Source organism: methane-oxidizing endosymbiont of Gigantopelta aegis (assembly GCF_016097405.1).
GTDB lineage: Bacteria > Pseudomonadota > Gammaproteobacteria > Methylococcales > Methylomonadaceae > Methylomarinum.
Genome location: NZ_JAEHGD010000001.1, coordinates 1,859,071 through 1,915,078 on the forward strand (window position 1 = coordinate 1,859,071; position 56,008 = coordinate 1,915,078).

66 protein-coding genes, 5 tRNA genes and 6 pseudogenes (1 of these 77 cut by a window edge) are annotated in these 56,008 nt (G+C 44.5%); 64 read left to right on the forward strand and 13 right to left on the reverse strand.

Annotation, left to right across the window (positions count from 1 at the left end):
- Window positions 1-431: peroxidase family protein (locus JEU20_RS09310; protein WP_342590489.1), on the forward strand; the 431-nt coding region annotated here is incomplete at its 5' end.
- Between the two features lie 63 nt (window positions 432-494).
- Here JEU20_RS09310 and ubiB read toward each other — a convergent pair.
- From ubiB to hemA, 10 genes are all read right to left on the reverse strand, one after another.
- The gene (gene ubiB, locus JEU20_RS09315; protein ID WP_198245256.1) at window positions 495-2,045 is read right to left on the reverse strand and encodes a ubiquinone biosynthesis regulatory protein kinase UbiB; all 1,551 of its coding nucleotides are present in this window, start codon (window positions 2,043-2,045) and stop codon (window positions 495-497) included.
- Between the two features lie 27 nt (window positions 2,046-2,072).
- Entirely contained in the window at window positions 2,073-2,678 is a 606-nt protein-coding gene (locus JEU20_RS09320) for a ubiquinone biosynthesis accessory factor UbiJ (RefSeq protein ID WP_198245258.1), read from the reverse strand.
- A 7-nt stretch (window positions 2,679-2,685) separates the two neighbouring features.
- Window positions 2,686-3,435, reverse strand: coding sequence for a bifunctional demethylmenaquinone methyltransferase/2-methoxy-6-polyprenyl-1,4-benzoquinol methylase UbiE (gene ubiE / locus JEU20_RS09325; protein ID WP_198245260.1), 750 nt, complete (start codon window positions 3,433-3,435; stop codon window positions 2,686-2,688).
- Between the two features lie 7 nt (window positions 3,436-3,442).
- Window positions 3,443-3,832 carry a gamma-butyrobetaine hydroxylase family protein gene (locus tag JEU20_RS09330; RefSeq protein WP_198245980.1) on the reverse strand — a complete coding sequence of 130 codons (390 nt, stop codon included), beginning with the start codon at window positions 3,830-3,832 and terminating at the stop codon, window positions 3,443-3,445.
- Between the two features lie 2 nt (window positions 3,833-3,834).
- Window positions 3,835-5,160 (reverse strand): ATP-dependent protease ATPase subunit HslU, encoded by a 1,326-nt coding sequence (gene hslU, locus JEU20_RS09335; protein WP_198245262.1) that lies wholly within the window; start codon window positions 5,158-5,160, stop codon window positions 3,835-3,837.
- Window positions 5,160-5,708: an ATP-dependent protease subunit HslV gene (gene hslV, locus JEU20_RS09340; protein WP_198245264.1), complete on the reverse strand. Its 549-nt coding sequence runs from the start codon at window positions 5,706-5,708 to the stop codon at window positions 5,160-5,162. Before hslV ends, hslU begins: the two co-directional genes overlap by 1 nt.
- A 113-nt stretch (window positions 5,709-5,821) precedes the next feature.
- The gene (locus JEU20_RS09345) at window positions 5,822-6,232 is read right to left on the reverse strand and encodes a M67 family metallopeptidase (protein ID WP_198245266.1); all 411 of its coding nucleotides are present in this window, start codon (window positions 6,230-6,232) and stop codon (window positions 5,822-5,824) included.
- Entirely contained in the window at window positions 6,229-7,080 is an 852-nt protein-coding gene (gene prmC, locus JEU20_RS09350) for a peptide chain release factor N(5)-glutamine methyltransferase (RefSeq protein ID WP_198245268.1), read from the reverse strand. The genes JEU20_RS09345 and prmC overlap by 4 nt, the downstream gene beginning before the upstream one ends.
- Window positions 7,070-8,158, reverse strand: coding sequence for a peptide chain release factor 1 (gene prfA / locus JEU20_RS09355; RefSeq protein WP_198245270.1), 1,089 nt, complete (start codon window positions 8,156-8,158; stop codon window positions 7,070-7,072). Before prfA ends, prmC begins: the two co-directional genes overlap by 11 nt.
- A complete protein-coding gene (gene hemA, locus JEU20_RS09360; protein WP_198245272.1) occupies window positions 8,155-9,414 on the reverse strand; it encodes a glutamyl-tRNA reductase in 1,260 nt (419 codons plus the stop codon). The genes prfA and hemA overlap by 4 nt, the downstream gene beginning before the upstream one ends.
- Window positions 9,415-9,566: 152 nt before the next feature.
- Between hemA and JEU20_RS09365 the strand changes: the two genes are divergently transcribed.
- The 52 genes from JEU20_RS09365 to rplQ all read left to right on the forward strand — a co-directional run bounded on the left by JEU20_RS09365 (window position 9,567) and on the right by rplQ (window position 46,402).
- On the forward strand, window positions 9,567-11,294 hold the full coding sequence (locus JEU20_RS09365) for a DUF6584 family protein (protein ID WP_198245274.1): 1,728 nt from the start codon (window positions 9,567-9,569) through the stop codon (window positions 11,292-11,294).
- A 2-nt stretch (window positions 11,295-11,296) separates the two neighbouring features.
- Window positions 11,297-11,863 (forward strand): lipoprotein insertase outer membrane protein LolB, encoded by a 567-nt coding sequence (gene lolB, locus JEU20_RS09370; protein ID WP_198245276.1) that lies wholly within the window; start codon window positions 11,297-11,299, stop codon window positions 11,861-11,863.
- Window positions 11,848-12,723 (forward strand): 4-(cytidine 5'-diphospho)-2-C-methyl-D-erythritol kinase, encoded by an 876-nt coding sequence (gene ispE / locus JEU20_RS09375; RefSeq protein WP_198245278.1) that lies wholly within the window; start codon window positions 11,848-11,850, stop codon window positions 12,721-12,723. The genes lolB and ispE overlap by 16 nt, the downstream gene beginning before the upstream one ends.
- 19 nt (window positions 12,724-12,742) lie before the next feature.
- Window positions 12,743-12,817, forward strand: a tRNA-Gln gene (locus tag JEU20_RS09380).
- Window positions 12,818-12,855: 38 nt separating this feature from the next.
- Window positions 12,856-13,809, forward strand: coding sequence for a ribose-phosphate diphosphokinase (locus tag JEU20_RS09385; protein ID WP_198245280.1), 954 nt, complete (start codon window positions 12,856-12,858; stop codon window positions 13,807-13,809).
- A 42-nt stretch (window positions 13,810-13,851) separates the two neighbouring features.
- Window positions 13,852-14,478 (forward strand): 50S ribosomal protein L25/general stress protein Ctc, encoded by a 627-nt coding sequence (locus JEU20_RS09390; protein ID WP_198245282.1) that lies wholly within the window; start codon window positions 13,852-13,854, stop codon window positions 14,476-14,478.
- Window positions 14,479-14,480: 2 nt separating this feature from the next.
- Window positions 14,481-15,056, forward strand: a complete 576-nt coding sequence (gene pth, locus JEU20_RS09395) for an aminoacyl-tRNA hydrolase (protein WP_198245284.1) — start codon at window positions 14,481-14,483, stop codon at window positions 15,054-15,056.
- A gap of 124 nt (window positions 15,057-15,180) precedes the next feature.
- Window positions 15,181-15,265: transfer RNA gene (locus JEU20_RS09400), tRNA-Tyr, on the forward strand.
- A 17-nt stretch (window positions 15,266-15,282) separates the two neighbouring features.
- Window positions 15,283-15,356, forward strand: a tRNA-Gly gene (locus JEU20_RS09405).
- A 20-nt stretch (window positions 15,357-15,376) separates the two neighbouring features.
- A tRNA-Thr gene (locus JEU20_RS09410) sits at window positions 15,377-15,452 on the forward strand.
- Window positions 15,453-15,491: 39 nt separating this feature from the next.
- The gene (tuf, locus tag JEU20_RS09415) at window positions 15,492-16,682 is read left to right on the forward strand and encodes an elongation factor Tu (RefSeq protein WP_198245286.1); all 1,191 of its coding nucleotides are present in this window, start codon (window positions 15,492-15,494) and stop codon (window positions 16,680-16,682) included.
- Window positions 16,683-16,738: 56 nt separating this feature from the next.
- Window positions 16,739-16,814, forward strand: a tRNA-Trp gene (locus JEU20_RS09420).
- 39 nt (window positions 16,815-16,853) lie between these two features.
- A complete protein-coding gene (gene secE, locus JEU20_RS09425; RefSeq protein ID WP_198245288.1) occupies window positions 16,854-17,237 on the forward strand; it encodes a preprotein translocase subunit SecE in 384 nt (127 codons plus the stop codon).
- Window positions 17,238-17,239: 2 nt separating this feature from the next.
- A complete protein-coding gene (gene nusG / locus JEU20_RS09430; RefSeq protein ID WP_198245290.1) occupies window positions 17,240-17,773 on the forward strand; it encodes a transcription termination/antitermination protein NusG in 534 nt (177 codons plus the stop codon).
- A 92-nt stretch (window positions 17,774-17,865) separates the two neighbouring features.
- Window positions 17,866-18,297, forward strand: coding sequence for a 50S ribosomal protein L11 (gene rplK, locus JEU20_RS09435; protein ID WP_198245292.1), 432 nt, complete (start codon window positions 17,866-17,868; stop codon window positions 18,295-18,297).
- On the forward strand, window positions 18,298-18,993 hold the full coding sequence (gene rplA / locus JEU20_RS09440) for a 50S ribosomal protein L1 (RefSeq protein ID WP_198245294.1): 696 nt from the start codon (window positions 18,298-18,300) through the stop codon (window positions 18,991-18,993).
- A gap of 190 nt (window positions 18,994-19,183) precedes the next feature.
- Window positions 19,184-19,711 carry a 50S ribosomal protein L10 gene (gene rplJ, locus JEU20_RS09445; protein ID WP_198245297.1) on the forward strand — a complete coding sequence of 176 codons (528 nt, stop codon included), beginning with the start codon at window positions 19,184-19,186 and terminating at the stop codon, window positions 19,709-19,711.
- Window positions 19,712-19,761: 50 nt separating this feature from the next.
- Window positions 19,762-20,139, forward strand: a complete 378-nt coding sequence (gene rplL / locus JEU20_RS09450) for a 50S ribosomal protein L7/L12 (protein ID WP_198245298.1) — start codon at window positions 19,762-19,764, stop codon at window positions 20,137-20,139.
- Window positions 20,140-20,263: 124 nt separating this feature from the next.
- Window positions 20,264-24,340, forward strand: coding sequence for a DNA-directed RNA polymerase subunit beta (gene rpoB / locus JEU20_RS09455; protein WP_198245300.1), 4,077 nt, complete (start codon window positions 20,264-20,266; stop codon window positions 24,338-24,340).
- A 61-nt stretch (window positions 24,341-24,401) separates the two neighbouring features.
- Window positions 24,402-28,613: a DNA-directed RNA polymerase subunit beta' gene (gene rpoC / locus JEU20_RS09460; RefSeq protein ID WP_483446971.1), complete on the forward strand. Its 4,212-nt coding sequence runs from the start codon at window positions 24,402-24,404 to the stop codon at window positions 28,611-28,613.
- A 164-nt stretch (window positions 28,614-28,777) separates the two neighbouring features.
- Window positions 28,778-29,152, forward strand: coding sequence for a 30S ribosomal protein S12 (gene rpsL, locus JEU20_RS09465; protein WP_198245302.1), 375 nt, complete (start codon window positions 28,778-28,780; stop codon window positions 29,150-29,152).
- Window positions 29,153-29,163: 11 nt separating this feature from the next.
- A complete protein-coding gene (gene rpsG / locus JEU20_RS09470) occupies window positions 29,164-29,634 on the forward strand; it encodes a 30S ribosomal protein S7 (protein ID WP_198245304.1) in 471 nt (156 codons plus the stop codon).
- Between the two features lie 17 nt (window positions 29,635-29,651).
- Window positions 29,652-31,748: an elongation factor G gene (fusA, locus tag JEU20_RS09475; protein WP_198245306.1), complete on the forward strand. Its 2,097-nt coding sequence runs from the start codon at window positions 29,652-29,654 to the stop codon at window positions 31,746-31,748.
- A 27-nt stretch (window positions 31,749-31,775) separates the two neighbouring features.
- A complete protein-coding gene (tuf, locus tag JEU20_RS09480) occupies window positions 31,776-32,966 on the forward strand; it encodes an elongation factor Tu (protein WP_198245286.1) in 1,191 nt (396 codons plus the stop codon).
- A gap of 6 nt (window positions 32,967-32,972) precedes the next feature.
- Window positions 32,973-33,284 (forward strand): 30S ribosomal protein S10, encoded by a 312-nt coding sequence (rpsJ, locus tag JEU20_RS09485; RefSeq protein ID WP_198245308.1) that lies wholly within the window; start codon window positions 32,973-32,975, stop codon window positions 33,282-33,284.
- A 32-nt stretch (window positions 33,285-33,316) separates the two neighbouring features.
- The gene (gene rplC, locus JEU20_RS09490) at window positions 33,317-33,967 is read left to right on the forward strand and encodes a 50S ribosomal protein L3 (protein ID WP_198245310.1); all 651 of its coding nucleotides are present in this window, start codon (window positions 33,317-33,319) and stop codon (window positions 33,965-33,967) included.
- A gap of 6 nt (window positions 33,968-33,973) precedes the next feature.
- A complete protein-coding gene (gene rplD, locus JEU20_RS09495; protein WP_198245312.1) occupies window positions 33,974-34,594 on the forward strand; it encodes a 50S ribosomal protein L4 in 621 nt (206 codons plus the stop codon).
- Entirely contained in the window at window positions 34,591-34,890 is a 300-nt protein-coding gene (gene rplW, locus JEU20_RS09500) for a 50S ribosomal protein L23 (RefSeq protein ID WP_425356689.1), read from the forward strand. Before rplD ends, rplW begins: the two co-directional genes overlap by 4 nt.
- A 35-nt stretch (window positions 34,891-34,925) precedes the next feature.
- A complete protein-coding gene (gene rplB, locus JEU20_RS09505) occupies window positions 34,926-35,753 on the forward strand; it encodes a 50S ribosomal protein L2 (protein WP_198245314.1) in 828 nt (275 codons plus the stop codon).
- A 10-nt stretch (window positions 35,754-35,763) separates the two neighbouring features.
- Complete coding sequence (gene rpsS, locus JEU20_RS09510; protein WP_198245316.1) at window positions 35,764-36,036, forward strand: 30S ribosomal protein S19; 273 nt, start codon at window positions 35,764-35,766, stop codon at window positions 36,034-36,036.
- 9 nt (window positions 36,037-36,045) lie between these two features.
- Window positions 36,046-36,381: a 50S ribosomal protein L22 gene (gene rplV, locus JEU20_RS09515; RefSeq protein WP_198245318.1), complete on the forward strand. Its 336-nt coding sequence runs from the start codon at window positions 36,046-36,048 to the stop codon at window positions 36,379-36,381.
- Between the two features lie 9 nt (window positions 36,382-36,390).
- Window positions 36,391-37,062, forward strand: a complete 672-nt coding sequence (rpsC, locus tag JEU20_RS09520; RefSeq protein ID WP_198245320.1) for a 30S ribosomal protein S3 — start codon at window positions 36,391-36,393, stop codon at window positions 37,060-37,062.
- 16 nt (window positions 37,063-37,078) lie between these two features.
- Window positions 37,079-37,492: a 50S ribosomal protein L16 gene (gene rplP, locus JEU20_RS09525; RefSeq protein ID WP_198245322.1), complete on the forward strand. Its 414-nt coding sequence runs from the start codon at window positions 37,079-37,081 to the stop codon at window positions 37,490-37,492.
- A complete protein-coding gene (gene rpmC, locus JEU20_RS09530) occupies window positions 37,492-37,689 on the forward strand; it encodes a 50S ribosomal protein L29 (RefSeq protein ID WP_198245324.1) in 198 nt (65 codons plus the stop codon). The genes rplP and rpmC overlap by 1 nt, the downstream gene beginning before the upstream one ends.
- Window positions 37,686-37,946 carry a 30S ribosomal protein S17 gene (gene rpsQ, locus JEU20_RS09535; RefSeq protein ID WP_198245326.1) on the forward strand — a complete coding sequence of 87 codons (261 nt, stop codon included), beginning with the start codon at window positions 37,686-37,688 and terminating at the stop codon, window positions 37,944-37,946. Before rpmC ends, rpsQ begins: the two co-directional genes overlap by 4 nt.
- Before the next feature lie 39 nt (window positions 37,947-37,985).
- Window positions 37,986-38,354, forward strand: a complete 369-nt coding sequence (rplN, locus tag JEU20_RS09540) for a 50S ribosomal protein L14 (RefSeq protein ID WP_198245328.1) — start codon at window positions 37,986-37,988, stop codon at window positions 38,352-38,354.
- Between the two features lie 13 nt (window positions 38,355-38,367).
- Complete coding sequence (gene rplX / locus JEU20_RS09545; protein WP_198245330.1) at window positions 38,368-38,688, forward strand: 50S ribosomal protein L24; 321 nt, start codon at window positions 38,368-38,370, stop codon at window positions 38,686-38,688.
- A gap of 9 nt (window positions 38,689-38,697) precedes the next feature.
- The gene (gene rplE / locus JEU20_RS09550) at window positions 38,698-39,237 is read left to right on the forward strand and encodes a 50S ribosomal protein L5 (RefSeq protein ID WP_198245332.1); all 540 of its coding nucleotides are present in this window, start codon (window positions 38,698-38,700) and stop codon (window positions 39,235-39,237) included.
- 10 nt (window positions 39,238-39,247) lie between these two features.
- Entirely contained in the window at window positions 39,248-39,553 is a 306-nt protein-coding gene (rpsN, locus tag JEU20_RS09555) for a 30S ribosomal protein S14 (RefSeq protein WP_198245334.1), read from the forward strand.
- Between the two features lie 24 nt (window positions 39,554-39,577).
- Entirely contained in the window at window positions 39,578-39,973 is a 396-nt protein-coding gene (gene rpsH, locus JEU20_RS09560) for a 30S ribosomal protein S8 (protein WP_198245336.1), read from the forward strand.
- Between the two features lie 15 nt (window positions 39,974-39,988).
- Entirely contained in the window at window positions 39,989-40,522 is a 534-nt protein-coding gene (rplF, locus tag JEU20_RS09565) for a 50S ribosomal protein L6 (protein ID WP_198245338.1), read from the forward strand.
- Window positions 40,523-40,530: 8 nt separating this feature from the next.
- Complete coding sequence (gene rplR / locus JEU20_RS09570; protein ID WP_198245340.1) at window positions 40,531-40,884, forward strand: 50S ribosomal protein L18; 354 nt, start codon at window positions 40,531-40,533, stop codon at window positions 40,882-40,884.
- Between the two features lie 10 nt (window positions 40,885-40,894).
- Window positions 40,895-41,401, forward strand: a complete 507-nt coding sequence (gene rpsE, locus JEU20_RS09575; protein ID WP_198245343.1) for a 30S ribosomal protein S5 — start codon at window positions 40,895-40,897, stop codon at window positions 41,399-41,401.
- Between the two features lie 5 nt (window positions 41,402-41,406).
- Window positions 41,407-41,592 (forward strand): 50S ribosomal protein L30, encoded by a 186-nt coding sequence (rpmD, locus tag JEU20_RS09580; protein WP_198245345.1) that lies wholly within the window; start codon window positions 41,407-41,409, stop codon window positions 41,590-41,592.
- A complete protein-coding gene (gene rplO / locus JEU20_RS09585) occupies window positions 41,592-42,026 on the forward strand; it encodes a 50S ribosomal protein L15 (protein ID WP_198245347.1) in 435 nt (144 codons plus the stop codon). Before rpmD ends, rplO begins: the two co-directional genes overlap by 1 nt.
- Window positions 42,027-42,048: 22 nt before the next feature.
- Window positions 42,049-43,350 (forward strand): preprotein translocase subunit SecY, encoded by a 1,302-nt coding sequence (gene secY, locus JEU20_RS09590; protein ID WP_198245985.1) that lies wholly within the window; start codon window positions 42,049-42,051, stop codon window positions 43,348-43,350.
- Window positions 43,351-43,364: 14 nt separating this feature from the next.
- The gene (gene rpmJ, locus JEU20_RS09595) at window positions 43,365-43,478 is read left to right on the forward strand and encodes a 50S ribosomal protein L36 (protein ID WP_198245349.1); all 114 of its coding nucleotides are present in this window, start codon (window positions 43,365-43,367) and stop codon (window positions 43,476-43,478) included.
- 76 nt (window positions 43,479-43,554) lie between these two features.
- Window positions 43,555-43,911 carry a 30S ribosomal protein S13 gene (gene rpsM, locus JEU20_RS09600; protein ID WP_198245351.1) on the forward strand — a complete coding sequence of 119 codons (357 nt, stop codon included), beginning with the start codon at window positions 43,555-43,557 and terminating at the stop codon, window positions 43,909-43,911.
- Between the two features lie 20 nt (window positions 43,912-43,931).
- The gene (rpsK, locus tag JEU20_RS09605) at window positions 43,932-44,318 is read left to right on the forward strand and encodes a 30S ribosomal protein S11 (protein WP_198245353.1); all 387 of its coding nucleotides are present in this window, start codon (window positions 43,932-43,934) and stop codon (window positions 44,316-44,318) included.
- A gap of 21 nt (window positions 44,319-44,339) precedes the next feature.
- The gene (gene rpsD, locus JEU20_RS09610) at window positions 44,340-44,960 is read left to right on the forward strand and encodes a 30S ribosomal protein S4 (RefSeq protein ID WP_198245355.1); all 621 of its coding nucleotides are present in this window, start codon (window positions 44,340-44,342) and stop codon (window positions 44,958-44,960) included.
- 18 nt (window positions 44,961-44,978) lie between these two features.
- Entirely contained in the window at window positions 44,979-45,986 is a 1,008-nt protein-coding gene (locus JEU20_RS09615; protein ID WP_198245357.1) for a DNA-directed RNA polymerase subunit alpha, read from the forward strand.
- A gap of 29 nt (window positions 45,987-46,015) precedes the next feature.
- A complete protein-coding gene (rplQ, locus tag JEU20_RS09620; RefSeq protein ID WP_198245359.1) occupies window positions 46,016-46,402 on the forward strand; it encodes a 50S ribosomal protein L17 in 387 nt (128 codons plus the stop codon).
- A gap of 187 nt (window positions 46,403-46,589) precedes the next feature.
- Here the strand turns inward: rplQ and JEU20_RS09625 are convergent, their stop codons facing one another.
- From JEU20_RS09625 to JEU20_RS09635, 3 genes and pseudogenes are all read right to left on the reverse strand, one after another.
- Complete coding sequence (locus JEU20_RS09625; protein WP_198245987.1) at window positions 46,590-48,854, reverse strand: Tex family protein; 2,265 nt, start codon at window positions 48,852-48,854, stop codon at window positions 46,590-46,592.
- A gap of 58 nt (window positions 48,855-48,912) precedes the next feature.
- Entirely contained in the window at window positions 48,913-49,476 is a 564-nt protein-coding gene (locus JEU20_RS09630) for a response regulator transcription factor (RefSeq protein WP_245395170.1), read from the reverse strand.
- 344 nt (window positions 49,477-49,820) lie between these two features.
- Window positions 49,821-50,389 (reverse strand): annotated as a pseudogene (locus tag JEU20_RS09635) (IS5 family transposase); the annotation flags it as partial.
- A gap of 127 nt (window positions 50,390-50,516) precedes the next feature.
- Between JEU20_RS09635 and JEU20_RS09640 the strand changes: the two are divergent.
- From JEU20_RS09640 to JEU20_RS09685, 11 genes and pseudogenes are all read left to right on the forward strand, one after another.
- A complete protein-coding gene (locus JEU20_RS09640; RefSeq protein ID WP_198245363.1) occupies window positions 50,517-50,867 on the forward strand; it encodes a response regulator transcription factor in 351 nt (116 codons plus the stop codon).
- A gap of 9 nt (window positions 50,868-50,876) precedes the next feature.
- On the forward strand, window positions 50,877-51,005 hold the full coding sequence (locus tag JEU20_RS09645; protein ID WP_198245365.1) for a cytidylyltransferase domain-containing protein: 129 nt from the start codon (window positions 50,877-50,879) through the stop codon (window positions 51,003-51,005).
- A 32-nt stretch (window positions 51,006-51,037) separates the two neighbouring features.
- Window positions 51,038-51,786 (forward strand): annotated as a pseudogene (locus JEU20_RS09650) (IS5 family transposase).
- A complete protein-coding gene (locus JEU20_RS09655; protein ID WP_198245367.1) occupies window positions 51,771-52,430 on the forward strand; it encodes an acylneuraminate cytidylyltransferase family protein in 660 nt (219 codons plus the stop codon). The pseudogene JEU20_RS09650 and the gene JEU20_RS09655 overlap by 16 nt, the downstream one beginning before the upstream one ends.
- Window positions 52,420-52,760: pseudogene (locus JEU20_RS09660) on the forward strand (SDR family NAD(P)-dependent oxidoreductase); the annotation flags it as partial. The gene JEU20_RS09655 and the pseudogene JEU20_RS09660, both read left to right, overlap by 11 nt.
- Before the next feature lie 107 nt (window positions 52,761-52,867).
- Complete coding sequence (locus JEU20_RS15225; RefSeq protein WP_245395171.1) at window positions 52,868-53,134, forward strand: hypothetical protein; 267 nt, start codon at window positions 52,868-52,870, stop codon at window positions 53,132-53,134.
- Window positions 53,135-53,139: 5 nt separating this feature from the next.
- Window positions 53,140-53,700, forward strand: coding sequence for a hypothetical protein (locus JEU20_RS15230; RefSeq protein WP_245395172.1), 561 nt, complete (start codon window positions 53,140-53,142; stop codon window positions 53,698-53,700).
- Between the two features lie 155 nt (window positions 53,701-53,855).
- The gene (locus JEU20_RS15235; RefSeq protein WP_245395173.1) at window positions 53,856-54,167 is read left to right on the forward strand and encodes a hypothetical protein; all 312 of its coding nucleotides are present in this window, start codon (window positions 53,856-53,858) and stop codon (window positions 54,165-54,167) included.
- A gap of 32 nt (window positions 54,168-54,199) precedes the next feature.
- Window positions 54,200-54,843 (forward strand): annotated as a pseudogene (locus JEU20_RS09670) (GDP-mannose 4,6-dehydratase); the annotation flags it as partial.
- 38 nt (window positions 54,844-54,881) lie between these two features.
- A pseudogene (locus JEU20_RS09675) lies at window positions 54,882-55,939 on the forward strand (LegC family aminotransferase).
- Window positions 55,940-55,954: 15 nt separating this feature from the next.
- Window positions 55,955-56,008, forward strand: a pseudogene (locus JEU20_RS09685) (IS3 family transposase); it runs 1,503 nt beyond the window's last position.

Genomic DNA, 56,008 nt, shown 5'->3' on the forward strand with positions numbered 1-56,008 from the left:
AAAGTGGTGCTTCACCCATTGATGCCCTGATCGAAAGAGCGAATTTTCTGAATTTGACGGTGCCGGAAATGACCGTTTTGGTAGGCGGCATGCGGGCCTTAAATGCCAATGCAGACGGTTCCTCGCATGGCATATTGACTGCGAAGCCGGGTGTGTTGACGAATGATTTTTTCGTTAATTTGCTGGACATGTCCACGCGCTGGGAAAAGTCGGCCGATAATGCGGGAGTTTACCGCGGACTTGATCGAAAAACCAATCAGCTCAAGTGGACGGCAACGCCGGTTGACCTGATATTTGGCTCTAATTCAGAACTGCGTGCGGCTGCTGAAGTGTATGCAGCCGATGATGCCAAGCAGAAGTTTGTGAATGATTTTGTCAAAGCCTGGGTTAAAGTGATGCGTTTGGATCGTTTTGATTTGGCTGCCAAATAACACGGCGGGGCGAATCAGGCAGAAGTGCTGTGCAATAATACAGTACTTCTGCCGTTTGTTAAATTATTGCAGCAATATCGTGGCGCTGATCAGCAGGGCGCTGCAAACGATGGCCAGCAATGTGCTGCTGTGGTTGGATTCAAGCTGGCGGCGTAGCTGTTCGATTTCACGGTGGCTGTCTTCCAGTTGTCGGCGCGACTGTGTGGCGCTGTCTAAAGCCTGGAAAACCAGGGTGGGAAGTTCCGGTAGATGCTCTGCAATTTCAGGGAACTGGTCCATGGCTTTTTGCAGCTTGGCTTTAGGCCCCATGCGCTCTTTAAACCAGTTTTCCAGAAAGGGTTTGGCGGTTTGCCATAAATCCAGCTCAGGATAAAGTTGTCTGCCTAAGCCTTCGATATTCAACAAGGTTTTTTGCAGCAATACCAGTTGCGGCTGTACCACCATATCAAAACGGCGAGCGGTCTGGAACAGGCGCAGTAACAACAGACCGAACGAAATATCCTTCAAGGGTTTGTCGAAAATAGGTTCACAAACACTGCGAATGGCCGCTTCAAATTCTTCGACCCGCGTCGTGCGTGGAACCCAGCCGGATTCGATATGCATTTGGGCGACACGTTGATAATCGCGGTTGAAAAAAGCGAGAAAGTTTTCGGCCAGATAGCGCTGATCTGACGGCGACAGTGTACCGACGATGCCAAAATCCACGGCCAGATATTTGGCGGGTAGTTCGACAAAAATATTTCCAGGGTGCATATCGGCATGGAAAAAATTATCCCGAAACACCTGGGTGAAAAAAATTTCTACACCGCGTTCGGCCAGTAGTTTAAAATCAGCGCCGCCAGCTTTGAGTTGTTCGACTTCGCCGACCGGAATCCCGTAAATACGCTCCATGACCAGCACTTTCTGGCGGGTCAGAGGCCAGTGAATTTCCGGCACATATAAGGCGTCGGAATGTTCGAAATTACGGCGTATTTTGCTGGCGTTGGCCGCTTCTCGAACCAGGTCAAGCTCGTCCAGAATAGTTTTTTCAAATTCGGCGACCACTTCAGTAGCGCGTAAGCGCCGGGCATCTTCCCAAAAACGCTCGGCCAGTTTGGCCAGTTCATACATCAGAGCAATATCGGCTTGAATCCGCTTCTCAATTTCAGGTCGAACGACTTTGACGATGACGTCGTCGCCATTTTTTAAGGTCGCCGTATGGACCTGAGCGATGGAAGCTGAGGCTAACGGTTCGGCGTCGAAGTGTTTAAAGGTTTCAGCAATCGGCTGGCCGATTTGTTGTTCGATAATCTGACAGGCTAAGTCATTGGGAAAGGGGGGGACGCGATCTTGTAATTTAATCAGTTCATCGGCAATGTCTTCTGGCAGTAGATCTTTACGGGTGGAAAGCGCCTGGCCGAACTTTACATAGATAGGCCCTAAGTCTTCCAGTGTCTTCCGAATGCGCACGCCACGGGGTTCGGGTTTTTTTTTGACCCAATAAACCGGTGATAGGAAAACCAGGTAACGGATGGGCCGGAACAAGGGCAGCTTCAGGACAATTTCATCCAGTCCGTGAATGATCATGACCCAGTTAATATGGAATAAGCGCAGCAGTGTTTTAGGGCGAATCACAGTGTTACCTAAAAAGGGTTGTAAGGATTATGTGAGAGTATCTGTCAGGCGTTTTATTCTGGCTTCCAGGCGGTCGACATCGCTACGCAGAACATCTACCTGCTGATAAAATATTTCAGCTTCTGCGATGGCTGGCAAATCACGGCTTTCTTCCTGCAGAAATTCTTCCAGATTCAAGCGAAAGGTTTCCAGTGTTTGCTGGCTCCAGGCTTTGCCACTGCGGAAAAGTGTGCCAATTTTATGCGCAATCACATCACCGGTCAGTTTGGCGAGTTGTTCTTCCAGGTCTATATCCAGTTTTTTGAATAATTGCTGAAACTGATGTCCGCTATGGGTATCGCCTTCGATTTTGAGTTTATCCTCAGTCTGGAGTGTGTCGGCAGCGAGCAGAGTGAGGCCTAAGGCACTGAGGCTGCCTTCGATACGCGTATCAATGTCGCCGACATAATCTTCCAGAACCTGAATGCTGTTTTCGGTTGGACAAAAAAATACGGTCTCGGCAAACGGTTGAATGGTGATAGCGATGACTTTGCCGGATAACGGTTGTAAAAACACCGTGGCATCTTCGTCTAATGCCAGGTATCGATTCAGTGCCGTTTCCAGAACGCCGGTCAGAATGGGTTTTATCAACATACTGGCATCAGAATTTATAACCGCGATGGATCGCGACAATGCCTTGGGTTAGATTAAAATATTCACAGCGCTCAAGGCCGGCATTTTCCATCATCTGTTTCAATTCATCCTGTTTAGGATGCATACGGATCGATTCAGCCAGATAGCGATAACTTTCTTCATCTTTTGCAACCAGCGCACCGATTTTAGGCAGCAGTTTAAATGAATAAAAATCATACACTTTTTCGGTGATTTTATCGGTCGGGTGCGAAAATTCCAGCACGATGACCCGGCCGCCAGGTTTCAACACCCGGGTCATTGAGCGTAATGCCGCATCCTTATCGGTGACATTTCTAAGTCCAAAACCAATGCAGACGCAATCAAAGGTGTTATCGGCAAAAGGCAGGCATTCGGCGTTGACCTGGGCGTATTGGATGTTATCGACCAGGCCTCGGTCGATCAGTCGATTGCGACCGGTACGCAACATGGCAGCATTGATGTCGGCTAGCACCACCTGACCTTTGGGGCCAACTCTTTTTTCAAATAAGGCTGTCAGGTCGCCGGTGCCGCCAGCTAAGTCGAGTACCTTGTCACCGGCCCGGACATTGGCGAGTTGAACGGCAATTTTTTTCCAGAGACGATGAATGCCTAAAGACATTAAATCGTTCATGATGTCGTATTGATCGGCAACCGAATCAAAAACGCCGCGCACCATTTTGACTTTTTCGTCTTTGGGCACTTCTTTAAAACCAAAATGGGTCGTATTTTCGTGTGTCATAATTTTTTTAAGTATTCGAGGGCGCCTGGCGTTCGATGCCTTGCGCTTTAAGTTCATTCAGGTAGTGTTGCCACAGGCTATCGTATTCATTGCCGAGTTTATATAATAAATCCCAGGAATAAATGCCACTCTCATGGCCATCGCTGAACTGGAAGGCTACGGCATAATTGCCAACCGGTTTGATATTGGAAATTGTGACATTTTCCTTACCGGTTTGCAGGATCTCCTGGCCAGGAGCATGGCCTTGTGCTTCAGCCGAGGGCGTAAATACACGCAAATATTCACACGGCAGATGGAAGATTGTGTCATCGTCAAATTTGACTTCGAGGATGGCGGAAGCCTGATGGAGCTTGAGTTCAACAGGGACTTTTCCGGTTGGCTCTGCAAATAGGCGCATACTCATAGGATATAACGACTCAAATCTTCGTCTTCGGCAAATTCAGTTAAATGACTGTCAACATAGGCACTGTCGATGACAACAGTTTTGTCGCCTAGGTCAGGCGCCTGGAATGAGATGTCTTCCAGTAATTTTTCCAAAATGGTATGCAGTCGACGTGCACCGATGTTTTCTGTGGTTTCATTCACTTGCCAGCCCAGTTCGGCGATGCGTTTGATGCCGTCCTCGGTGAATTTGAGGTCAACACCTTCAGTTTTCAGCAAGGCTTGATACTGTTCGGTCAATGAGGCATCGGGTTCCGTCAGGATACGAACAAAATCATCGGCCGACAAGGCATCGAGTTCAACCCGAATAGGGAAACGTCCCTGTAATTCAGGAATCAGATCCGAGGGTTTGGTCAAATGGAATGCGCCGGATGCGATAAACAGGATATGGTCGGTTTTAATCATGCCGTATTTAGTGCTGACCGTGCTGCCTTCAACCAGAGGCAGCAAATCACGTTGCACGCCTTCGCGAGAGACTTCGCCACCGCTGCCGCCTAATTCCGAGCGCTTGCAGACTTTGTCGATTTCATCCAGGAAAACAATGCCATTTTGTTCTACAGCTTCCACTGCAGACAGCTTGATATCGTCTTCGTTTATCAATTTAGCCGCTTCTTCTTCTTGTAAAACTTTCAGTGCATCCTTGATTTTTAATTTTGTTGTTTTAGAACGGTTGGCGCTTATGTTTTGAAACAAGCCTTGTAATTGACTGGTCATTTCTTCCATCCCCGGTGGCGCCATGATTTCAACGCCTAATGGGGGTGAATTCACATCAATTTCGACTTCTTTGTCGTCCAGGTCGCCTTCGCGCAGTTTTTTGCGGAATTTTTGCCGAGTGCTGGTTTCGGTTTCAGAGAGCATGCCGCCGTCGGGTGCAGGCAGCAGAATATCGAGAATTTTTTCTTCAGCTGCCTCATAGGCTTGGTGCTGAACCTTTTCCATAGCCTCTTCGCGCGTCATTTTGACGGCAGTATCGACTAGATCTCGGATAATCGATTCAACATCGCGGCCGACATAACCGACTTCGGTAAATTTGGTCGCTTCGATTTTAATGAAAGGGGCTTTAGCTAGTCTAGCCAAACGCCGGGCAATTTCGGTTTTACCGACACCTGTCGGACCGATCATCAAGATGTTTTTAGGGGTGATTTCATCACGCAGTTCTGGCGCAACGCGGCTTCTGCGCCAGCGGTTTCTAAGCGCGATGGCAACCGATCGTTTAGCGCCAGCCTGGCCGATAATATGTTTGTCCAGTTCACTGACAATTTCTTTAGGTGTCATTTGGTTCATTATGAATTTGGCTCCGCGTCCAGTTCTTCAATGGTCAGATTGTGATTCGTATAAATACAGATGTCGGCGGCAATGGTGAGTGACTTTTCAACAATGTCACGTGCGCTGAGTTCGGTGTTTTCCAGTAAGGCGCGTGCGGCGGATTGGGCAAACGAACCGCCGGAACCAATCGCCATCAGATCATATTCCGGCTCGATGACATCACCGGTGCCGGAAATAATCAACGAAGTTTTGGCATCGGCAATGGTCAGCAGGGCTTCCAGTTTACGCAGGGCACGGTCGGTACGCCAGTCTTTGGCCATTTCTACGGCAGCCCGGGTCAGGTTGCCACGGTGTTTTTCCAGCTTACCTTCGAAATGTTCAAACAAGGTGAAGGCATCGGCTGTCGCGCCGGCAAATCCGGCAATAACACGCTCATGGTACAGGCGGCGAACTTTGCGGGCATTACCTTTCATCACCGTATTGCCCAGTGTCACCTGACCATCACCACCGATGACGACTTTGTCGCCACGGCGTACTGATAAAATTGTTGTTCCTCTGAAACTCACAGTCTTTTCACTCATAATATTAATGGTCTAATTCTACATGGTTTAATCCGAATTTTACACCAGAGTGCTGTCATGGTGATTTTATTCGGGCCGATATTCGGTGGCATTGGATTTTATGGGGTCATAATTAAATCAATCTCTTTAACTTGTTGCGACTTGATATGGAAGCCACGCATTTCCAGGACACCTTTGGTATTCAGCGAAATAATCAGATAAATCGCATCCGGGTAGTTGGCGCGTTGAATATCGTGTTGCGAGGGTTCGGCGCTTGCTGTCGGATGCGAATGATAAATCGCCAGCAGCTGTTCGCCTTTTTCGCGCATGGTGTTAATGGCGGCTATTTGCTGTTTGGGGTCGAGTTCGAAACGTGTTGCAGGGTGTTCTGCGATGTTATCGATGGGGTAAACACTGGTAGCGGTGTCATTGTTGCCACCGACCAGTCCACAGATTTCCTGGTTGGGTGAAATTTGCGCCTGATGCAACAGGTGTTGAGTGAGTTTTCTTGGGATATATAGTGCGTTCATGACAGATTCCATAAGCCAGAGGTTATTCTGGGGTTGCCGGCCAGGTCGATATGGGTTTGGATCGTGCTGAATCCGGCTTGAGAAAAGATGTGTTGTACAGCCGCTTGTTGGTCAAAACCGTGTTCGATCAGTAAGTGGCCGCCGGGATTTAAATGCTGCGGTGCCTGTTGGACGATATTCAAAATATCGGCAAGCCCCTGTTGGGCGGCGATGAGCGCTATTTTCGGCTCGTGTTGAACATCGCCTCGCAAAAGATGTTCGTCGGAGGTATCAATATACGGCGGGTTGCTGAGGATAAAATCAAATGTATCTGTTGTTAACTGACTGAACCAGTCTGACACCCTGAATTGGATGTTATTTGCCCCTAGGTAGTTGGCATTTTCTTTGGCGACCTGTAGGGCAGCTTCGCTTTTGTCTGTAGCGATCAGGGTGGCTTGTGGCCGCTCAAGCCCTAAGGTGATGGCGATAATGCCAGAGCCGGTACCAAGATCCAGAATACGGCAGTCTTTTTGTGGGATAAGAGGGAGGCTGATTTCAATCAAAAGCTCGGTGTCGGGCCGAGGGATCAAAACATTCTCGGTCACTTTGAAGGGTCTGGACCAGAATTCCCGCGTGCCGGTTAAATAGGCGATCGGTTTATGTTGCAAACGTTGTGCAATCAGGTTCTGATAGCGTGTGTTTATGTCGGAATCAAGCATGGTTTCAGGCCACGCTTTCAAATAGCTACGGGGTTTTTTGAGGCAGTGGCACAGTAGTACTTCGGCATCTAGCCAGGCGCTTTCAGAAACATCTTTAAGCTGAGTGTAGGCCTGTTGTAGTGCTGATTGGATGCTGTGTTTAGCTGTCATCGCTGAGTTGGGTCAGTAATTCTGCCTGGTGTTCGTTGATCAAGGGCTGAATGACATGCTCAAGACCGCCTTGCATGATTTCATCCAATTTATAGAGGGTCAAGTTGATGCGATGATCGGTGACGCGGCCTTGTGGATAATTGTACGTGCGGATGCGCTCAGAGCGGTCGCCGCTGCCAACTTGTAATTTACGCGTTTCGGCTTGCTCGGCCTGCTGTTTTTCCTGTTCTGCGGCTAACAGGCGCGATTGCAATAACGACATGGCACGGGAGCGATTTTTGTGTTGTGAGCGTTCATCCTGACATTCAACAACGACGCCGGTTGGAATATGCGTAATACGGATGGCCGAATCTGTGGTGTTGACGTGCTGGCCACCTGCACCTGATGAACGAAAGGTATCAATTCTCAAGTCAGCCGGATTGATTTGGATTTGGTCGATATTTTCGGCTTCCGGCATGATAGCGACGGTACAGGCTGATGTGTGGACACGGCCTTGTGATTCGGTTTCTGGTACCCGCTGAACACGGTGCGCTCCGGATTCAAATTTAAGTTGGGAGTATACATTCTGGCCTGTGATGCGCAGAATGATTTCTTTATAACCGCCATGTTCGCCGCGATTTTCGTTAATGGTTTCAACTTTCCAGCCCTGTTTTTCCGCATAGCGCTGGTACATTTTTGCCAGGTCTCCTGAAAAAATAGCCGCTTCGTCACCGCCTGTTCCGGCGCGAATTTCCAAGAAAATATTGCTGCTGTCTTTGGGGTCTTTAGGGAGCAGTAGTATTTGCAATTGTTGCTCTAACGCTTGCTTTTTCTTTGTTGCAAGCTGAATTTCTTCCTGAGCCATTTCGCGTAAATCCGGATCGGTATCCTTAGCCATTTCTTGTGCCGACTCCAGGGTTTCCTCGTTGTCGCGATAACGTGCATAACACTCAACAATAGGTTCAAGTTGAGCGTATTCCTGGCTTAGGCTGCGAAATTTATTTTGGTCGCTTTGGATTTCAGGTTGCGACAGCAGGCCCGCAATTTCTTCAAAACGATGACTCAGGTTTTCCAGTTTTTGTTGGATTGATGGTTTCATGTGGGGTCTGATAATTTAAACAGTTCCCGAGCGGCGGCAATCAAATCCTGGCGCTCATTGGCACCGGCTTCACGTAATTGCGTGCTGGGAGTGTGGATAAGTTTATTGGTTAGGTTATGCGCTAAGCGTTGTAAAACCTGTTCGGCAGGCTGGCCATTTTTAAGTTGGCGTAATGCTTTTTGCAGTGATTCATCGCGAATCTGATCGGCATGCTGACGGAAGTCGCGAATGGTGGATTGTGCCGATTGTAAGCGCAACCAGCTCAAAAAATGCTCGACCTCGGTGTCAATGATTTCTTCGGCTTGTTCGGCGGCGCGGCGACGAGATTCCATGTTGTCGTTGATGGTGTTTTTTAAGTCATCAACGGTGTACAGGTAAACGTCGGCCAGTTGTTCCACTTCAGCTTCAATATCTCTTGGGACAGCGAGATCAACCATAAAAATTGGTTTGTGTTTGCGTTTTTTGATTGCGCTTTCCAGCATGCCTTTGCCCAGAATAGGGAGTTGGCTTGCGGTTGATGAAACGACAATATCCGCTTCAGCTAAATGAGCAGGAAGCTCGGCTAATGCGATGGCGTAGCCGTTAAATTGGCTGGCCAGCATGTGTGCCTTGTCAAAGGTACGGTTGGCAATGATTATACGGCCAACGCCATGTTGATAAAGATGTCTGGCTGTTAATTCAATGGTCTCGCCGGCACCTATCAATAGCGCAGTTTGTTCGCTTAGGTTATCAAAGATTTGTTTGGCAAGTTGGACTGCGGCGAAGGCAACCGAAACCGGGCTGGTGCCAATGGCGGTATCGGTACGCACTTTTTTGGCAGCAGAAAAAGTATGTTGGAACAAGCGACTTAAATTTTTACCCAGGGTGCCTGCTTCATAGGCGAGTTGATAAGCCGTTTTCATCTGTCCCAGAATCTGGGGTTCACCGAGTACCATGGAGTCGAGTCCACAGGCGACACGGAACATATGGCGAATTGAATTCGATTCTTGGTAGCTATACAGATAAGGCGTAAAATCAACAGGGTCGATATCCTTTTCGGTGGCAATCCAGTCAATGAGTTTTGTCGTATTGTCTTCTGATGTGTGGCAGTAAATTTCAGTTCGATTGCAGGTTGAAAGGATCGCAGCCTCGGAAATATTAGCTGCCAGTTTTAAGCTTTTTAATGCACGTGGTAAGATTTCCACAGGGAATGCCAGCCGTTCGCGAATTGCAACCGGAGCCGTGTTATAGTTAATCCCTGTCGCGATAAACGTCATCGAGTGTTATCTATGTTTAATGGAAAAATGTTTGTATTCTAAGGAAAAAAGGATGTTTTACCAAGTAGAATCGGATAATGATGTGAACCTATGGTGTTTTCTAAGGTTCTATGAAGAAAATTTTTTGCAAAAAAATCAGGTAAGCTGAAGCAATGAAAAAATGGATAAAGTTAGTAGGACTGGTCGTTGTTACAGGGTGTTCGAGCGTGTCGGAAAAGGCGCCGGTACAAGATGTTGTTAAGCCTTTGGAGCCGAAAGCGGAAAAATCTGCGAAAATTGAAAAACAAACATCAATTGATCCCGATACCTTGTATTTGTTATTGGCAGGTGAATTGGCGGGCCAGCGGAAAGCTTATAATGTGGCACTGGATGCCTATTTGCAGGCCGCGCAACGGGTGCGTGATCCGCGAGTGGCTGAACGTGCGGCGCGGATTGCTTTGTATTTAAAAGACCCGGAAAAAATTGAGCAAGCTGTTCAGTTGTGGTTGAAGGTCGCTCCTGATGATTTGTCTGCTCGAAAAATAGCCTTGCTGTCCGCTATGCGCAATGCGGATAAGGCCTTTGCTATTGAGCAGCTGAATGCTTATCTGAAATTGGATCCGGCTGGATTTGAATCCGTTTTGCTGGAAATGACGAAGGTGATGGCACGTAATGGCCGAGAAAATCAGATGCTGGCAATCTTGAATGAATTAGCCGCGCAACATCCCGAGCAGGCAGCAATTTTTTACGTTAAGGCACTGTTGGCCGCAAAACGACAGCAGTATGAGCAGGCATTGGATGCGATCGATCAAGCATTGGCGATTCAGCCTAATTGGAAAAAAGCAATCATTATGCGGGCGCAAATTAGTGTGCGAGCAGGGAAATTAGATCTGGCGGAGCAATATTTGCAGGATGCTATCAATCAATATCCGGACGATATTAAATTCAGGAAAATGCTGGCCCAAGTTTATATGGAGGCTGAAAAATACGACCAAGCTATCGATATTTATCATGATATTCTCGATATCGATGAAGATGATGCTGAAAGTCAATTTGCAATTGCGCTGATCTATTTGCATGAAGAAAAATTGGACGATGCCAAAGAAATATTCCGCAAGTTGCTCCATGAAAAGGCTTGGGAGGGGCAGGCAGCTTATTATCTAGGGCGGGTTGCGTTGATGCAGGAGCAGCCGGAAGAAGCGCTGGTATGGTTTGATCGTGTCACGCAGGGGCCTTATGCATTTGAAGCGCGATTGGCGGCTGTTTCGGTATTGATGGAGCAAAAGCAGTTCGAGCAGGTTGAATCGAGGTTGTCGGAGTTAGAACGTGATTTTCCAAGAAAGAAAGTGACTTTAATGTTGCTGAAATCGGAGCTCTATAATTCTACTGGGCGACAGCAGGAAGCCTTTGATTTGTTGTCAGAGGGCTTGATGCAATCCCCGGATAATAAAGACCTGCTGTACGCGCGAGCATTGATAGCAGAGCAGCTTAATAAGCTGGATATTCTGGAGCGAGATTTGCATAAAATCCTACAAAAAAATCCAAATGATGCGGCAGCGTTGAATGCATTAGGCTATACCTTGGTCGAGAAAACGGATCGCTATCAAGAGGCGGAAAAATATTTGCAGAAGGCATTATCTTTAAAGCCTGATTCGGCGGTGATTATTGATAGTTATGGCTGGTTGAAATATAAGCAAGGTGATCTGCAGCAGGCATTGACGTTGATTCGTAAGGCATATGAAAAGCAGCCGGAGGCCGAGATTGCAGCACATTTAGCGGAAATCTTGTGGAAGCTGCAAGCTTATGATGAGGCGAAGGGAGTTTTTGATGAGGCTTGGGAAAAGCATCCTGGTGATAAATATTTACTGGACTTTAAAAAGCGTTTTTTGAATGACTCATAATCATGTTGTATTGGCTGGCTGGATTGTTTTTGCTTTTGTTTCAAGGCTGTGCGCAGCAGCATATCAAGCCGGTCGAAAATTATGCTTTAGTGCGTCCGCAGGCGCTTTATTCGCTTGAGCATTGGGTTGCAGAGGGTAGAGTTGCCGTCCATTCGGAAGAAGAGTCATTTAGCGCATCTCTGGTATGGATGCATCGGCAGCATGTAGAAGATGTGTTGGAACTGGCGGGTCCGTTTGGTCAAGGTCGAGTGCGTATAACGGTTAGGAAGAATATTGTGATCGTCGACGAAGGCGGCCGGCAGCAAAAATATTATCAGTCCGCCGAAAAGGTTTTCAGGCGGTTTTTTTCTGTGAATGTCCCGGTAGAGTCATTGCGCTATTGGTTGCTGGGCGTGCCGAGTCCAGAACAGTCTTATGTGCTGGATAATAGGGGGTTCTTTCAGGCAGGGTGGCAGGTTGAATATAGTTTGCTGCAAAAGGCCGGGGTGTTTTATTTGCCCAAAAAAATGCGTTTGAATCATCGGCAGGTAAAAATAAAAATTATTGTGGATCAATGGAAAATAAAGTGAATGGTGTGCTGCGATCAGGCTGGGGTGAGCCATGGCCAGCGCCGGCAAAACTAAATTTGATGCTTAGAATCATCGGTAGAAAGGATGATGGTTATCATTTGTTGCAGACTGTTTTTCAGATGCTGGATTTGTGTGATTGGCTTACTTTTCATCCTTTGAGCGAGGATGTTGTTCGGCTTGAAAAAACGATTCCGGGTGTGGCTGAAAATGAGGATCTGACGGTGCGGGCGGCTCGGCTATTGAAGCAAGAAACGGGGTGTCAGCAAGGCGTTAGTATCGAGATTGATAAAAGATTGCCAATGGGTGGCGGTCTTGGGGGGGGGAGTTCTGATGCAGCAACCACATTATTAGTGTTGAATCATTTATGGCAGCTGGGGTTGTCGACTGAAAAACTAATGTCACTTGGTTTGGTGCTTGGGGCTGATGTTCCTGTATTTGTGTTTGGTAAAGCGGCCTGGGCTGAAGGGGTCGGTGAAAAATTATGTACTATTGATGTGCCTGAATCCTGGTATGTTGTCATAAAACCAGAGGATCATGTGGATACAGGTGAAATTTTTTCAAATAAAAATTTGACAAGAGATAGTAAACCCATCAAAATATGCGACTTTCTAGCGGGGGACAGCAGAAATGATTGTCTCGAAGTGGTTCGCAGGAAATATCAAGCAGTTGATAAGGCGTTGAAAAGCTTGAGTGCTTTTTCACAAGCAAGGCTTACAGGAACTGGGGCATGTGTTTTTGCCGCTTTTGATAAAAAAGAAGAGGCGGAAAAAGCAGTTGAAGCTTTGCAGGATGATTGGCAGGTATTTTTGGCAAAGGGTCAGAATATTTCGCCGCTCCATCAAAAATTAAAGCATTATTAATTGTTTTAAATTCAAATATTGGGCTGTCGCCAAGCGGTAAGGCACGGGGTTTTGATCCCCGCATACCCAGGTTCGAATCCTGGCAGCCCAGCCATTTATCTCCATAAATAAATCTCTTTAGGGGTGCTTTAAATGAATGATGCCTCGATGATGGTATTCTCAGGTAATGCCAACAGAGCATTGTCTGAAGGTATTGTCAGAAAGCTGAATATGCGGCTTGGAATGGCGGCGGTAGGGAGATTTAGTGATGGGGAAATTGTAGTTGAGATAGAGGAAAATGTGCGGGGCAAGGATGTTTTTGTCATTCAGCCAACGTGCTCACCTACAAATGAAAATTTAATGGAATTGCTGATTATGATTGATGCCTTGAAAAGGGCGTCAGCATTACGGATAACGGCGGTAATTCCTTATTACGGATATGCTAGGCAAGATAGGCGGCCGCGTTCGGCAAGGGTGCCGATTACGGCAAGAATGGTTGCTGACATGATTGATCAGGCGGGTGCTGATCGTGTGTTAACGGTCGATTTGCATGCTGATCAAATACAAGGTTTTTTTTCAATACCTGTTGATAATGTATATGCGTCACCAATTTTGCTTGGCGATGTGTGGCGGCAAAAATACGAAAATTTGATAGTGGTTTCGCCTGATGTTGGGGGTGTGGTCAGGGCTAGGGCTTTGGCAAAGCGCTTAGGGGATGCGGATCTTGCGATTATCGATAAGCGTAGGCCGAGAGCGAATGTATCCGAAATTATGCATATTATCGGGGATGTTTCGGGGCGGACCTGTATCATGGTCGATGATTTGGTAGATACGGCCGGGACATTGTGTCATGCGGCAAAAGCGCTTAAAAATCAAGGGGCCTTGAAAGTTGTCGCCTATTGTACGCATCCCGTTTTGTCTGGAAACGCGGCAGCAAATGTTTCCGAGTCGGTGTTGGATGAATTGGTTGTGACCGATACCATTCCGTTGACTGATGAGTTGAGAAAAATTGATAAAATAAGGCAGTTGAGTGTTGCTGAGATGTTGGCTGAGACGATTCGTCGTATTGCGGCAAGTGAGTCGGTCAGTTCACTTTATGTAGATTAAAAAATTGTATAAATACTTGTAAAGCAAGTCCTGGAGAGAAAGATGTCTAATGTGTTTGAGTTTGTCGCTGAGAGTCGTGACACAACCGGAAGAAGTGCTGCTAAGGCGGCTCGTCGGCAAGGAAAGGTGCCTGCCGTTATCTATGGTGGCGGTGGTGAGTCGATTAACTTGATGCTCAAGCATGGTGATTTATTAAAGCATCTTGATCGTGAAGCGGTTTATTCTAGCATTTTAAATATTGAAATTGATGGAAGAAAAGAAAAGGTATTGCTGAAGGATTTGCAGCGCCATCCTGCTAAGCCGATTGTGTTACACGCTGATTTTTTGCGCGTAGATGCGACGCACAAGGTTCGAATGCATGTGCCAGTACATTTCTTGAATGAAGAGAAGTGTAAAGGCGTCAAGCTAGGTGGTGTCGTCAGTCATGTTATGGTGGATGTCGAGGTGAGTTGTCTGATTGCAGATCTTCCGGAGTTTATTGAGGTTGATTTGCTTGATTTGGATATTGGTGAATCGTTGCATTTATCAAACTTGGTGCTGCCTGAAGGTGTTGAGATTCCAGAGCTGGCGCAAGGTCCTGATCATGATCTGGTTGTTGTTCAGGTGATCAAGACCCGTGGCGAAGAAGTTGCCAGTGAAGAGGCAGAGGTGCCTGCAGCTGAAGAGTAGAAATGATTAAGTTGATTGTTGGTCTGGGTAATCCTGGGTCACAGTATAAGAAAACCCGGCATAATGCCGGGTTTTTGGTTTTAGATAGGTTGGATTCTAGTTTCTCTGGGAGTTGGCGTTTAGAGTCTCGTTTTAATTCGGAGGTTTCTGAGGTCTATGTGTCGGGCTGTAAGGTGCTGCTGCAAAAGCCGCTTACGTTTATGAATAAAAGCGGTGATGCGGTAGTTAAGTTGGCTCAATATTATAAGATTTCACCGGATGAAATTTTGGTTGTGCACGATGAATTAGATTTTGATTCAGGTGTGGCGCGGTTAAAGAAAGGTGGTGGGCATGCGGGTCATAATGGGCTTCGGGATATTATTCAAAAAATAGGAAGTCGAGATTTTTACCGTCTGCGCATTGGTATTGGTCGTCCTTCGCAAGGTAAAGATGTTGCGAATTATGTGTTATCAGCTGCGACAGCATCGGAGCTAAGCGATATACAAGATATTGCTGATCGTGTTGAGGCTTTATTGCCGGAAATTGTGAAGGGTGATATCGTGCGGTTGATGACAGAATTTAATAGTAGAGATAAATAGCAACAAAAATAAAAAAAAGTGTTGCAATGGTTTTTTTTTAGCTGTAGAATTCACCGCTCATTCGCTGCAGTGGTCTGGCGAGATTGACTTTTTGCGGTAAGCAAAACAGGAAAATGACGGTTTAGGAGGGGTTCCCGAGTGGCCAAAGGGATCAGACTGTAAATCTGACGGTTCTACCTTCGGAGGTTCGAATCCTCCCCCCTCCACCATTCTCAAATTGGAAAATGCGGGTGTAGTTCAATGGTAGAACTCCAGCCTTCCAAGCTGATTACGTGGGTTCGATTCCCATCACCCGCTCCATCCGTATTCCAGTGAAATAAGCTCATATAGCTCAGTCGGTAGAGCACTTCCTTGGTAAGGAAGAGGTCACCGGTTCAAATCCGGTTATGAGCTCCAATATTGAACAGGTAATGGTTGTTAGTAAGGTATTGACTCATGGCTAAAGAAAAATTTGAAAGAACGAAGCCGCACGTAAACGTCGGCACCATTGGTCACGTAGACCATGGCAAAACAACATTGACCGCGGCGCTGACAAAAGTCATGGCGGAAAAGATGGGTGGAGAAGCGAAAGCCTTCGACCAAATTGACAATGCGCCGGAAGAAAGAGAGCGCGGAATCACCATTGCGACCTCGCACGTGGAATACGAATCAGAAAAGCGCCATTATGCGCATGTTGACTGCCCAGGTCACGCCGACTATGTTAAAAACATGATTACCGGTGCGGCACAAATGGACGGTGCGATCCTGGTTGTATCTGCTGCAGACGGCCCGATGCCACAAACACGTGAACACATCCTGCTGTCAAGACAAGTGGGTGTGCCTTACATCGTCGTATTCCTGAACAAAGCCGACATGGTTGATGACGAAGAGCTCATCGAACTGGTTGAAATGGAAGTTCGTGAATTGCTTGATGCCTATGATTTTCCAGGTGATGATACACCTATTATCGTCGGCTCAGCACTGAAAGCCTTAGAAGGCGACACCAGCGAAATCGGTGTTCCTGCCGTTGAAAAACTGGTTGAAGCTCTTGATGAATACATTCCAGAGCCAAAACGTGCGGTTGACGGCCCATTCCTGATGCCGATTGAAGACGTATTCTCAATCTCCGGTCGGGGTACCGTAGTAACCGGTCGTGTTGAGCGCGGTATCATCAAAGTTGGTGAAGAAATTGAAATTGTTGGGATCAAAGAGACCCAAAAAACCACCTGTACCGGTGTTGAAATGTTCCGCAAGCTGTTGGATCAAGGTGAAGCGGGCGATAACGTAGGTGTCTTATTAAGAGGTACCAAGCGAGAAGAAGTCGAACGGGGTCAAGTATTGGCGCACGTCGGCACCATTACGCCACACACCCATTTCAAAGCCGAAATCTACGTTCTGTCAAAAGACGAAGGTGGACGTCATACACCATTCTTCAATGGCTATCGTCCGCAGTTCTACTTCAGAACCACAGACGTTACCGGTGCTGTTGAGCTGCCAGAAGGCGTTGAAATGGTAATGCCAGGTGATAACGTTACCGTAGAAGTTAAACTGATCGCGCCTATCGCGATGGAAGAAGGTTTACGCTTCGCGGTACGTGAAGGTGGTCGCACAGTAGGTGCGGGTGTTGTTGCTTCAATTATTGAATAATATTGTATTAACAAAAGAGCTGGTGTATAATCACCAGCTCGTTCGGTTTTCTGAATAGGTCAGTGGCTCAATTGGTAGAGCAGCGGTCTCCAAAACCGCAGGTTGGGGGTTCGAGTCCCTCCTGGCCTGCCATTCAGTTGATTTTCTAAAATTCACTCCAAATAAAACTACATGAACGCACAGGCAGAAGATACGGCCGAGTCGTCCGTACTTGATATACTTAAGCATGTACTGGTTGCGGCACTGGTTGTTGGCGCAATTGGCGCTTTCTATTATTACTCCGAATTTTCATTGCTCTACAGGGTGTTAGCTCTAGTTGCGGTTATGGTAATTTCCGCAGGTATTTTTTTGACGACATCAGTTGGGAAAAGTTTGTGGGTGTTTATGCTGGAGGCAAAGCAGGAGGTCAGGAAGGTTGTTTGGCCTACCCGTGAAGAGACAATGAGAACAACCTTGCTGGTTTTTGGTATGGTTTTTATTGTGGGTTTCATTTTGTGGTTGCTGGACATGTTTCTGTTTTGGGGTGTTAAGTTGCTGACCGGTCAGGGAGGCTAAGGATGGCGCTACGCTGGTATGTGGTTCATGCCTACACTAATTTTGAAAACAAAGTAAAGCAGGCGCTCGAAGAAAGAATCGAGCGAGAAGGGTTGCAGCAATACTTTGGTAAGATTTTAGTGCCGACTGAGGAAGTTGTCGAAATGCGGATGGGGCAGCAGCGCAAAAGTGAGAGGAAGTTTTTTCCTGGCTATGTGTTGGTGCAGATGGAGTTGACGGATGACACATGGCATTTGGTGCGCAATGTGCCGAGAGTGCTTGGTTTCATTGGTGGAACAACCGATAAGCCAGCGCCTATTTCAGATAAGGAAGCAAATGCTATTTTGAATCGGGTTGAAGAGGGGGTGAATAAGCCTCGTCCGAAAGTGTTGTTTGAGGTAGGTGAGACAGTACGAATTATTGATGGGCCATTTAAGGATTTTAATGGCACGATCGAAGAAGTGAATTATGAAAAAAGCATGTTAAAAGTTTCAGTACTGATTTTTGGGCGAGCGACAACGGTAGAGCTTGACTTCAATCAGGTTGAAAAGCTTTAAGTATGTTTTTGTAGATGTCCCTGCCCTTAAAAGGGGCGGGGATTTTTGTATATGGGGAGCTGTAAGGCGTTTGTACCCGGATGGAGTAAAACATGGCTAAAAAAATAGAAGCATATATTAAACTGCAGGTAAAAGCGGGTGAGGCAAATCCAAGTCCTCCAGTAGGGCCTGCTTTGGGTCAGCATGGTTTGAATATCATGGAGTTTTGTAAGGCGTTTAACGCTAAAACTCAGGATGTGGAAAAAGGCATGCCGATTCCTGTCGTAATTACTGTTTATAATGATAAAAGTTTTACTTTTATTACTAAAACGCCACCTGCATCGGTTCTGTTGTTAAAGGCTGTAGGGGCGGCAAAAGGTAGTGGTACGCCAAATACTGTTAAGATTGGTAAAGTCACACGCGAGCAGCTGGAAGAAATTGCCAATATAAAAATGCAGGATCTAAATGCGGCTGATATGGATGCCGCGGTCCGGATTATTGCTGGCAGCGCCCGTAGTATGGGCTTAGATGTGGAGGGCGTGTAAATGGCAAAATTAAGCAAAAAAGCCAAGCTGATTAAAGAGAAAGTTGATAGCAATAAGCAGTACAGTATTTCAGAAGCTGTGAAGTTGTTGAAAGAATTCGCCTCCGATAAGTTTGACGAGTCGATTGATGTTAGTGTCAACCTGGGCGTGGATCCTAGAAAATCAGATCAGAATGTTCGTGGGGCTTCGGTATTGCCACATGGTACAGGTAAAACTGTGCGCGTTGCTGTCTTTACGCAAGGGCCAAATGCCGATGCGGCCAAAGAAGCCGGTGCTGATATTGTCGGAATGGAAGACTTGGCTGAACAGGTCAAAAAAGGCGAAATGGATTTTGATGTGGTGATCGCCTCACCTGATGCTATGCGTGTGGTTGGGCAGTTAGGTCAGATTTTAGGGCCTAGAGGTTTGATGCCAAATCCTAAAGTAGGAACTGTTACACCTGATGTGGCAACTGCCGTGAAAAATGCAAAAGCAGGGCAGGTAAGATTCCGCACAGATAAGGGTGGTATTATTCATTGTTCCGTAGGTAAGGCTTCGTTTGACGAAAAGGCGATTAAAGAAAATCTGGAATTTTTGATTGCAGATCTTAAAAAAGCCAAGCCATCATCTGCGAAAGGTGTTTATCTGAAAAAGATTGCTTTGTCTTCGACGATGGGTCCAGGTCTAAGTATTGATCAGGCGAGTCTCGAGGCATAAAAGATTTGAAAAGACTTTGGGTTGCCGGTTTTCTGGCAACCGTCAAAGACCGTAGGTGCGTAAAGCTTAATTTACCTACGCAGACGGAGGCTTTAACCGGGATTGACTGGTGAAGATCCGTATAGGGGTATCCAAAGGATACAAACACAAAAATCCAGGTTTTAGCCTGGAAAATGACCGGAGGTAAACTGTGGCATTAAAATTAGATGACAAAAAAGCCGTCGTCGAAGAAGTTGCTACAATCGCCGCTCAAGCTCATTCTGCCGTTGCTGCGGAATATCGTGGATTGACTGTAACCGAATTAACCGAGTTGCGGAGAAAAGCGAGAGAGACTGGCGTTTATCTGCGCGTGGTCAAGAATACATTAGCTAGACGGGCTTTAGAAGGTACAGAGTTTGAATGTATGAAAGATGGTCTGGTTGGGCCATTGCTTCTTGCGTTCTCAATGGAAGATCCAGGCTGTGCAGCTCGCTTGATTGATGAATTCGCTAAAGAACATGACAAATTGATTCCTAAAATTGTTGCCATTGGCGGTCAGTTGTATGATGCATCTGAGCTTAAACGTCTGGCGGCATTGCCGACTTATGATCAGGCTATCAGCATGCTGATGTCGGTCATGAAAGCGCCGGTTGAAAAATTTGTTCGGACTTTGGCTGAACCACACGCAAAATTGGTACGCACAGTGGCTGCGATTAAAGATCAGAAAGAAGCAGCTTAAGCTTCTTTCAACCAGTTATTAACCAGAAATATTATTTAGAGGAAAAAAACATGGCACTTTCACAAGAAGAGATTCTGGAAGCGATTTCTAACATGACCGTTATGGAGGTCGTTGATCTGATCTCTGCAATGGAAGAGAAATTTGGTGTATCTGCTGCAGCAGCCGTTGCTGTTGCTGCACCTGCGGGCGGTGGCGATGCCGGTGGCGCAGAAGAAAAGACTGAGTTTGATGTTGTAATGACTTCATTCGGTTCAAATAAAGTTTCAGTGATTAAAGCCGTTCGTGCAATCACAGGTCTTGGTCTGAAAGAGGCAAAAGAAGCCGTAGAAAGCGCACCAACTGTATTGAAAGAAGGTGTTAGCAAAGAAGAAGCCGAAGAAGTGAAAAAAGCACTGGAAGAAGCCGGTGCCCAAGTCGAAATCAAATAAAATTTGATTAGATCCAGGCATAAGCCTGATTAAGCAAGGGCTGGTGACATAACTGTCGCCGGCCTTTTGCCGTTTGCAAAGCAGCGGTAGTAAATAATTTTTGACCACAAGGTATGATAGCAATATGGCCTATTCTTTTACCGAAAAAAAGCGTATCCGGAATAATTTTGGAAAAAGTACCGAGGTACTTGAAGTTCCTTATCTGTTAGCCACACAAATCGATTCATATGCCAGTTTTTTGCAGTCGGGGGTTGACCCTGATAAACGTGAGAATCGTGGATTGCATGCGGCTTTTCTAGGGGTTTTCCCGATAGTTAGTCATTCGGGGTATGCGGTTCTGGAATATGTGAAATACAGATTAGGAGAGCCTGTTTTCGATGTAAAGGAATGTCAACAACGGGGTGCTACCTATGCCGCACCGTTAAGGGTGTTGGTGCGATTAGTCATCTATGATAAAGATGCACCAGCGAGTGCGAAAGTCGTTAAGGATATCAGGGAGCAGGAAGTCTACATGGGCGAGCTGCCTCTGATGACCGAAAATGGCACCTTTGTCATTAACGGTACCGAGCGGGTTATTGTTTCTCAGTTACACCGATCTCCAGGTGTGTTTTTTGATCACGATAAAGGTAAGACGCATTCATCTGGAAAATTATTATTCAATGCGCGCGTCATTCCTTATCGTGGGTCATGGTTGGATTTCGAGTTCGATCATAAAGATGCGGTCTATGTACGAATAGACCGTCGACGTAAGATCCCCGCAACTGTATTATTGCGTGCCTTGGGGTATGACAACGAAGAAATGATCAAGATTTTCTTCGAAACCAATAAATTTACGCTGTCTGACGATAAAATCATTTTCCATTTGATTCCTGAGCGCCTCAGAGGGGAAATGTCGACTTTTGATATCAAGCATGATGGAAAAGTCATTGTCGAGGAGGGGCGCAGGATTACCGCCAGACATATTCGTCAGATGGATAAGGCAGGGATTACAGAAATTGAAGTGCCTAAAGAATATTTATATGGAAAGATTCTGGCACATAATATTATTGATGATGAAACCGGCGAATTGATTGCTAATGTCAATGATGAAATAACTGAAGAGTCATTAGATAAGTTGATAGAGGCGGGGGTTTCAGAAATTGAAACACTTTATGTCAATGATTTGGATCGAGGGCCTTATATTTCCAATGCAATGGCGCTTGATGCAACGACAAATCGACTGGAGGCCTTGGTTGAAATTTATCGAATGATGCGTCCAGGTGAGCCGCCTACAAAAGAATCGGCAGAAAATTTATTCGAAAACTTGTTTTTTACAGAAGACCGATATGATTTATCTGCAGTAGGTCGAATGAAGTTTAATCGCCGTCTGGGCCGCGAAGAAATTGAAGGGCCTGGAACGCTGAGCAAAGAAGACATTATTGATGTCTTGAAAGAGTTAATCAAAATTCGTAATGGTCACGGTACGGTAGATGATATTGATCATTTGGGTAACCGCCGAGTACGGTCGGTCGGTGAAATGATCGAAAATCAATTTCGAGTCGGGTTGGTGCGTGTAGAACGTGCGGTTAGAGAACGCTTGACTTTGGCCGACTCTGAAGGCTATATGCCGCAAGAAATTATCAATGCCAAACCTGTATCCGCTTCGGTCAAAGAATTTTTTGGTTCGAGTCAGTTGTCACAGTTCATGGATCAGAACAATCCTTTGTCGCAGGTAACGCATAAGCGAAGAGTCTCCGCGTTAGGGCCCGGTGGTTTGGCGAGAGAGCGCGCTGGTTTTGAGGTGCGCGATGTACATACCACGCATTATGGACGGGTGTGTCCGATTGAGACACCAGAGGGACCTAATATTGGCCTGATTAACTCATTGGCTGTCTATGCTAGAACCAATGAGTATGGCTTTCTGGAATCACCGTATCGTCGGGTTGTCGATGGTTATGTGACCGATCAATGCGATTATTTGTCGGCGATTGAGGAAGGTGAGTTCGTTATTGCTCAAGCCAGTGTTAAAATCGATGAAAATGGGAAGTTGAAAGAAGGCTTGGTGTCTTGTCGTTACAAAGACGAATTTACGTTAGCCTCTGCTGAAGACGTGCAATATATGGATGTTTCGTCCAAGCAGATTGTATCGGTTGCAGCTTCCATCATTCCATTTCTGGAGCATGATGATGCAAACCGCGCCTTGATGGGGTCGAACATGCAACGGCAGGCGGTTCCAACGTTGCGTGCTGAAAAACCATTGGTCGGTACAGGAATGGAGCGCGTGGTTGCGAAAGACTCCGGCGTGGCCGTAGTTGCAACGCGGGGTGGTGTCGTTGAAACTGTGGATGCGGAAAGAATCGTTGTCCGGGTTAATGATAGTGAAACCATTGAAGGAGTGCCCGGAGTTGATATTTACAACCTGACTAAATATACCCGTTCAAACCAGAATACTTGTATCAATCAGAAGCCATTGGTTAAAACAGGCGATATTATCAATAAAGGTGATATTTTGGCAGATGGACCGTCAACGGATATGGGTGAGTTGGCGTTAGGGCAAAATATGCGTATCGCTTTTATGCCTTGGAATGGCTATAACTTTGAAGATTCAATCCTGGTGTCAGAGCGAGTCGTCAAAGAAGATCGCTTTACGACGATTCATATCGAAGAAAAAACCTGCGTGGCGCGTGAAACTAAGCATAGCCCGGAAGAAATTACCGCCGATATTCCAAATGTCAGCGAAGAAGCCTTATCTAAACTCGATGAGTCCGGGATTGTTTATGTCGGTGCGGAAGTGAAAGGTGGGGATATTCTGGTCGGCAAAGTGACACCTAAAGGTGAAACCCAGTTAACGCCAGAAGAAAAATTGTTGCGTGCAATTTTTGGTGAAAAAGCGGCCGATGTGAAGGATACCTCGCTACGTGTACCGGGCGGCGTTCGTGGTACGGTCATTGATGTGCAAGTTTTTACCCGGGATGGTGTCAAGAAAGATAAGCGGGCGTTGGAAATCGAAGAGCAGGAAATTCAGCGATACAAAAAAGATATTGATGAACAACTGAAAATTGTTGAACAGGATATCTACAATCGTGTTGCGGATTTATTGCTTGGAAAAATTGCCGAAAAAGGTCCGGAAGGGCTGAAAAAAGGTGAGGAAATCAGTCAGGAGTATCTCGATGGACTGAAACAATCCGATTGGTTGAAGATCAAGACGCAGGATGAAGAGGTTAATCTGCAATTAGAAAAGGTTACTGAGCAGATTGAACAACAACGCAAGGACTTTGAAGCCAAGTTTGAACAAAAACGCAATAAGATCACGATGGGTGATGATTTGCCGCCAGGTGTTTTGAAAATGGTTAAAGTTTATCTGGCGGTTAAAAAACGAATTCAACCCGGCGATAAAATGGCAGGGCGGCATGGTAACAAAGGGGTAATTTCTCAAATTGTACCGATAGAAGATATGCCGTATACCGAGGATGGCGATCCGATTGATATTTTGCTGAATCCACTCGGTGTGCCATCACGGATGAACGTAGGACAGGTTCTGGAAACTCATCTAGGTTGGGCTGCTAAAGGACTGGGTGTGAAGATCGGAAAGATGCTGGAAGCGCAAGCTAAGGTTGCCGAGATTCGTGGATTTTTGGAAAAAATTTACAACAGCAGTGGTAAAAAAGAAGATTTAGATTCCTTTACGGATCAAGAAATTCTGGAAATGGCGAAAAACCTGGTCGATGGTGTGCCGATGGCGACACCGGTATTCGATGGGGCGAGTGAGGACGAAATTCGTGCCATGCTGCGATTAGCGGATTTGCCTGAGTCAGGGCAGACAACATTATATGATGGTCTGACGGGGGAACCGTTTGAGCGTAAGGTTACTGTGGGCTATATGTATATGTTGAAACTGAATCACCTGGTTGATGACAAAATGCATGCTCGTTCAACGGGTCCGTATAGCCTGGTGACTCAGCAACCGCTAGGTGGAAAGGCTCAATTTGGTGGTCAGCGTTTTGGAGAAATGGAGGTCTGGGCATTAGAAGCATATGGTGCTGCATATACCTTGCAGGAAATGTTAACTGTGAAGTCCGATGATGTCACCGGTAGAACACGAATGTATAAAAATATTGTCGATGGTAATCTGACGATGGAAGCCGGTATGCCGGAATCCTTTAATGTATTGGTCAAAGAGATTAAGGCTCTCGGTGTCAATATTGAATTGGAACAAGATTGATTGTTTTAATGAGTGTCGGGATTTCGGTTGATTACAGCTTGCAAACAGAGAGGGTAAGCTCTTGAAAGATTTAATGAATTTCTTAAAGCGTCAAAGTCGTAGTGAAGAGTTTGACATGATTCGTATAGGTTTGGCTTCCCCGGATATGATCCGGTCATGGTCTTTCGGTGAGGTAAAAAAGCCTGAAACGATTAACTATCGCACATTTAAACCTGAGCGTGATGGTTTGTTCTGTGCCAAAATTTTCGGGCCGGTCAGTGATTATGAGTGCTTGTGCGGTAAGTACAAGCGCTTGAAATACCGTGGTGTGATATGTGAAAAATGTGGCGTCGAAGTAACGTTGTCTAAGGTTCGTCGTGAGCGAATGGGGCATATTGACCTAGCCAGCCCGGTTGCACATATTTGGTTTTTGAAATCATTGCCCTCTCGGATTGCATTGCTGTTGGATATGACATTGCGCAGCATTGAGCGGGTTTTATATTTTGAATCCTATGTCGTTCTGGACCCAGGTATGACGCCTTTGGAAAGAGGGCAATTACTGACAGATGAAGAATATCTGGAAGCCGTTGAAGAGCATGGCGATGATTTCGACGCCAAAATGGGTGCTGAAGCGATTTATGATCTCTTGAAATCGATTGATTTGAAAGAAGAGGTCAAGATGTTGCGGGAAGAAATTAACGCGACAAAGTCAGATACCAAAATTAAAAAATTCACTAAACGGTTGAAGGTTATTGAGTCTTTATTGAATTCAAACAATCGGCCTGAATGGATGATCATGACGGTCTTGCCGGTCTTGCCGCCAGAGTTACGTCCACTTGTACCATTAGATGGTGGTCGGTTTGCGACATCTGATTTGAATGATTTATATCGCCGGGTCATTAACCGGAATAATCGTTTGAATCGATTACTGGATCTGAATGCGCCAGATATTATCGTGCGTAATGAAAAACGCATGCTGCAGGAGTCTGTTGATGCGTTACTGGATAATGGTCGACGTGGTCGTGCCATAACGGGTACTAACCGTCGGCCTTTAAAGTCGCTTGCCGATATGATCAAAGGTAAGCAAGGCCGTTTCAGACAGAATTTGCTGGGTAAGCGGGTCGATTACTCGGGACGATCGGTTATTGTGGTCGGGCCAACTCTGCGCTTACATCAATGTGGTTTGCCCAAGAAAATGGCTTTGGAATTATTTAAGCCGTTTATCTTCAGCAAGCTGCAGTTAAGAGGTTTGGCGACTACGATTAAAGCAGCCAAGAAAATGGTCGAGCGGGAAGGTGCCGAGGTTTGGGATATTCTTGAGGAAGTGGTCAGAGAACATCCGGTTTTATTAAATCGTGCGCCTACACTGCATAGACTGGGGATTCAAGCATTTGAGCCCACTTTGATTGAAGGTAAAGCAATTCAATTACATCCACTGGTGTGTAGTGCTTTCAATGCCGACTTCGATGGCGACCAGATGGCGGTTCATATTCCACTAGCCATTGAAGCGCAGCTCGAAGCGCGTACTTTGATGATGGCGACAAACAATATTTTGTCGCCTGCCAATGGTGAGCCGGTTATCAACCCATCGCAAGATGTTGTATTGGGGCTATATTTTATTAGTCGTGAAAAAGTCAATGCAAAAGGCGATGGTTCTTATTTTGCCGATGCGGATGAAGTTGTTAAGGCGTTGGATCATCGTGCGGTTGAGTTGCAGAGTAAAATTCTACTACGGGTGCATGAAAAGTTGATACAGCCTGACGGTAGTTTTGAGAGCAGTGTCAAACGCTATGAAACTACGGTTGGGCGTGCTTTGATTTGGCAAATAGTGCCGGATGGCATGCCATTCGACATTGTTAATGTCGATATGACTAAAAAGAATATATCTAGGTTGATTAACTTCAGTTATCGCTATTTAGGTATTAAACAAACAGTTATCTTGGCCGATAAGCTCATGTATTTAGGTTTCCGATGGGCGACGCGTTCCGGCGTTTCGTTTGGTATCGAAGACATGGTGATACCTGAGAAAAAAGCCGAAATTATACGCAACGCTGAGGCTGAAGTCCGTGAGATTCAAAGTCAATATGCATCAGGTTTGGTGACAGATGGTGAGCGATATAATAAAGTTATCGACATCTGGTCGCATGCAAACGAGCAAGTTGCTCGCGTCATGATGGAAGGTTTAGGTGAAGAGGAAGTTGTTGATAAGGATGGGAACGTTGTTAAACAGAAATCATTCAACTCAATTTTCATGATGGCCGAATCAGGAGCGCGGGGTTCGGCAGCTCAGATTCGGCAGTTGGCTGGGATGCGCGGATTGATGGCTAAGCCGGATGGTTCGATTATCGAAACGCCTATTACGGCAAATTTCCGTGAAGGCTTGGATGTATTGCAGTACTTTATTTCAACACATGGTGCGCGGAAAGGTTTGGCCGATACGGCGCTGAAAACCGCGAACTCGGGTTATTTGACCCGGCGCTTGGTCGATGTTGCCCAGGATTTAGTGATTTTCGAACAGGATTGTGGGACTCAAAATGGATTGACTATGTCGCCGATCATTGAAGGTGGAGATGTTGTTGAACCATTGTCAGAACGTGTCTTGGGCCGTGTCGTCGTCAATGATGTGATGTCTGCCGATGGTTCTGAAGTCATTATTCCTGCTGGCACGATGATCGATGAAAACCTAGTGGCTGTGCTCGAAGAAAACAGTGTAGATCAATTGCTGGTCAGATCTATTATTACCTGTGAAACTCGTCATGGAGTTTGTGCTAAATGCTACGGGCGGGATTTAGGGCGTGGTCACCTGGTCAATATTGGTGAAGCCGTTGGTGTGGTTGCCGCACAATCCATTGGTGAGCCGGGTACTCAGTTAACCATGCGTACATTTCATATTGGTGGGGCAGCCTCAAGAGCTGCTGCTATCAGTAATGTTCAGGTCAAGCTGGATGGAACAATTAAATTGACCAATATGAAAACGGTTCGTAATAGAGACGGTCAGCTCGTTGCAGTATCGCGTTCAGGTGAAATCGGAATTATTGATGCGTACGGCCGTGAACGAGAACGTTATAAAGTTCCTTACGGTGCGGTAATCACTGTCGATGATGGTAAGCAGGTGTCAGCGGGCGATATTATCGCTAACTGGGATCCACATACACATCCGGTTATAACCGAGGTTAAAGGGTATGTTGAACTCAGAGATTTCATCGATGGTGTTACGGTACAGGAACAAACCGATGAAGTCACGGGTTTGAGTTCTAAGGTGGTTATTGATCCAAAGCAACGGAGTGCGGCGGGTAAGGAATTGCGACCTATGGTTCGGTTGGTCGATGAGCAGGGCAATACCATTAATTTGCCTGGAACGGATATTCCTGCGCAATACTTTTTACCTGCAGGTGCGATTGCCAGCATCAGTGATGGCGGTGAAGTTCAGGTTGGTGATGTGTTGGCTAGAATTCCACAAGAATCAAGTAAAACACGTGATATTACCGGGGGTCTACCTCGTGTAGCCGATTTATTTGAAGCACGGAAGACAAAAGATCCTGCGATTTTGGCTGAAGCGACAGGGATTGTTTCGTTTGGTAAGGAGACAAAAGGTAAACAGCGGATTATTATTACCGATAAAGAAGGTGAGCAATATGAAACGCTGATTCCAAAATGGCGACACATCACAGTGTTTGAAGGGGAGTTCGTTGAAAAAGGCGAGACGATTGTTGAAGGTGAGTTGACGCCACATGATATTTTAAGGTTGCGTGGTATAGAAGAGCTTGCGGTCTACCTAGTTAAGGAAATTCAGGATGTATATCGTCTGCAGGGTGTAAAAATTAACGATAAGCATATTGAGGCGATTATTCGTCAGATGTTGCGGAAAGTTGAAATTACCTCGGTTGGCGATAGTGATTTTGTAAAAGGTGAGCAGGTTGAGCGTGGTACTGTCAATGCCATTAATGAGCAGCTTGAGAAAGAAGGCAAGATTCCTGCAACGTATGAATCTGTGTTGCTGGGAATTACGAAGGCGTCATTGGCAACAGAGTCCTTTATTTCTGCGGCCTCATTCCAAGAAACGACACGTGTTCTGACAGATGCTGCGGTTCGGGGTATTGCTGATCACTTATATGGATTAAAAGAAAATGTGATCGTTGGGCGATTGATTCCTGCGGGAACTGGATTGGCTTATCATGAGCAGCGACGCAAAAAACGCTCTGCCGATGCAAAAATGGAGGCGGAAAATGTTGCCAAAAAAGTCGATACAGGTGAGGTTGAAGAAGCATTGAAACAAGCCTTAAACACAGAGTAGTAAATTTTAAAAATTTGGCTTGACCTGGTTGGAGTTTAGGTTTAATATACTCTGCTCACATAAGCCAATTAGCTTAGGCTGGTTACAGGGGAACCGCTGTACATATGTAGAGCGGTTCCTTTTGTTTTCTGGCAGAATAAATTTTATATCGGAGTAATTAAGATATGGCCACGATCAATCAATTGGTTCGTAAGCCTCGCGCTAAAAAAATTGAAAAAAGCAAGGTGCCTGCTTTAAAAGCCTGTCCTCAAAGACGCGGCGTATGTACGCGGGTCTATACTACAACGCCAAAGAAACCTAACTCGGCATTGCGTAAAGTGGCAAGGGTGAGGTTGACTAGTGGGTTTGAGGTGAGTAGCTATATTGGTGGTGAGGGGCATAATCTTCAGGAGCACTCGGTGGTGCTGATTCGAGGTGGTCGTGTAAAGGATTTGCCTGGTGTGCGCTATCACGTAGTGCGAGGCGCTCTAGATACGTCGGGTGTTGAGGCAAGAAGAAATGGTCGCTCCAAGTATGGCGCAAAAAGACCTAAAAGCTAAGGGTTGAGAGAATGTCAAGAAGAAGAGTCGCGGCAAAAAGAAATGTAATACCTGATCCACGCTTTGGCAGCGAGATGCTGACTAAGTTTATGAATATGGTGATGCGTGATGGTAAAAAATCTGTAGCAGAAAAAATTGTATATGGTGCATTAGATACCATTGCTGAGAAGGGGCATGAAGAGTCGCTAGAGGTATTATCAAAGGCGCTTGAAAATGTTCAACCACGAGTGGAGGTTAAGTCGAGGCGGGTAGGTGGTGCCACCTATCAGGTGCCAGTAGAGGTTCGTCCGTCTCGCCGGGTGGCTTTGTCTATGCGTTGGTTAATTGATGCGGCGCGTAAGCGAAACGAAAGAACAATGGCTGCAAAACTGGCGGGTGAGCTGTTAGACGCTTTTGAAGGGCGAGGTTCTGCGGTTAAGAAGCGTGAAGATACGCATCGTATGGCGGAAGCGAACAAGGCGTTTTCACATTATCGCTGGTAGTGGGTTGAGAGGTTTTTGTGGCGCGTAAAACACCTATAGAGCAGTATCGTAATATAGGCATAATGGCGCATATTGATGCCGGAAAAACTACGACAACCGAAAGAATACTGTATTATACAGGGGTTTCGCACAAGATTGGCGAGGTTCATGATGGTGCGGCCACAATGGATTGGATGGAGCAGGAGCAGGAAAGAGGGATTACGATAACATCGGCTGCGACGACCTGCTTTTGGTCAGGAATGGCGGGCCAGTATCCTGTGCATCGTATCAATATAATAGATACGCCTGGTCATGTGGATTTTACGATCGAAGTTGAGCGGTCGCTGCGCGTTTTGGATGGTGCATGTGCTGTTTTTTGTGCTGTTGGCGGGGTAGAGCCTCAGTCCGAGACAGTGTGGCGGCAGGCAAATAAATATAAAGTACCTCGATTAGTCTTTGTAAATAAGATGGATCGATCGGGTGCAGATTTTTATCGAGTAATAGCTCAGATAAGAGAACGCTTGGGTGCGAATCCGGTTCCGGTTCAATTGCCGATTGGTTCTGAGGATGCATTTGCAGGTGTTATTGATTTACTTAAAATGAAGGCGATCTATTGGCATGATGCTGATAAAGGGGCTTCGTTTGAAGAGAAAGAAATTCCGGAAGATCTAGCGGCGGTAGCGAGCGAGTGGCGCGAGAATTTGATGGAAAGTGCTGCAGAGGCAAATGAAGATCTGATGGATAAGTACCTTGAAGAAGGTGTTTTGTCAGAGGCAGATATACGGAAAGGGCTTAGGCTGTTAACTTTGGCGAATGAAGCAGTGCCTGCCTATTGCGGGTCAGCTTTTAAGAATAAAGGTGTTCAGAGTCTGCTAGATGGTGTGGTTGAATATCTGCCATCGCCGATTGATGTGCCACCAATTAAGGGGCATAAGGAAGGTTCGGATGATGTTGTCGTATGTCCGGCAAGTGATGATGCGCCATTTGCAGCATTAGCTTTTAAGATAGCGACGGATCCTTTTGTCGGGAGCTTGACTTTTTTTAGAGTCTATTCGGGTGTTTTGAATTCGGGTGAAGCCGTATATAACCCGGTAAAAGGCAAGCGTGAGCGAATAGGGCGCTTAGTGCAAATGCATGCGAATAGCCGGGAAGAAGTGAAAGAAGTTAGGGCTGGTGATATTGCAGCTGCAATTGGGCTGAAAGATGTCACAACAGGTGATACGCTTTGCGATGCTTCTGATTCTGTAATTTTGGAAAAAATGGATTTTCCAGAGCCGGTAATCTCGGTTGCGGTGGAGCCAAAAACGCAAGCGGATCAGGAGAAAATGAATGACGCCTTGGCGAAGTTGGCAAAGGAAGATCCATCATTCCGGGTGCATACGAACGAAGATTCCGGGCAAATCATTATTTCCGGAATGGGCGAGCTTCATTTGGAGATCATTGTTGATCGTATGCAAAGGGAGTTTGGTGTTAAAGCATCAGTTGGTGCGCCGCAGGTTTCGTACAGAGAAACGATAAAAAAATCTGTTGAGGCAGAAGGGAAGTTTATAAGGCAGTCAGGCGGGCGTGGGCAGTATGGACACGTCTGGTTAAGGCTGGAGCCTTTGGAAAGAGGTGCTGGGTATGAATTTGTCAATGAAATAGTTGGTGGGGTTGTTCCTAAAGAATATATTCCTGCAATTGACAAAGGTGTACAGGAGCAGATGGAAAATGGTGTGCTTGCCGGTTTTCCTGTGGTAGATGTTAAGGTTAGTTTGTTCGATGGGTCATATCATGATGTCGATTCGAATGAAATGGCTTTCAAAATAGCAGGATCTATGGCTTTCAGGGATGGGGCGAAGGCTGCGAATCCGGTGATACTTGAACCGATAATGAAGGTTGAAATAGTAACACCGGAGGAATATATGGGGGATGTTGTCGGCGATATCAATAGACGTCGCGGGATGATCCAAGGTATGGATGATTCTCCAGCGGGAAAGACTATACATTGCGAAGTACCGCTGGCTGAAATGTTTGGTTATGCAACTGATTTACGCTCAGCGACTCAAGGGCGGGCAACATACAGTATGCAGTTTGAAAAATATAGTGAAGCACCTGCAAATGTTGCGGAAGCGATTATAGAAAAAGTATCTTAACTCTTTATTTATTATAGGTATTGACTCATGGCTAAAGAAAAATTTGAAAGAACGAAGCCGCACGTAAACGTCGGCACCATTGGTCACGTAGACCATGGCAAAACAACATTGACCGCGGCGCTGACAAAAGTCATGGCGGAAAAGATGGGTGGAGAAGCGAAAGCCTTCGACCAAATTGACAATGCGCCGGAAGAAAGAGAGCGCGGAATCACCATTGCGACCTCGCACGTGGAATACGAATCAGAAAAGCGCCATTATGCGCATGTTGACTGCCCAGGTCACGCCGACTATGTTAAAAACATGATTACCGGTGCGGCACAAATGGACGGTGCGATCCTGGTTGTATCTGCTGCAGACGGCCCGATGCCACAAACACGTGAACACATCCTGCTGTCAAGACAAGTGGGTGTGCCTTACATCGTCGTATTCCTGAACAAAGCCGACATGGTTGATGACGAAGAGCTCATCGAACTGGTTGAAATGGAAGTTCGTGAATTGCTTGATGCCTATGATTTTCCAGGTGATGATACACCTATTATCGTCGGCTCAGCACTGAAAGCCTTAGAAGGCGACACCAGCGAAATCGGTGTTCCTGCCGTTGAAAAACTGGTTGAAGCTCTTGATGAATACATTCCAGAGCCAAAACGTGCGGTTGACGGCCCATTCCTGATGCCGATTGAAGACGTATTCTCAATCTCCGGTCGGGGTACCGTAGTAACCGGTCGTGTTGAGCGCGGTATCATCAAAGTTGGTGAAGAAATTGAAATTGTTGGGATCAAAGAGACCCAAAAAACCACCTGTACCGGTGTTGAAATGTTCCGCAAGCTGTTGGATCAAGGTGAAGCGGGCGATAACGTAGGTGTCTTATTAAGAGGTACCAAGCGAGAAGAAGTCGAACGGGGTCAAGTATTGGCGCACGTCGGCACCATTACGCCACACACCCATTTCAAAGCCGAAATCTACGTTCTGTCAAAAGACGAAGGTGGACGTCATACACCATTCTTCAATGGCTATCGTCCGCAGTTCTACTTCAGAACCACAGACGTTACCGGTGCTGTTGAGCTGCCAGAAGGCGTTGAAATGGTAATGCCAGGTGATAACGTTACCGTAGAAGTTAAACTGATCGCGCCTATCGCGATGGAAGAAGGTTTACGCTTCGCGGTACGTGAAGGTGGTCGCACAGTAGGTGCGGGTGTTGTTGCTTCAATTATTGAGTAAAAAATAATGTCGAATCAAACTATCAGAATCCAATTGAAAGCATTTGATCATAAATTAATTGATCAGTCTGCTGGAGAGATAGTAGAGACAGCTAAAAGAACAGGGGCCCAGGTTCTGGGTCCCATTCCACTGCCTACTAGAAAAGAAAGATTTACGGTATTGATTTCTCCGCATGTGAATAAAGATGCTAGAGATCAATATGAATTAAGAACGTACAAACGCTTGCTAGATATTGTTGAGCCTACGGATAAAACCGTTGATGCCTTAATGAAGCTAGATCTTGCTGCAGGCGTAGATGTTCAAATTAAGCTGAAATAACAGCGAAATAGATAAAGTTGAGGAATTGGCAGATGTCAATAGGTCTTATTGGTCGTAAACGTGGTATGACCCGAATTTTTGGTGAAGATGGACGATCAGTGCCTGTAACCGTTCTTCAGATTGAAGCGAACCGAGTGGTTCAAGTTAAAGATCTGGAAAAAGATGGTTATAAAGCGATTCAGGTCGCGGCAGGTGAGAAAAAATCTTCGAAAGTAAATAAAGCGATGGCGGGGCATTATGCTGCTGCAAATGTAATGGCCGGTCGTGGTTTATGGGAATTCAGACTGGAAGACGGCGAAGGTGAAGATTTGACAGCCGGTTCCGAACTGAGTCTCGATATTTTTGAAAAAGGACAGGTTGTTGATGTTCGTGGTGTCAGTATTGGTAAAGGTTTTCAAGGTGGCGTAAAGCGGCATAACTTTAGAATGCAGGATGCTACCCATGGTAACTCAATATCGCATAGGGCGCCGGGTTCAATAGGGATGTGTCAAACACCGGGGCGTGTATTCAAGGGTAAAAAAATGGCAGGTCATATGGGTGCGGTTAAAACAACTATGCATAATCTGACCATTGAAGCAATTGATACTGAAAGAAATCTGATTTTAGTGAAAGGTGCTGTGCCAGGTCCTAAAGGTGGTGATGTAATGATCACGCCAGCGATAAAAAAACGGAATAAGGGGTAATTGGCAATGACTTTACAGATTCCTGCATTAAATGAAGGTGATTCAGCCTCTGCTGTCGAGGTAGCTGAACAAGTTTTTGGTCAAGATTTTAACGAAACACTGGTTCATCAGCTGGTAGTTGGTTACTTGGCAGGTGGGCGTGCTGGCACTAAGGCGCAAAAAAACAGGTCAGCTGTAAGTGGTGGCGGCATTAAGCCATGGCGACAAAAAGGGACAGGTCGTGCAAGAGCTGGTACAATACGCAGTCCACTGTGGCGGACAGGTGGTGTAACTTTTGCAGCTAAACCTCGTTCGTTTGAGCAGAAAATTAATAAGAAGATGTATCGCGCTGGAATTCGGTCAATATTATCCGAATTGTTGCGGCAAGATCGTCTGGCTGTCAGTCAAGATATAGAGCCAGCTACGCCGAAAACAAAAGATATGGCGGCTAAATTGAAAAATGTAGGCGCTAAAAGGATATTGATAGTTGCAGAGGAGGTGAGTGAAAACTTAGCCCTGGCAACTCGAAACATTCCCTATGTTACAGTGGCAACACCATTAACGGTTGACCCGGTGACACTGGTAGGTGCTGATAAGGTGATAGTAAGTCCTACTGCATTAAAGCAAATTGAGGAGCGTTTGGCATGAGTATAGAAAGAGTCAAATTAGCCGGTGTGATTCTGGCGCCTATTGTGTCAGAAAAAAGTTCAATTGCTGCAGAGGATAATAACCAATTCGTATTTAGAGTTGAAAAGTCAGCTAATAAATTACAGGTTAAGAAAGCTGTCGAATTGATGTTTGATGTAGAGGTTGATTCGGTAAGGGTGTTAAATGTAAAAGGTAAGGTCAAACGGTTTGGTCGTACTTTAGGCAAGCGTTCAGACTGGAAAAAAGCTTACGTCAAGCTGAAAGCAGGTCATGAAATTGATTTTGCATCGGCATAAAACAAGTTATTGAGCAATAGGAACGGTAGAGAAGAATGGCTATTCTAAAATCCAAGCCAACATCGCCAGGATCAAGGTTTGTTGTAAGAGTTAAAAATGATGAGTTGCATAAAGGAAAGCCTTATGCACCACTGCTGGATAAAAAAAGTAAGACGGGTGGGCGTAATAACCAAGGCAGAATTACGACGCGTCATGTCGGTGGTGGTCATAAACAGCACTACCGAATTATTGATTTTAAAAGAAACAAAAAAGATATTCCGGCTATTGTCGAGCGGATTGAATATGATCCAAATAGATCAGCGAATATTGCACTAATTTTGTATAAAGATGGTGCAAGGCAATATATTATTGCGCCAAAAGGACTTAAGGTCGGGCAGGAAGTTTTATCGGCAGAAGCGACTCCGGTAAAAACAGGGAATTGTATGCCCTTGAGAAATATGCCGTTAGGTACCACGATTCACTGTGTAGAATTAAAGCCCGGGAAAGGAGCGCAATTGGCAAGAAGTGCAGGTACTTCGGCTCAGTTGGTTGCTAAAGAAGGGATGCATGTTACTTTGCGTTTGCGTTCAGGCGAAATGCGTAAAGTGTTGGCAGATTGCCGGGCAGTTGTTGGTGAGGTTTCGAATTCCGAACATAATCTTATTTCATTAGGTAAAGCGGGTGCTTCACGCTGGAGAGGGGTTCGGCCAACAGTAAGAGGTGTCGCTATGAACCCAGTTGATCACCCGCATGGTGGTGGTGAAGGTAGAACATCCGGTGGCAGACACCCTGTTTCACCTTGGGGGACTCCGACTAAAGGTTATAAAACGCGTAAAAATAAACGTACTGATAATATGATTGTCAGACGCCGTAAGCAAAAATAAGAGGTGAAGTGTGCCACGTTCAATTAAAAAAGGTCCATTTATTGATCATCATCTGCTGAAAAAGGTAGAAGAAGCAGTTAAGACCAATAATCGGAAACCGATTAAAACATGGTCAAGAAGGTCTATGATAAGCCCGGAAATGTTGGGCTTGACAATTGCAGTACATAATGGTCGTCAGCATGTGCCGGTACTGATCTCAGAAAATATGGTAGGACACAAGTTGGGTGAGTTTGCCCCAACACGAACCTACAAAGGGCATATTGCCGATAAGAAATCAAGATAAGGTGCAGTGATGGAAATATCAGCAAAGTTAAAAAATGCTCCGCTGTCTGCTCAAAAAGCGAGATTAGTTGGTGATCAAATACGTGGTTTGCCTGTTGAGAAGGCATTGAACATCTTGCAGTTTAGCTCGAAGAAAGCGGCTGGGATCATGAAAAAAGTATTGGAATCTGCTATTTCCAATGCTGAGCACAACGAAAGTGCAGATATAGACGAATTGGTCGTGTCTACTGTGTATGTGGATGAGGCGAGTACGTTAAAAAGAATCAGAGCGAGAGCAAAAGGTCGTGCAAACCACATTCTGAAAAGAACGTGCCATATAACAATTAAAGTAGCAGAATACGAGTAGAGGCAAAAAATGGGTCAGAAAGTACATCCTACAGGCATTCGTCTTGGTATTGTAAAAGACTGGACATCAAGATGGTATGCAAATAGCCAGAACTATCCAGTATTTCTGTTACAAGATTTAAAAGTGCGTGAGTATATTCAAGAAAAATTAGCGCATGCATCGGTTAGTCGGATCCAAATAAACCGTCCGGGCACTAATGCGCATATAACCGTACATACTGCGCGGCCAGGTATTGTTATCGGAAAAAAAGGTGAAGATATCGATAAAATGCGGCAGGTAGTGTCCAAAATGATGGGTATGCCTGTGCAAATGAATGTCGAAGAAATCAGAAAGCCTGAGCTTGATGCGAAATTAGTAGCAGAAAGCATTGCACAGCAGCTGGAAAAAAGAATTATGTATCGTCGGGCAATGAAGCGTGCGGTGACAAATACAATGAGACTCGGCGCTGAAGGGATAAAGATTAATGTTGCTGGTCGGTTAAATGGGGCAGAAATTGCGCGTGGCGAATGGTATCGCGAAGGTCGTGTTCCATTGCATACATTGCGTGCAGATATTGACTATGGGACTGCGGAAGCAAATACAACATACGGGATCATTGGCATTAAAGTCTGGATCTTTAAAGGTGAAGTATTTGATTCTGATGCAGTTAATGCATCAACTGGCAGTGTTTCTAAAAAATAGTTGAAGGAAAAATAAGATGCTTCAGCCTAAAAGAACAAAATTCCGCAAACAGCATAAAGGTAGAAATACCGGTATCGCTGTGCGTGGCTCATCAGTAAGTTTTGGCGAGTATGGTCTAAAAGCTACAACTCGTGGTAGAATTACTGCCCGCCAAATTGAGGCGGCTCGTAGAGCGATAACGCGACATGTAAAACGGGGTGGTAAAATTTGGATTCGTATCTTCCCAGATAAGCCAATTACCAAAAAACCACTAGAAGTTAGAATGGGTAAAGGTAAAGGTAGTGTAGAATACTGGGTTGCCCAAATCAAACCAGGCACAATGTTATATGAAATTCAGGGTGTCCCTGAAGAGTTGGCGCGAGAAGCTTTTAAATTAGCAGCAGCCAAATTGCCTGTAAAAACAACTTTTGCAGTACGGACAATAATGTAATGAATGCAAGTGAATTACGTCAAAAGACGAAAGAAGAATTAAATTCAATGTTATTGGATTTATCGCGTGAACAATTTAACTTGAAAATGCAAAAGGCGACAGGGCAGTTGTCCAAGCCTGATCAAGTTAAGAAAGTAAGGCGCGATATAGCCCGTATTCATACGATATTAAGAGAGATGGCGAGTACAGCATCATGACAGAAAAAAGTGAAAAATTACGTACTGTAGTTGGGCGTGTGATCAGCAATAAGATGGACAAGACAGCATCGGTTCTAGTTGAGCGACGCGTAAAGCATCCTGTTTATGGAAAAATTATCAAGCGTTCAACTAAACTCTTAGTACATGATGAAAACAATATTTGTAAAGAAGGTGATGTTGTAACCATCACATCAAGCAAGCCATTTTCTAAGCGGAAATCGTTTCGTTTGGTTGACGTTGTTGAAAGTGCTAAATAGAAGCATTCAAGATTAAACAATTTAAGTTGGGAATTTAAAATGATTCAGATGCAAACTAACCTTGACGTAGCCGATAATAGTGGCGCAAAAAGGGTCATGTGTATCAAAGTATTAGGCGGGTCGCATAGACGTTACGCCGGTATTGGGGATATTATTAAGGTCAGTGTTAAAGATGCAATGCCTCGCGGACGCGTAAAAAAAGGTGAGGTTTATAATGCATTGGTCGTGAGAACAAAAAAAGGTGTTCGTAGACCCGATGGTTCGGTAATTCGTTTTGATGGAAACGCCGCTGTGATTTTAAATACCCAATTACAACCATTAGGTACAAGGATTTTTGGGCCTGTTACTCGTGAATTGCGCGGAGATAAGTTCATGAAAATTATCTCGTTAGCCCCTGAAGTGTTGTAAGGAAGGTTCAAAAATGCAAAAAATTAAACAAGGCGATGAGGTCATCGTACTCACAGGAAAAGATAAAGGGAAGCAGGGAAAGGTAACTAAAATTTTTAATGAAAAAAATAAAGTTTTAGTACAAGGCGTTAATGTCGCCAAAAAGCATCAGCGTGGAAATCCAAATGCTGGAGTAGCGGGTGGTATTATCGAAAAAGAAATGCCAATCCATATTTCAAATGTCGCACTTTATAATCCTGAGACACAGAAAGCTGATCGTGTAGGATTCAAGTTTCTGGAAGACGGTAAAAAAGTTAGATATTTTAAGTCGACAAACGAAGTTGTTGATGCGTAAGGAAGAGAGATGGCCAGATTAGAAACCGAATATAAAGAAAAAATTATCCCTGCGCTAAAAGAGCAGTTTGGATACAAGTCCGTGATGGAAGTTCCCAAGATAACCAAAATTACTCTTAATATGGGTGTAGGTGAAGCTGTCGCAGATAAAAAAGTATTGCAAGCCGCCTTATCCGATATGGAAAAAATCGCAGGACAAAAGCCGATTATTACCTTAGCCAGAAAATCAATTGCAGGATTTAAAATTCGCGATGATATGGCAATAGGATGTAAAGTAACTCTACGTCGAGAAAGAATGTATGAATTCTTCGATAGGCTGGTGAGTATCTCAATTCCACGGATACGAGATTTTCGTGGAATGAGCCCTAAAAGCTTTGATGGGCGTGGAAATTATTCAATGGGTATCAAAGAACAAATCATTTTCCCTGAAATTGATTACGATAAAATTGATACGCTAAGAGGTTTGGATATTTCCATTACAACAACGGCTAGAACCGATGAAGAAGGTTTGGCTTTGTTAAAGCTTTTCAAATTTCCATTTAAGAACTAAAGGGCGGAAAATGGCTAAAAAATCGATGATTGCACGAGAAAATAAACGTGCAAAATTAGTCCTCAAATATGAACAGAAAAGAAGGGCGCTGAAAGAAATTATCAGAGATCCAAATTCATCATTTGAAGACAAAGAAGCAGCTCAGTTACAACTTCAAAAGCTACCGCGTGATTCGAGTCGATGCAGACAGAGAAACCGTTGTAATTTGACGGGGCGTCCGCATGGATATTACCGGAAATTTGGTCTTAGTCGAAATAAATTAAGAGAAGCGACAATGCGCGGTGATGTTCCGGGCTTGACAAAAGCAAGCTGGTAATGGAACAGGTTTTGGAGATATAAAATGAGTATGAGTGATCCAATTGCAGATATGCTGACCCGGATAAGAAATGGTCAGTCTGCGGGAAAGAAAAGTGTTAAATTGCCTTCGTCAAAATTAAAAGTTGCTATTGCAAAAGTATTAAAGGAAGAAGGTTACATTGCCGATTATTCGACAGAAACGAATGGTAGTCACACTCAGATGACTATCGATTTAAAATATTATGATGGCAAGCCTGTCATTGAACAGGTGAAGCGGGTAAGTCGCCCGGGTTTACGAATTTATAAATCAAAAGATGAATTACCTAAAGTATTGGGTGGTTTAGGGATCGCTATTGTTTCTACATCAAGTGGTGTAATGACGGATCGTGCGGCACGCGCAATTGGTCATGGCGGTGAAGTTATTTGTACGGTTTGCTAAAGGGAGTTTGTCATAATGTCTAGAATAGCAAATGCACCCATAAATGTTCCATCAGGCGTTGAAATAAAAGTCGATCAAGACAATGTTGTTGTCAAAGGTAAAGGCGGTGAAATGTCCTTTAACCTCTATCAAGGCGTCAGTGTAGAAGTCGATGGAAATGTGATTCGGGTGAAATGGGATGATGCAGTAAAAAATTCCAGAGCCCAGGCAGGAACGGCCAGGTCATGTATTAACAATATGGTGACAGGTGTTTCTGAAGGATTTCAGAAAAAATTAGTTTTGATTGGGGTTGGGTATAGGGCGCAAGTTCAAGGAAAAAAATTAACATTATCGTTAGGCTTTTCCAATCCAGTTGAATATATGATTCCTGAAGGAATTACCATTGAAGCTCCTAGTCAGACTGAATTAGTGGTCAAAGGGGCTGATAAACAACAGGTTGGTCAGGTTGCAGCAGAAATCCGAGCTTTCCGTCCACCAGAGCCTTATAAAGGTAAAGGTGTGCGCTATGCTGATGAATATGTCGCAAGAAAAGAAGCCAAAAAGAAGTAGGTTAAGTAATGGATAAGAAAGCATCACGTTTGAAACGCGCTTTAAGACAGCGTTGTAAAATAAAACAATTAGGTGTCAATAAGTTAACAGTGCATAAAACAGCTAAACATATTTATGCACAAGTTATTACCGTTGATGGTACTGCGACATTGGCTAGCGCTTCAACCACTCAAGCCGATATAAAAAATTCTGTAAACTATACAGGAAATAAAGAGGCAGCTGCTGCGGTTGGGAAAATGATTGCTGAAAGAGCAATCGCGGCGGGTGTTACTAATGTAGCATTCGATCGTTCAGGGTTTAAATATCATGGTCGTGTTAAGGCATTGGCAGATGCTGCACGTGAAGCTGGTTTGAAGTTCTAGGGGTATAAAAATGGCAACAGCACCATCTCAAGGTAGTAGCGACGGATTAAAAGAAAAATTAGTTTCTGTTAGGCGTGTAGCAAAAGTAGTTAAAGGCGGTCGTGTTTTTGGTTTTACGGCTTTAACAGTGGTCGGCGACGGGCAAGGCCGCGTTGGATATGGCGTTTGTAAGGCAAGGGAAGTTCCCATTGCAATACAAAAGTCGTTGGAGCAAGCGCGAAAAAATATGCGTACCGTCGCTCTAAAAGACGATACATTGCAATATACAGTTGTATCGAATACTGGTGCGGCAAAAGTCTATATGCAGCCTGCGTCTGAGGGTACTGGAATAATAGCCGGAGGCGCAATGCGTGCAGTATTTGAAGTCGTTGGTGTTCATAATGTATTGGCTAAATGTATTGGAACGAATAACCCTATAAATGTCGTCAGGGCTACAATAGAAGGGCTTTCAGGAATGCATGATGCTAAAACTATTGCCGCTAAGCGTGGTTTAACAGTCGAAGAAATTACTGGGTAACAATCATGGCTGATAAAAAATTAAGCTTAACCATGACCAAAAGTAAAATTGGTCGACTCAAAAGCCATCAAGCCTGTTTGAAAGGTTTGGGCTTGAAAAGAATTCATCAAACTGTTGAGGTGATTGATACGCCAGAAAATAGAGGGATGATTAATAAAATCGCTTACATGTTAAAAGTTGAGGAAGTCTAATGTATTTAAACACTATACAATCAGCTTATGGGTCTAGAAAGGATCGCAAACGTGTAGGCCGAGGCATCGGGTCCACATTGGGTAAAACTTGTGGAAGAGGTCATAAAGGGCAGAAATCGCGTAGTGGTGGTTTTCATAAAGTTGGTTTTGAAGGTGGGCAGATGCCTTTGCAGCGGCGGTTGCCCAAAGTCGGCTTTACCTCGCGAAAGAAAAAATATTACGCTGAAATTCGCCTTAATGAGTTGATGAAAATTTCAAGCGAGATTGTTGATTTGACAGCGTTGATAGAGGCTGATTTAGTTCCCGCTTTTACAAAAAAAGTAAAAGTCATTAAGTCAGGCGAAATAACTAAACCGGTTACAGTGAAAGGTTTGTTTGTAACGGCAGGGGCAAAACAATCAATTGAAGCTGTTGGTGGAAAGGTAGAGGAATAACGTGAGTACTTCAAGAGCTGAAATGGCAAGTAAAATGAGTGGATTTTCAGAACTGAAGACACGGTTGCTTTTTGTTCTTGGAGCATTCTTCGTTTACCGGGTTGGAGCGCATATACCAGTACCTGGAATTGATCCGAAAGCACTTGCAGTTATGTTTGAACAGCAAAGCGGCTCAATTTTAGATATGTTTAATATGTTCTCGGGCGGCGCATTAATGCGGCTGAGTTTGTTTGCATTGGGTATTATGCCTTATATTTCAGCATCAATTATCATGCAGTTAATGACGGTTGTGGTGCCGCAGTTTGAACAATTAAAGAAGGAAGGGGAGTCAGGACGCCGTAAAATTTCCCAGTATACTCGGTATGGAACTGTCTTTCTTGCAACATTTCAAGCCATTGGTATTTCGATCGCATTACAAAATCAGACGGCAGGTGGATTAGCTGTTGTTATCAGCCCAGGTCTCAGTTTTATTGTTATTACAACGATTACGCTGGTAACAGGAACAATTTTTCTGATGTGGCTTGGTGAGCAGGTTACTGAACGTGGCATTGGTAATGGTATATCGTTGATAATCTTTGCAGGTATCGTTTCAGGGTTACCTTCTGCGATTGGAGGTACATTGGAACTGGCACGCACGGGCGAAATGAACAGTGCGTTTATCGTTTTATTGTTCTTGGTTGCGATTGCAGTGACCGCATTGGTTGTATTTGTTGAGCGAGGACAGCGGCGGATTATTATTCAATATCCTAAGCGTCAACAGGGGCGTAAAATGTATGCTGGCCAAAGTAGCTTTCTGCCTCTTAAATTAAATATGGCAGGGGTTATTCCACCGATTTTTGCATCAAGCATTATATTGTTTCCGGCGACCATTGCAGGCTGGTTTGGGAATGCGGAAGGCTTTGGATGGCTGCAGGATATCTCGACAATCTTGTCGCCAGGGCAGCCTGTTTATGTTTTATGTTATGCGGCAGCAATCGTCTTCTTCTGTTTCTTTTATACGGCGTTAGTATTTAATTCTAAAGAAACAGCCGATAATTTAAAAAAATCGGGTGCATTTTTGCCTGGTATTAGACCAGGGGCGCAGACTGCGGCTTATATTGATAAAGTTTTAACGAGATTGACATTTGTCGGCGCCTTTTACATAACATTAGTTTGCTTGTTGCCAGAATTTTTAATCGTCTATTGGAATGTCCCATTTTATTTTGGTGGAACATCATTATTAATCATAGTTGTTGTTGTCATGGATTTTATTTCGCAAATGCAGACGCATTTGATGTCGCAGCAATATGAAGGGTTAATGAAGAAAGCCAAGCTGAAAAAATAATTGGAGTATGAGCTGTGAAAGTAAGAGCGTCAGTTAAAAAAATATGTAGAAATTGTAAGGTTATCAAGCGAAAAGGTATTGTTCGGGTTATTTGTAAAGATGCCCGACATAAACAACGTCAAGGATAATATTTTGTTGCGCTGGATTTGTCGAAATGCTATAATTCTGCGCTTAACTTCAGAGTACTGTAGTAGGAGTATCTAGATGGCACGTATTGCCGGAATTAATGTCGCTGATCATAAACATGCGGAAATCGCATTGACAGCTATTTATGGTGTTGGCCGCCAGACAGCACGAAAAATTTGTCAAGAAGTTGGTATCGAACCATCGGTAAAAATAAAAGACTTGGCAGAAGATCAATTGGAGTCAATCCGTAAGGTGATTTCTGGTATGACGGTTGAAGGCGACTTGCGTAGAGAAGTCTCCATGAACATCAAGAGATTGATGGATTTGGGGTGCTATCGTGGTATCCGACATAGAAGAGGTTTGCCTTTAAGAGGCCAAAGAACACGTACAAATGCACGTACGCGTAAAGGTCCACGTAAACCGATAAGAAAATAAGATATTCTGGAACTTAAGCAATGGCATCACAAAACAGATCAAAAAAACGCGTTAAAAAAACAGTGGCAGACGGGATTGCGCACGTACATGCTTCCTTTAACAACACTATTATTACGATAACAGATCGTAAAGGCAATGCTTTATCTTGGGCGACATCTGGAGGGTCAGGTTTTCGCGGGTCAAGAAAAAGTACGCCTTTTGCGGCGCAGGTAGCTGCTGAAAAAGCAGGGCAGGTTGCGCGTGATTTCGGTATGAAAAATCTTGAAGTTATGATTAAGGGTCCTGGTCCAGGTCGTGAATCTGCTGTTCGGGCATTAAATAATCTCGGCTTTAAGATTTCCAATATTGTTGATGTGACTCCGATACCTCACAACGGATGTCGTCCACCTAAGAAACGTCGCGTATAAAAAGTTTTCGGAGTAATAAAAATGGCAAGATATCTAGGACCAACGTGTAAGTTAGCTCGTAGAGAAGGAACGGATTTATTTCTAAAAGGAAGAGGTAAGTCGCTAGAAGGGAAATGTAAGCTCGAACAAAGACCAGGTCAACACGGTGCAAAAAGAACGCGTAGCTCTGATTATGCGCTTCAGCTTCGTGCAAAACAAAAAATTCGTCGTATCTATGGCGTTTTAGAAAAACAGTTTAGAAATTATTATAAAGCAGCTGATTTGAAAAAAGGTGCAACAGGTTTAAATCTGTTGAATCTTTTAGAGTCACGTTTAGATAATGTCGTTTACCGTATGGGATATGCCAGTACGCGTGCTGAAGCGCGTCAACTCGTATCCCATAAAGCGATTATGGTTAATGGCCAAGTGGTAAATATCCCGTCATATCAGGTTTCTATAGACGACGTTATTTCAATTCGTGAGAAAGCTAAAAAACAACAGCGTATTATTGATGCACTGGGTGTGGCCGAACAATATGGTTTTCCAGCTTGGGTTGAAGTTAATGTTAAAGAAATGAGCGGAACTTTTAAATCGTTGCCAGATCGTGCTGATTTAGGATCAGACATTAATGAGCAATTGGTTGTTGAGCTTTATTCTAAATAATTAACCCGAGATTAAACTATGCAGAATTCCATTGCTGGCTTATTGAAACCCCAGTTAGTAGAGGTTGTTAATCAGACGGCAAATCATTCCCGAATTGTTATTGAGCCATTAGAAAGAGGCTTCGGTCATTCATTGGGAAATGCACTAAGACGTGTCATGTTATCATCAATACCTGGTTGTGCGGTAACCGAGGTTCAAATTGATGGTGTATTACACGAATATACGGTCGTTGAAGGTGTTCATGAGGATGTTATTGATATTCTTTTGAATTTGAAAAAACTGGCTGTTGTTCTTCATTCTAAAGACAAAAATGAAGTTAGTTTGTCTTTAACAAAAAAAGGGCCGGGTACTGTTACAGCAAGTGATTTTGATTTGCCGCATGATGTTGAAATTGTCAATCCTGAATTGGTTATTGCAAATCTAACTCAGGATGCGAATTTTAGTGTGACTGTCAAAGTCGAACGTGGCCGTGGCTATGTTCCCGCATCTGTTAGAAAAGAAAGTATGGACAATATTCCGGTTGGTGTTTTGATGGTTGATGCAACCTTCAGTCCAATCGATAAAGTCGCTTATCATGTTGAAAATACACGGGTGGCAGAGCGGACTAATTTAGATAAGTTGGTTTTCGAGCTTGAAACCAACGGAACTGTTGATCCGGAAGAAACCATAAAATTAGCGGCAACCATTTTACATGAGCAATTGTCTGTGTTTGTTAATCTAGATATAGTTGATAAGCCAGACGGTGAGCCAGAGCCAAAACCAGAACCTGGGTTTCCACCTGAATATCTGCGTCCGGTCGATGATCTTGAGTTAACAGTGCGCTCAGCTAATTGTTTGAAAGCAGAAAATATTTTCTATATTGGGGACTTGATTCAACGAACAGAAGTTGAGTTATTGAAGACGCCCAATCTAGGTAAAAAATCCTTAACTGAGATTAAAGACGTTCTTGCGACAAAAGGGTTGGCGTTAGGTATGCGTTTAGAAAATTGGCCGCCTGAAGATTTAGCCGATCAATCTCAAAGTTAAATTTAAACACGTTATAGGTCATTTTAGAAATGAGACACCGTAAGTCTGGTAGACAGTTAAATAGAAATAGTAGCCATAGAAAAGCAATGTTTAGCAATATGGCGACATCATTGTTCAAACACGAGTTGATTAAAACGACTTTGCCTAAAGCGAAAGAGTTACGGCGGGTGGCTGAGCCTTTAATCACTTTGTCAAAAACGGATTCTGTCGCCAAACGTAGACAAGCATTTGCTAAATTACGTGACAGAGAGGTTGTTACAAAATTATTCAACGAATTAGGTCCTCGTTACCAAAATAGACCAGGGGGCTATTTAAGAATTATTAAATGTGGCTATCGTCCTGGGGATGATGCGCCGATGGCTTATGTTGAATTAGTCGATCGTCCTGAATTGGACATTGATGAAAACGAAGAGTAGATAAAATTAAAAAAGCCGGGTAACCCCCGGCTTTTTTAATTCAAAATGTTGGCTTTTACAGAAGCCTATGTATTACATAGTCTCCACACAAAGACAGTGTCATTAATGTCCTCCTTCTTTTTAGCCGAAAAATAAACCACTGAAGTTCCATCTTCATGTGTGAAGAGAGTATATGATTTTTAAGGCGTTATTTTTTAGCTAATGCTTGGTTAAATGCATTAGCAAAGGAAGTGTTAGGTCGCTTGGTGGCCGATTTTTTCTTAACGGGTCTTTTTGCGCTTGTCTGAGATTCATTGCCCTTTTTCATCGATAACGAAATTCTTTTTCGTTCTATATCAACCTCTAATACTTTCACTTTTACAATTTGTCCGGTTTTAACGACTTCTTTGGGGTCATTAATAAAACGCTCGGCTAAGTGAGAAACATGTACCAAACCGTCCTGATGAACGCCAATATCAACGAAAGCGCCAAAGTTTGCCACATTGGTGACTACGCCATTCAAAAGCATGTCCGGTTTTAAATCCTTTATTGAGTCAATGCCTTCTTTAAAATCTGCGCTTTTAAATTCGGGGCGTGGATCGCGGCCGGGTTTCTCCAGTTCGCTTAAAATATCCATGACAGTCGGGAGGCCAAACTCTTCGGTTGTGAAGTTGGCAGCCTCAAGTCGTCTTAAATAATCGCGTTGTCCAATTATGGCAGTGATTGTTTTGCCTGTCTCGTCAAGAATGGCATTGACGACAGGATAAGCCTCAGGATGAACGGCTGAGGCATCAAGCGGATTTTCCCCATTCATGATACGGAGAAAACCGGCGGCTTGCTGAAATGCCTTCTCGCCCAGCCGCGGAACTTTTTTAAGTTCAGAGCGTTGTTTAAATGGGCCGTTTTGATCACGGTAAGCGACGATATTTTCGCTTACCGTGGCATTAAGGCCGGAAACCCGTTTCAATAAGGCTACCGAAGCTGTGTTGACATCGACACCTACGGCATTCACACAGTCTTCGACTACTGCATCCAGGCTTTTGGATAATTTATGCTGGTTGAGATCATGTTGATATTGACCGACACCAATCGATTTGGGCTCAATTTTGACCAGTTCAGCCAAAGGGTCTTGTAATCGACGAGCGATTGAAACAGCGCCACGTAAAGAGACGTCTAAATCAGGAAATTCCTTGGCGGCGAGTTCTGAGGCTGAATAAACCGATGCGCCCGCTTCTGAAACTATGATTTTTGTAAGCTTTAAATCAGGGTATTGTTTGATCAGCTCTGAGATAAGCTGATCGGTTTCGCGGGAGCCGGTACCATTGCCAATGCTAACTAAATCGACTGAGTATTGTCGGATAAGTTTCGCTAGTATATCGACAGATTGTGTCCATTGTTTCCGGGGTGGATGGGGATAAATCGTTTCTGTTGCCAATAGTTTGCCGGTAGGGTCAACGATTGCCACTTTAACGCCGGTTCGTATACCCGGGTCAAGTCCCATTGTGGCTCTGGGGCCTGCTGGGGCGGCCAATAATAAATCTTTTAAGTTGCTGGCGAAAACACGGATCGCTTCCTGTTCTGATTGCTCGCGAAGGCGCATTTTTAAGTCCAGGTCAATGCGGGTGAATAACTTAATTTTCCAAGCCAAGCGCGCTGTTTGGGCGAGCCAGGCATTACAAGGTGAATCATCCTTCGTGGTATCAAGGCGTTTGGAAACCTGTGATATAGCGTACTGATGGCCGAGTTCTTCATCTTGCGCCGGGGATAAATTTAAGCTCAGAAAATCTTCATTTCTGCCCCGGAATAGAGCGAGCGCACGGTGGGAGGGTATTTTATTGATGGCTTCTTGATAATCAAAATAATCCCGAAATTTTGCCGCCAGATTTTCTTTGCCAGCAATAACTTTAGACGTCAACACGCCATTATTCCAAACATACTCACGGAGTTCGCTGATCAACTCGGCATCTTCAGATAGTTGTTCCATAATGATTTGCCGAGCACCGTCTAAAGTAGTTTTTATATCAGGGAAGCCTTTATCACTATTGAGGAAAGCTTTTGCACTGTCTTCCGGGATTGCATCACGGTTTGTTTTTAACAGATTAACTAGGGCTTCTAAGCCTGCTTCGCGTGCAATTTGAGCTTTTGTCCGACGTTTTGGCTTAAATGGCAGGTATAAATCTTCAAGCAAGGTTTTGCTATCGGCAGCATTAATCGAATTTTCGAGTGCCGGGGTTAATTTATTTTGTTCAGCAATACTTTTTAGAATAACTTGCTTGCGATCTTCCAGTTCCCGCAAATAAATTAAGCGTTCTTCCAGCAGGCGCAATTGCGTATCATCTAGGCCGCCGGTCATTTCCTTACGATACCGTGCAATAAAAGGCACCGTAGCGCCTTCATCCAAAAGTTTGACAGCAGCATTCACCTGGTGACGACTGGCAGAAAGTTCAGTAGCGATGTATTCGATAATATCCATTTCGACTGATTTAAAGACTAAACGCACAATTTTATCCTAAATTTAAAAACCTGCGCAGTTAATGTGATTCATTCATCAACAAGGCTAAATGTAAGCGGTCAGAAATATTGAGTTTTTTAAAGATGGATGTTAAATGTGCTTTGACAGTTCGTTCCGAAATATTGAGATTCTGCGCAATTTGTTTATTATTTTGACCGGTTGCAATTCTTGTCGCCACATCAATTTCCCGTTTGGAAAGACTCGATAAGGCTATTGGTGTATCAGGTGACAGCGTATGCGTGTTGGTATCATGTTTTGCTTTAGCGATCATGGACTGAATTACTTGGGGGACAAGTTTGCGATGAATCCAGATTTCGCCTGATTGGATGCTAGATATTGCCTTGATCAACAGCTCAGGTGGCTGAGTTTGCTCGAAATAACCTGATGCGCCATGTAATAAAGCTTGAATCTGTTTTTGTTCTGGCCAGCGATGGCCAATGATCAGATAATGAGGGGCATGAGAGGGGGCAATACTGAGCAATTCAGGTGTTCTATCAATAGCGCACGCATCCAGTAGAAGAATATCGGCATGATGTTGTGGCTCTAGTGTAGCAATAATCTCAAGCGAGTGAATTTCGGTCAAGTGTGATTTGCACATTCCGCTGATTTGTGGATTAGAGGAATAAAGTAAGATGTTGACCACAACAGTTATGTCCTAATCAATAGAAGCAAGATCTATTTTTTCCACCCTTGAAAGCATCACTCCAGCAATCCCTTTTTGCCTTGTCGTCGGTAAAAAATAACTCACCGAATGCCGAGTCAATATGTGAAGCATAATGAATAAAAATCATGCATCTTACACATGCGTATTTTTTTAACATATATTTAGCTTAATTTATGGGATTCTGTGTAATTTAAATATATTACTGCTATGCTTTTACTACGGTACGGTAGCGTCATGGCGATATGAATATTTATATACTATTCTTTTTTTCTTGGGATAACAGGAACAGCCCCTTTGTCTTTAATTTGAAGACGTAATGCTTCACTGTCATAGCCTCTGTCAGCAACTATATAGTCACCTTTTGGGAGCTCTGCAACTAATTTCGGTGCTTCTTTACAGTCATGAACTTCGCCGCCTGTCACTGAGAAATGAATAGGAAGACCACAGGCATCAACGGCCATATGAATTTTACTGGTGTTCCCGGCGACAGATTTCCCTATCGCTGTTTCTTGTTCACAGGCCGCACCACTACTATGCTGATGTGCTTTCACAATACTCCCATCAATAAATTCCCATTCCAGGTCTGGGTCAACAACCAGGGCGTTAAAAATACCCATCAGTTTTTCTTTACGAGACCAGTCATTGAATCGTTTATATACCGCATTCCAATTACCAAAAGCCGTGGGTAAATCTCTCCAGGGACAACCTACTCGCAAGCGATAAAAAATACCTTCGACTGTTTTTCGAAGACAAGGTTTGTCATAAATTCCATTTTCAACATAATTATCTTCAGTTTCTCCCAAAGTTCATCCGTAAGCAGTTGTCGCGGCATAGTTTGCTTGTTTTTGAGTCAAAATAAACAATCTATGTGGCGGAGTTATTGAATTTCAAGGGGATTTTCAAAACGGCAACAGCCCCTAGATCAAACCGGGAAAATTGCACAGTCGGTTGAAGACCATTTGGACTATACGCTTATTGAGGATGAAGTTATTGCCTTTAATCAATTGCGTTCTTGTGGGATGGCTGTTGTTTTATTGGATTACACACTGCGCCAACAGTATTCAGCTGAATTTATACGTATGTTATTCTCGTATAATTCTGAACTGATCGTTATCGTTATTGGTAATGGTTTACACGAACAAGACATCATCCCGTGTCTGTTAGCCGGTGCAAAAGGCTATCAGGAGATTGATGTTTTACAGACCTATGTAAAAAAAAATGATGGCAGTGATTCAGGCAGGAGAAGCTTGGGTATCAAGGCGACTAGTTGGGCAATTGATTACTTATGTTTCACAACATTTTATTCATGAAGATAATAAATGTTTAGAACCTTAATCGTGATTCCGGCCCGGTCAGGTTCAAAAGGGGTGACTGATAAAAATATTCGTCTTTTAGGGGCTGTTGCCGTTTTGAAAATCCCCTTGAAATTCAATAACTCCGCCACATAGATTGTTTATTTTGACTCAAAAACAAGCAAACTATGCCCCGACAAATGCTTACGGATGAACTTTGGGAGAAACTGAAGATAATTATGTTGAAAATGGGAATTTATGACAAACCTTGTCTTCGAAAAACAGTCGAAGGTATTTTTATCGCTTGCGAGTAGGTTGTCCCTGGAGAGATTTACCCACGGCTTTTTGGTAATTGGAATGCGGTATATAAACGATTCAATGACTGGTCTCGTAAAGAAAAAACTGATGGGTATTTTTAACGCCTTGGTTGTTGATCCAGACCTGGAATGGGAATTTATTGATGGGAGTATTGTGAAAGCACATCAGCATAGTAGTGGTGCGGCCTGTGAACAAGAAACAGCGATAGGGAAATCTGTCGCCGGGAACACCAGTAAAATTCATATGGCCGTTGATGCCTGTGGTCTTCCTATTCATTTCTCAGTGACAGGCGGCGAAGTTCATGACTGTAAAGAAGCACCGAAATTAGTTGCAGAGCTCCCAAAAGGTGACTATATAGTTGCTGACAGAGGCTATGACAGTGAAGCATTACGTCTTCAAATTAAAGACAAAGGGGCTGTTCCTGTTATCCCAAGAAAAAGAATTCAACTCGGGAAATGATGAAATGGATTGGTGTCTCTACAAATATCGCCATCTCGTTGAAAATGTGTTTGCAAGACTTAAGCATTTCAGAGCGATCGCCACGCGATATGACAAACTCAAACGAAATTTTGAAGGCTCTATCGCTCTGGCTTGCGCCTTTTTATGGTTACCTATGTGAAATGGCAACAGCCCCTAGGCGGTAAACCCTTGTTGGCCTGGACGACAAGGGCGCTGCGTAAGTTAGGCCGGAGTGATTGTTTGGCGATTGTGTCTACCGACTCGAAAAAGTATCAGGCGTTAGCGGCATCGATAGGTGTTGATGCGCCTTTTTTGCGTCCTCGGCAATATTCTACAGATAACGCAAGTACGGCTGATGTTATGCGCCATGCCTTAAACTGGTTCGAAGCCGAGCATGATTATAGGCCTGAGCAGATTATGTGTTTACAACCGACATCGCCCTTCAGGCGGGTAGAGCATATTCAAACAACATTAGAATGGCTTGAGCAATCTGAAGCGGTCATAGGATGTAAATCGTTGCATCGTGATTTGACAACAGTGTTTTTTTGTCAAAACGGGTGGCTCAAAGCGGTTAATCGTTCTAAACCAATGCAAACTAGGCGGCAAGATATCCAATCGTTATTGACACCGAATGGCGCCATGTATGCTTGTAAATCTGACTGGTTTATGGCGAATAACACATTTTACCCGGATAATACCCGGCCGTTGTTAATGGATTCTATCAGTAGCATGGATATTGATACTGAAACAGATTGGAAAATTGCAGAAGCTTTGATCGAAAAAGGGCTGGTTTATGAAGACTAAAGTATTGGTGACCGGTGCAGATGGTTTTATCGGTTCCCATTTAACCGAGCTATTGCTTCAAAAGGGTTTTGCTGTAAGAGCGTTGGCGCAATACAATTCATTCGCCTCACATGGCTGGCTTGATGATGTGTCGACATCTTCTGCATTAGAGATTGTGTCAGGGGATGTAAGAGACTCGGCTTTTGTTATACCTTATGCCAGGATATTGATATTGTTTTTCATCTTGCCGCGCTGATTGCGATTCCGTATTCCTATGTGGCGCCAGAAAGTTATATTGATACCAATGTAAAAGGTACGCTGAATATCTGCCAGGCGGCACGAGAGATGGGGTGAAACGGCATAAGCGCCAACTTAAGCCATTAAATCATTGATTACGTGTTGAAAAATAAAGGTGTGGCCACCACATAGAGTCTTTTGCCGACAAAAGTGAAAACCCTATGAAAAAGCAGCCACCTCACATAGATACTCGTTTTGAACAATTTGTGCAAGAACTTCCAGAAGATTATCAACAACAAGCCTATGAATTTAAAGCCTTCACGCGTGCGCGCAAGATCCGTTCGCCCTTACAACTGTTACAGTTGGTGATGCTCTACTGTGGTCTGGATTTCTCCTTGCGGAGTTGCGCCGGCGAGGTGGCTCACTTACAGGGCTACCTGAGTGATACGGCGGTAAAAAAAGACTGGCGGCCTGCGTTCCTTGGGTAAAATCCTTGCTATCGGGCGTATTTGGGTTGCATCAGGTGGTTGACAGTGGTTCATTAAGCTTCGTTATTATTGATGGCTCGACCGTGCAGGAACCCGGTGCGACAGAAACCACGTATCGGCTACATATCGCGATAGATTTGATTTCACTGACATTGCGCCAGGTTGAAGTCAGTACGGACAAGATTGGCGAAAGCCTTGACCATTATGTGCTGGAATCGGGCGATGTCGTGTTGATTGATCGTGGCTACAATCAACCGAAGTCGTTGGTGCCTTTTATTGACCGAGGTGGCGATATTGTGCTGCGCTATAACGCACACAGCATGAATTTATACGAGCTTGACGAGCACGGCAAAATGATAAAAATTGACTGGGAAACGAAATTACAACGTCTCGGGAAACAAGCGGGGCTATTCCGGTTTATTTGTGCCATGATACTAAACGAATCGCCTGCACGGTACATGCGGTTCCGTTACCTGCCGAAAAAGCGGCGCAAGCCCGGCGTAAAGCGAAACTCAGAGCGCAGAACAAAGGACGTACAGCCCAGGAAAAACGCTCTATCTCAGTGAATGGGTCTTAATTTTAACGTCCGTGCCGGTCGAGTTGCTCAGCACCGAAACGGCTGCCGCGCGCTCTATCGTGTACGCTGGCAGGTGGAATTGGTGATCAAACGGCTGAAAAGCCTGTTGGCGATCATCAATTACGTGCCCGTAAAGACAGTCAATTGGCCGAATTGTATTTACAGGGCAAACTTCTGTATGCGGTGGTTACGGAAAAGATCGCGCAGCGGTGTTTTACCAAGGCCTTGACGAAAATGGATGGGCCGCGTGCATTGACACCCTGGCGTTTGTATAAAACGATTGCTGAGGACATTAAATCAGGATTGAACGCCTGTTTTCCGAAGCAAGAACGCTTTCAGCGTGATTATTTGAAAAGCGTTAGCGAACGCCCGAGAAAACGTTCGTTGCAGAGTCTACCTGAACCGATTTTGGGAATGATTCGACAATGCAGAGAGCTGGGCGTAAGTCGTGTTTAATCAAGTGGTTGGGGGCTTAAGTTGGCGCTTATGGGGTGAAACGGTTACTACAGACATCCACCAGCGAAGTATATGGCTCGGCTGTTTATGTGCCGATTGATGAACAACACCCGTTACAGCCACAATCACCCTATAGTGCCTCCAAAATTGCAGCCGACGCCTTGGCAATGAGTTTTTATTATAGTTTTGATTTGCCTGTGACGATTGTGCGGCCTTTTAATACCTTTGGGCCGAGACAATCTGCTCGGGCGGTTATTCCGACTATTATCAGCCAAATTTCCGCAGGACATAAGCAAATAAAATTAGGTGATCTTACTCCAACCCGTGATTTCAATTATGTGATAGATACCTGTCGAGGCTTTATCGCGCTGGCAGAAGCCGACAATGTTATCGGCGAAACAGTTAATATAGGAACAGGAAAAGAAGTGTCTATTGCAGATGTTTTGGCTATGATAAAGGAGCTGATGAACAGCGATATTGAATTTATCAGTGAAAGCCTGCGTATGCGCCCTCCAAAATCTGAAGTTCAGCGATTATGCTGTGATAACCAGAAAATGTATCAACTGACAGGGTTTCAATCCGAAATTACTTTGCGAGAAGGATTACAAAAACAATCGAATGGTTTTCTGATAGTGACAATTTGCTTAAATATCCAACGTCGACCTATGTCATTTAGTGTTGAAACAGCTCTCATTTAATAGTGTGCCGGATATGATGACGCAGGATATAGCTGAATTTATTGACTTTACCCGTTCTATTTTTGCCTGTAACTCATTCATTCCTTTACATGAACCTCGTTTTAGCGATAAGGAAAAGCAAAGTTTGAGCAATGTGATCGATGACGGATACGTTTCTTCAGTAGGAGAACAGGTTGAGCAATTTGAACAGGAAGTTGCACGATTTACCGAGTCACATTTTGCGGTAGCTACTGTAAATGGCACGGCGGCTTTACATAGTGCTTTAGTCGTTGCCGGCGTAAAGGCTGGAGATGAAGTCCTCACTCAGTCCTTATCGTTTGTCGCAACCAGCAATGCTATTCGATATTGTGGTGCTGATCCTGTTTTTATCGATGTGAACAGGCGTACCTTAGGGATGGATGAGATTAAGCTGGAAGCATTTTTACAGGAATATGTCGAGATTCATGATGATCATGCTGTCAATAAATACACAGGCAAAGCTATTCGTGCTTGCCTGCCTATGCATACGTTTGGTCACCCTTCCCAGATCGACAACATTGCGCGCTTATGTCAGCGTTATAAGATTACGTTGATTGAAGATGCGGCTGAGGCATTAGGGAGTCACTATAAAAGCCGAGCGTGTGGTTGCTTTGGAGAGTTGGGTGTGTTCAGTTTTAATGGCAATAAAATAATCACCACAGGCGGTGGTGGAATGGTAGTCACAAGCGATGAGCAATTGGCCAAAAAATTAAAGCATCTGACGACAACGGCAAAAAAACACATCCGTGGGCAATCAGTCATGATGAACTGGGTTATAACTATCGTATGCCAAATCTAAATGCGGCTTTGGGATTGGCGCAGCTCGCAAAACTGGATGACTTTATCGCGAATAAAAGGGAACTGGCGCAGCTTTATTCGGAATGGTGTGCCAAACGCGGCATCAATTTCATTTGGGAACCCGAGAATGCGACATCAAATTATTGGCTGAATGCTATTTTATTGGACAATAAAAACAACGCGATCAGTTTTTACAGCAAACGAATGCACACGGTGTTACCCCCTATGTCAACATACCTGTCGCCTAGGAAATTTTAAATCAGGAGACAAAAAATGAGCGTATTTAGCCAAGAATTTAAAGTACAATCAGTAGAAAAAGCATTATCC

Coding starts and splice junctions, on each gene's coding strand:
- JEU20_RS09320 (WP_198245258.1), bottom strand. CDS start 2,678: ATGTTGATAAAACCCATTCTGACCGGCGTTCTGGAAACGGCACTGAAT.
- ubiE (WP_198245260.1), bottom strand. CDS start 3,435: ATGACACACGAAAATACGACCCATTTTGGTTTTAAAGAAGTGCCCAAA.
- JEU20_RS09330 (WP_198245980.1), bottom strand. CDS start 3,832: ATGCGCCTATTTGCAGAGCCAACCGGAAAAGTCCCTGTTGAACTCAAG.
- hslU (WP_198245262.1), bottom strand. CDS start 5,160: ATGAACCAAATGACACCTAAAGAAATTGTCAGTGAACTGGACAAACAT.
- JEU20_RS09345 (WP_198245266.1), bottom strand. CDS start 6,232: ATGAACGCACTATATATCCCAAGAAAACTCACTCAACACCTGTTGCAT.
- prmC (WP_198245268.1), bottom strand. CDS start 7,080: ATGACAGCTAAACACAGCATCCAATCAGCACTACAACAGGCCTACACT.
- prfA (WP_198245270.1), bottom strand. CDS start 8,158: ATGAAACCATCAATCCAACAAAAACTGGAAAACCTGAGTCATCGTTTT.
- hemA (WP_198245272.1), bottom strand. CDS start 9,414: ATGACGTTTATCGCGACAGGGATTAACTATAACACGGCTCCGGTTGCA.
- JEU20_RS09365 (WP_198245274.1), top strand. CDS start 9,567: ATGAAAAAATGGATAAAGTTAGTAGGACTGGTCGTTGTTACAGGGTGT.
- lolB (WP_198245276.1), top strand. CDS start 11,297: ATGTTGTATTGGCTGGCTGGATTGTTTTTGCTTTTGTTTCAAGGCTGT.
- ispE (WP_198245278.1), top strand. CDS start 11,848: ATGGAAAATAAAGTGAATGGTGTGCTGCGATCAGGCTGGGGTGAGCCA.
- JEU20_RS09385 (WP_198245280.1), top strand. CDS start 12,856: ATGAATGATGCCTCGATGATGGTATTCTCAGGTAATGCCAACAGAGCA.
- JEU20_RS09390 (WP_198245282.1), top strand. CDS start 13,852: ATGTCTAATGTGTTTGAGTTTGTCGCTGAGAGTCGTGACACAACCGGA.
- pth (WP_198245284.1), top strand. CDS start 14,481: ATGATTAAGTTGATTGTTGGTCTGGGTAATCCTGGGTCACAGTATAAG.
- tuf (WP_198245286.1), top strand. CDS start 15,492: ATGGCTAAAGAAAAATTTGAAAGAACGAAGCCGCACGTAAACGTCGGC.
- secE (WP_198245288.1), top strand. CDS start 16,854: ATGAACGCACAGGCAGAAGATACGGCCGAGTCGTCCGTACTTGATATA.
- nusG (WP_198245290.1), top strand. CDS start 17,240: ATGGCGCTACGCTGGTATGTGGTTCATGCCTACACTAATTTTGAAAAC.
- rplK (WP_198245292.1), top strand. CDS start 17,866: ATGGCTAAAAAAATAGAAGCATATATTAAACTGCAGGTAAAAGCGGGT.
- rplA (WP_198245294.1), top strand. CDS start 18,298: ATGGCAAAATTAAGCAAAAAAGCCAAGCTGATTAAAGAGAAAGTTGAT.
- rplL (WP_198245298.1), top strand. CDS start 19,762: ATGGCACTTTCACAAGAAGAGATTCTGGAAGCGATTTCTAACATGACC.
- rpoB (WP_198245300.1), top strand. CDS start 20,264: ATGGCCTATTCTTTTACCGAAAAAAAGCGTATCCGGAATAATTTTGGA.
- rpsL (WP_198245302.1), top strand. CDS start 28,778: ATGGCCACGATCAATCAATTGGTTCGTAAGCCTCGCGCTAAAAAAATT.
- rpsG (WP_198245304.1), top strand. CDS start 29,164: ATGTCAAGAAGAAGAGTCGCGGCAAAAAGAAATGTAATACCTGATCCA.
- tuf (WP_198245286.1), top strand. CDS start 31,776: ATGGCTAAAGAAAAATTTGAAAGAACGAAGCCGCACGTAAACGTCGGC.
- rpsJ (WP_198245308.1), top strand. CDS start 32,973: ATGTCGAATCAAACTATCAGAATCCAATTGAAAGCATTTGATCATAAA.
- rplC (WP_198245310.1), top strand. CDS start 33,317: ATGTCAATAGGTCTTATTGGTCGTAAACGTGGTATGACCCGAATTTTT.
- rplD (WP_198245312.1), top strand. CDS start 33,974: ATGACTTTACAGATTCCTGCATTAAATGAAGGTGATTCAGCCTCTGCT.
- rplW (WP_425356689.1), top strand. CDS start 34,591: ATGAGTATAGAAAGAGTCAAATTAGCCGGTGTGATTCTGGCGCCTATT.
- rplB (WP_198245314.1), top strand. CDS start 34,926: ATGGCTATTCTAAAATCCAAGCCAACATCGCCAGGATCAAGGTTTGTT.
- rplV (WP_198245318.1), top strand. CDS start 36,046: ATGGAAATATCAGCAAAGTTAAAAAATGCTCCGCTGTCTGCTCAAAAA.
- rpsC (WP_198245320.1), top strand. CDS start 36,391: ATGGGTCAGAAAGTACATCCTACAGGCATTCGTCTTGGTATTGTAAAA.
- rplP (WP_198245322.1), top strand. CDS start 37,079: ATGCTTCAGCCTAAAAGAACAAAATTCCGCAAACAGCATAAAGGTAGA.
- rpmC (WP_198245324.1), top strand. CDS start 37,492: ATGAATGCAAGTGAATTACGTCAAAAGACGAAAGAAGAATTAAATTCA.
- rpsQ (WP_198245326.1), top strand. CDS start 37,686: ATGACAGAAAAAAGTGAAAAATTACGTACTGTAGTTGGGCGTGTGATC.
- rplN (WP_198245328.1), top strand. CDS start 37,986: ATGATTCAGATGCAAACTAACCTTGACGTAGCCGATAATAGTGGCGCA.
- rplX (WP_198245330.1), top strand. CDS start 38,368: ATGCAAAAAATTAAACAAGGCGATGAGGTCATCGTACTCACAGGAAAA.
- rplE (WP_198245332.1), top strand. CDS start 38,698: ATGGCCAGATTAGAAACCGAATATAAAGAAAAAATTATCCCTGCGCTA.
- rpsN (WP_198245334.1), top strand. CDS start 39,248: ATGGCTAAAAAATCGATGATTGCACGAGAAAATAAACGTGCAAAATTA.
- rpsH (WP_198245336.1), top strand. CDS start 39,578: ATGAGTATGAGTGATCCAATTGCAGATATGCTGACCCGGATAAGAAAT.
- rplF (WP_198245338.1), top strand. CDS start 39,989: ATGTCTAGAATAGCAAATGCACCCATAAATGTTCCATCAGGCGTTGAA.
- rplR (WP_198245340.1), top strand. CDS start 40,531: ATGGATAAGAAAGCATCACGTTTGAAACGCGCTTTAAGACAGCGTTGT.
- rpsE (WP_198245343.1), top strand. CDS start 40,895: ATGGCAACAGCACCATCTCAAGGTAGTAGCGACGGATTAAAAGAAAAA.
- rpmD (WP_198245345.1), top strand. CDS start 41,407: ATGGCTGATAAAAAATTAAGCTTAACCATGACCAAAAGTAAAATTGGT.
- rplO (WP_198245347.1), top strand. CDS start 41,592: ATGTATTTAAACACTATACAATCAGCTTATGGGTCTAGAAAGGATCGC.
- secY (WP_198245985.1), top strand. CDS start 42,049: ATGGCAAGTAAAATGAGTGGATTTTCAGAACTGAAGACACGGTTGCTT.
- rpsM (WP_198245351.1), top strand. CDS start 43,555: ATGGCACGTATTGCCGGAATTAATGTCGCTGATCATAAACATGCGGAA.
- rpsK (WP_198245353.1), top strand. CDS start 43,932: ATGGCATCACAAAACAGATCAAAAAAACGCGTTAAAAAAACAGTGGCA.
- rpsD (WP_198245355.1), top strand. CDS start 44,340: ATGGCAAGATATCTAGGACCAACGTGTAAGTTAGCTCGTAGAGAAGGA.
- JEU20_RS09615 (WP_198245357.1), top strand. CDS start 44,979: ATGCAGAATTCCATTGCTGGCTTATTGAAACCCCAGTTAGTAGAGGTT.
- rplQ (WP_198245359.1), top strand. CDS start 46,016: ATGAGACACCGTAAGTCTGGTAGACAGTTAAATAGAAATAGTAGCCAT.
- JEU20_RS09625 (WP_198245987.1), bottom strand. CDS start 48,854: ATGGATATTATCGAATACATCGCTACTGAACTTTCTGCCAGTCGTCAC.
- JEU20_RS09645 (WP_198245365.1), top strand. CDS start 50,877: ATGTTTAGAACCTTAATCGTGATTCCGGCCCGGTCAGGTTCAAAAGGG.
- JEU20_RS09655 (WP_198245367.1), top strand. CDS start 51,771: ATGGTTACCTATGTGAAATGGCAACAGCCCCTAGGCGGTAAACCCTTG.
- JEU20_RS15225 (WP_245395171.1), top strand. CDS start 52,868: ATGAAAAAGCAGCCACCTCACATAGATACTCGTTTTGAACAATTTGTG.